This is a genomic window from Streptomyces sp. VTCC 41912 (assembly GCF_045799175.1).
GTDB lineage: Bacteria > Actinomycetota > Actinomycetes > Streptomycetales > Streptomycetaceae > Streptomyces > Streptomyces albulus_C.
In genome coordinates this window covers 229,511-270,581 of the sequence record NZ_JBJMAB010000010.1, presented here as the reverse complement: position 1 = coordinate 270,581, position 41,071 = coordinate 229,511, and the positions used below count along the sequence as shown (strand labels likewise).

Genomic DNA, 41,071 nt, shown 5'->3' with positions numbered 1-41,071 from the left:
GCCCCACCGGCGCGAACGGCCGCGCCCCGGACGGGCGTGGCGGCGCCGAGCAGCAGGAGCGCGGGTGACGACGCGCGTCAGGCTGGTCATGTTCCTGGTCGCGGCCCTGGTGGTCGCCGGCTTCTTCACGGCCGCGTGCGTCCACCTGCCTTCGTTCGGAACATCGGAGCATCCCTACGGGCAGCGGGCGGTGGCGGCGGCTCTGGCCCGCCGCACCGCCAACGTCGTCTCCTCGATCAACTTCGACGTTCGGGCCTTCGACACCCTGGGCGAGGAGTCCATCCTCTTCGGCACCGTGTTGGGCGCCACCCTGCTGCTGCGCCAGGCCCGCGACGAACGCCACCGCCGCGCCGAGCCGGAGCAGGTGATGCCGACCACGCTGCTGTTCGGCACTCTGCTGCTGCCGATCACCCTGGTGGTGGGCGTGTACATCGTCGCGCACGGCCAGCTCTCGCCGGGCGGCGGCTTCCAGGGCGGCGTCGTGCTGGCCACCGCTTTGCACGTGGCCTACGTCGCCGCCGACTACCACGTCCTGAAGAAGCTGCGCCCACTGACCGTCCTCGACGTCGCGGACTCGCTCGCAGCCGCCTCCTACACCCTGGTCGGCCTGGCCGGCCTGATCGCCGGCGGAGCATTCCTGAAGAACGTGCTACCGCTGGGCACCTTCAACACCATCACCTCCGGCGGCACCGTCCCCGTGCTCAACGCGGCCGTCGGCGTCGAAGTCGCCTGCGGCCTGATCACCCTGCTCGCCCACTTCCTCGACCAGGCCGTCGAACTCACCGACCCCGACCAGCGCGAGAACGGAGAGAACTGATGGGACCATGGCCCTTCCTCGCCGCCGGGTGGGTCCTGCTCGTCGCCCTGTACGGCCTGGTGACCAGCCGCAACCTCATCCACGCCATCGGCTGTCTGGCCGTCGCCCAGTCCTCCACCTATCTCCTGCTCCTGGCCGTCGGCTACCGCCGGGGCGCCACCGCCCCCGTCTACTCCGACCTCTCCCCCGGCACCCGCCCAGTCGTCGACCCCGTCGTGCAGGCCCTGGCCCTGACCGACGTCGTGGTCGGCGCCACCGTCACCGCGCTACTGCTCGCACTCACCATCCAGCTACGCAAACGCCACCACACCGTCGACCCGCAAGCCCTCACCGGCCTCAAGGGCTGACCGTGACCGAAGCAGCCCTGCTGCCGCTCGCGGTGGCCATCCCGCTGCTCGGCGCGGCCCTGCTCGCCGTCGCCGGCCGCGCCCTGCCTCGGATCGGCTGCGACATCCTGGCCACCACCTGCGCCGGGGCAGAGGTGGTCTGCCTTGCCCTGCTCTGGCCCCACAGCCAGCATCTCGCCACCGCGGAACTCGGCGGCTGGCCCGCCCAGTTGGGCATCGTCCTCGCCGCGGACTCCATCGGCGCAGGACTCGCCCTGTTGGTCGCCGTCCTGGTACTCGCGGTCGTGGTCTACTCCTGGCGGTACTTCGACGAACCCACCGGCGAGCACGCCGGCGCCTTTCCCGCGCTGATCCTGCTCTTCGAGGCCGGCATGGCCGGCTTCGCCCTCACCGGCGACCTGTTCAACACCTTCGTCTTCTTCGAGCTCATGGGCGCCGCCGCCTACGCCCTCACCGGCTACCGCATCGAAGACCCCCGCCCCCTGCACGGCGCCCTGACCTTCGGCATCGTCACCTCCTTCGCCGCCTACTGCTCCCTGCTCGGCATCGGCCTGCTCTACGCCCGCACCGGCGAACTCAACCTCGCCCGTCTCGGGGCGCGCCTGGCCTCCCACCACACCGACACGCTGACCGTCGTCGCCTTCGCCCTGATCTGCACGACCCTGCTCGTCAAAGCCGCAGCCATCCCGTTCCACTTCTGGCTGCCCGACGCCCACGCGGTCGCGCCGACCCCGGTGTGCATGCTGATGTCCGGCGTCATGGTCGAACTCGGCGTCTACGGCATCGCCCGCATCTACTGGACCGTCCTCGCCGGACCCGGCGGCATCCCCCACGCCGCCTTCCGCACCACCTTCACCGCCCTCGGCGTCCTGACCGCCCTGCTCGGCGCCTTGATGTGCTGGCAGCAGCGCCACCTCAAGCGCCTGCTCGCCTTCTCCACCGTCAGCCACGTCGGCCTGTTCCTCGTCGGCATCGCCCTGCTCACCCCCGACGGCACCACCGGGACCGCGCTGTACGTCGCCGCGCACGGTCTGGTGAAGGCCGCTCTGTTCGCCCTCACCGGCGTCCTGCTGGATCGCTACGGCTCCCTCGACGAACACGCTCTGTACGGCAGAGCACGCGAACTGCGCCCCGCGGGTGTGCTGTTCACCATCGGCGCCCTGGCTCTGGCCGGGCTCCCGCCGTTCGGCACCAGCCTCGGCAAGGCCCTCACCGAGGACGCCGCCGGGCAGTGGCAGCCGTGGCTGCCCGCCGTGTTCGTGGCCGCCTCCGCCGTGACCGGCGCTGCCGTGCTCCGCGCCGGCCTGCGGGTCTTCTTCGGCATCGGGCCGGCCCCGCGCAGCAGGCCCGACCACGAGGAGACCACCGGGGAGGGCGAGGAACCCGAGATCCGCTCACCGCAGCGCACCCTGCCGCCCACCATGACCATGGTCCCGGCCGTGCTGCTCGCCCTCGCCGGCGTCAGCGGCTGCCTCCCGACCCTCGCCCACGCCCTCGCCCACGGAGCGACCGACTTCACCGACCCCGCCCGCTACGCCGCCACCGTCCTGGGCCAGCCCGGCACACCACCAGCGGCCGGCACTGTGCCTGCCGCCGAGTGGACAGGGACCGCAGTACTCCTCGGCCTGCTGTCCACCGGCCTCACCATCGCCCTGGCCACCGCCGCCGTCCGCCAGCGCACCCCTACTCTCCCCGCGCATCATCCCCTCGCCCGCACCGTGCGGGGACTTCGCCGCCTGCACTCCGGACGCCTCGGCGACTACCTGGCCTGGCTCACCCTCGGCATCGCTGTGCTGTGCGCCGCCATCGCCGCCCAGAGCTGAACACCCGGCCCTACACCCTCCATGCCGAAGGCCGCCTTCAAAACGGTAAGCAACGCCCGCCGCACGACGTCGCGGCGGCCGAAGCACCAGCGCGCAGCACAGACGGGGCTGTCGTTCACGACCGTACGGGCTTCAAGAGCCGAATCGGGCTGCGCTCCCTGTCGTCAGATGATGGCCTTGGTCCCGGTCGCCGGATGCGGTGCGCCGTCCCAGCCCTGGCTGTGCCAACGCCGACCGCGACATCGTCGTACTGGCGGGCAGGCCCGTCAGTGGGCCGAGCGACGCGCCCCCTCGGCTGCGGCGGCAAACGCTGCCTTTAGGCTGCGGCCATGACCGAGACCCAGACGCCCCGCGATGCGTTCGACTTGCTCATGGCCGGTAACGAGCGCTTCGTCGCCGGTACCCCCGAGTACCCGAACCAAGACGCCGCCCGCCGCACCGAGATCGCACCGTCCCAACAACCCTTCGCCGTGCTGTTCGGTTGCTCCGACTCCCGACTGGCGGCCGAGATCATCTTCGACCGCGGCCTGGGCGACCTCTTCGTGGTGCGCACCGCCGGCCACGTCGCCGGTACCGAAGTGCTCGGGTCCATCGAGTTCGGCGTGAGCGTCCTCAAGGCGCCGCTGGTCGTCGTCCTCGGCCACGACTCGTGCGGTGCCGTCGCCGCCGCCTGCTCCGCCCTCGAGAACGGACAGACGCCGGGCGGCTTCGTCCGTGACGTTGTCGAGCGAGTGACCCCGAGTGTGCTGGCTGCCCGCGCCGCTGGGCGTGAGACGGCCGAGGAGATACTGGCCGAGCACATCGAGCACACCGTGGACCTGCTGCTGGAGCGCTCCCGCGTCCTGGCCGAGGCGGTGGCCGCCGGGCGGCTCGGCATGGTGGGGCTGTCCTACCGGCTGGCCGACGGCAGCGCACAGGTCGTCGCCACCCGCGGCCTGGAAGCGGCGGTCCCCATCGCTTCCTGACCGGCCCGGCCGTGGCCGCTCACGCGGAGGGCCGGGGCCCCGCGGCCCGGTGAAGGCGATTGGCGATCGCCAGCCCCAGTCCCTCCTCCGCCGGCGGGGAGGCGACGATGAGGTCGCACCCTTGCTGGTCGAGCTCACGCAGGAACCCGTACAGCCCGTGCGCGTAGGAGTCCATCGAACCGGGGAGGGTCACCACGGCGTGCGCCTTCATCCCAGCGCCGGCGAGGGAAGCAGGAAGGAGGACTCCCACCCGGTGCCCCAGTTCCTGTGCCCGCTTCGCTTCGGCGACGACCTTCTCCGGCTCGACCAGGACGACCCGCGCACGCGGCGCGTAGTGCGACGGGTGCTGCCCCGGCACCCGAACATGGCTCGTGGCAGGGACGCCGATCGGGATCCCCAGCACCGCTTCAAGGTCCTCGCGCGTCACCCCGCCGGGCCGCAGAATGCTCGGGAACTCGCCTGTGACATCGACAATCGTCGACTCGACGCCGACCTGGCAGGGGCCGCCGTCCAGTACGAAGTCGACCGCATCGCCGAGCTCCGTACGGACGTGGTCCGCAGTGGTGGGGCTGACCGAGCCGAAGCGGTTGGCGGACGGGGCCGTGACGCCGCCGCCGAAAGCCGACAGCAGCGCGAGGGCGACGGGGTGGTCGGACACCCGGACGGCCACCGTCTCCAGCCCACCGGTCGCCTCCAACGGCACGCGTCGGCCGCGCCGCAGGACCAGGGTCAGCGACCCCGGCCAGAAGTTTTCGGCCAGCAGGCGCGCGGTCACGGGCGCACCCCGACTCGGCGTCACGAGACCTGATCAAGTTCGAAACGCGAAGCCTTGCCAGGGTCGACGTGACAGATCTCGCCGAAGGGCGGGCAGAGCACCTGAGATCAATCCTTACGATTCATGAAGGAGCGTATGATTGTCTCCTACGCAAGACACACCATTTGACGCAATATCCCAATCTACCCCGCTCCCCTATCGACGCCCCAATATCTCCGCCCGAACACCTTAAAAGGGGTGGGCAATGGGCATGAGGAAGAAAATTAAGAACACCGGAGAAATAATAAAGGGAAAGGCCAAGGAGACTACCGGGAAAGCCCTGGGCGACGAAACCCTAGAGAGGAGAGGCAGGGCCGAAAAGACGAAAGGGAAACTGCAGCATGTAGCGGAAAAGGGGAAGGATAAATTGCGACGCTGAGAGGCATATTCAACACCGAAAGCAACCGACCTTGCCGCCGCCTCCGCGCCGCAGCCGGGTGGCACGTTGCGCGTGCCCACCCCGGACGCACACGCCGGGAGATCACGCGGCGCCGCCGGCTCTTCGCTCCGCTGTCCCGCTGGGCCTGTGGCCCACGAGGCAAACCAGGCTCTACTCGGCCAGTCGCAGTGAACGAAGGGAAGGACCACCCTGACGAGGACGAATTCGCCGCAGGACATGTCAGCCGGGACGCGAGGACGATCCACACGACTGTTGTTGCCTCCCCCCGTCGCCTCCTGGAGCGGCCTACCGCGCGCCAGGTTGTTCAGCTCGGTGACCGCGGTCCCTGCATGCGGTGTTCACGCTTCCCCGTCGTTGGTGTCCCGGTCGCTGTGGGCGGGGCGCTCGCTCTGGTGGCCTGGCGCGTCGGCTGTGCAGGGTCGGAAGCGGGCGAGGTATGCCGGGCTTGGGCCGCGGCGCTCGGTCAGGTGGAGGCCGGCGGCGTCGGCGAGCCGGTGCAGCCGGCCGAAGGGGATCCAGTGCCGGTCGAAGAACTCGCCGATCACCAGCCGCCCGCCTGGTGCCAGTACCCGTGCCGCCTCGCGCAGTACCCGATCCGGCTCGGGGATCTCGCCGAGCGCGGTCACGGCGTACACGGCGTCGAATGTCCCGTCCGCGTAGGGCAGTTCACGTGCGTCCGAGCGGGTGGGCCTGATCGTCGCCAGGCCGTCGCGCTCGGCGCGGCCCATCACGTGGTCGAGCATCTCCTGCTGGATGTCGAGCACGTCGAGTCGTCCCTCCGGCCCGAGCTGCGGGGCGACGTGCAGCGACTGCAGGCCCGTCCCCGGACCGATCTCCAGGAGCCGCTCCCCCGGCCGCGGCCGCAGTACGGCGTCCGTCCGGGCAACTGTCAGGAACGGCAACGGCACGTCGAGGAGGCCGCGTTGGGCGTACGGATAGGGCGCCGTGTCGCCCAGCCACCAGGCGGCGGCCAACGCGGCGCCGACGCCGGCGGCCACCGCCCAGCGGGTCCGGGCCGGGATCGGGGCGACGGGGGCGATGGTGATGCGGTGCATGGTGTTCTCCGGTGGATTGATGTGGTCCGTGGCAGGTGGCTGGGCGGTCGGCGTCACGCGTGCCGGCTCAGCGCCCGCAGCGCCAGCCGGCCGCACAGCGCGGCGAGCGGCAGCTCGGCGCCGAGCGCCATGGCGACCGCGGTGGCGAAGTCGCCGCCCGGGGCCGCGGTCGTGGTGTCGAACCAGGCGTCCATCACAAGCAGCGTCGCGGTCGCGGCGGCTGCCAGGGCGTGCCGCCGGTCGCCGCGGGCGGCGAGGAGGCCGGTGGCGATCAGGCCGAGCGCCTCCAGCGCGTCGAGCCCGACCCAGGCGACCGGCCAGTGCGCCACGGTCGCGGTGGCCGGCAGGCCGGTGGCCAGCACGTACAGCCACGGCAGCAGGGCGAACCCGCAGGCGACCAGCAGCCACCCGGCCCGCCGCATGCCCCGCGCCGGGCGCGGCTCCTGCGCCCCTTCGTGGAGCGGGATGACCTCGGCGCGGTCCAAGCCCTCGGCACCGGCCAATTCGTCATTGCACAGTTGACGCATCGTCTTCCCCCGCTCCTCGCCGGCTCTCCCCTTCACGTGCTCCACCCTCCGCCGCACACCAGGGCGCCGTCAGTCACGCAGGGTTCCGACCCGGGGTGGAGAAAAGTGCACCCCCGGGCCGGGCGGCAGTGTCATGGCACGGGGATGGCCTGCGGCTCTACCGTTTGGCGCATGCAACTCACGACGTGGCTTCAGCCGGTGCTGGGCCGGCCGTTCCGCAGGGCGGGACACCGGACCGCGCTTCTCGCCGCCGGTCTGCCGCTCCATCTCGCCGCGGTGCCACTGTGGCTCTGGCTGCTCGGCACGATGGCGGCGTTGGTGCCGGCCCTGACTCCGCTGCCCGTGCTGTTCACGCTCGTGGTGACACCCCTGCTGACCGTCGGGCAGCGGCGGCGCTACCGGGCGCTCGTCGGCAAGGAGCTCTCGCGCCCCGCCGCACCCGGGCCGGGACGCAACTGGAAGTCGGCGCTACGTCGGCTGACCACGCGGGCCTTGTGGCGGCAGGTCTGCTACCACGCCGTGGCGGGTCCGCTGTTCGCCGTCCTGGACCTCGCCGTCCTCGCCGTCTGGGCCGTCGCTCTCGTGGCCGCCTCCCTCTACGTGTGGATCTGGGCGCTGCCCCCGCAGTGGCGGGTCACCGACGTCGCGTACACCACGCAGGCCGCGTACATCACCGCCGGCGGTCTCGCCCTGCTGTTCCTCGGGCCCCGGCTGACCGGCGCTCTGGTGCGGCTGGAGACCCGGGCGGCCGAGGTCCTGCTCGGCCCCAGCCGCACGGAGAAGCTGGCCCGCCGGGTCGCCGACCTCGCCGAGAGCCGGGCCGGCGTGCTCGACGCCGCCGACGCCGAGCGGCGGCGGATCGAGCGCGACCTGCACGACGGCGTGCAGCAGCGCCTCGTCTCACTCGCCGTCAACCTGGGCCTGGCCAGGGCCACCCTCGGCGACCTGCCGGCGGACGCCCGCAAGGTGATCGACGAGGCGCACCGCGAGGCGAAGGAGGCGATCGCCGAGCTGAACAACCTGGTGCGCGGTCTGCATCCGGCCGTCCTTGAGGACCGCGGCCTCGACGCCGCGCTGTCCGGGGTCGCCGCCCGCCTCCCGATCCCGGTGCGCGTGGCAGTGGACCTGCCGCAGCGCCCCTCACCCACGGTCGAGGCCGTCGCGTACTTCGTGGTCTCCGAAGCCCTGACGAACGTGGTCAAACACGCCCAGGCGACCCGGGCGGACGTGACCGTGGACCGGATCGGGGAGACACTGCTGGTGGTCGTCGCGGACGACGGAGCGGGCGGCGCGGATCTCGCGGCGGCCGGCGGCACCGGGCTCGCCGGGCTCGCCAAGCGCGTCGCGTCCGTCGACGGCACGTTCTCCTGCCGCAGCCCCGCCGGGGGGCCGACCATCATCACCGTGGAGCTGCCGTGCGCGCCGTGATCGCCGAGGATTCCCTCTTGCTGCGCATCGGTGTGGTCAAGGTGCTGGAGGCGGCCGGCTTCGAGATGTGCGCACAAGTCGCCGACGCAGAAGGGCTGCTGGCGGCCGTCGAGGAGCACCGGCCCGACATCGCCGTGGTCGACGTGCGCATGCCGCCCGGCTTCACCGACGAGGGAGTGCGCGCCGCGCTGGTGATCCGCCGCCAGTACCCGCGTACCGCCGTGCTCCTGCTGTCGCAGTACGTGGAGGAGCGGTACGCCGCCGATCTGCTCGCCGCCAACACCTCGGGCGTCGGCTATCTGCTCAAGCAACGGGTCGCCGACGTCGAGGAGTTCGCCGAGGCGGTACGCCGGGTGGCGGCCGGCGGCACCGCGCTCGACCCGCAGGTCGTCGCGCAGCTGCTGGTGCGCCGGCACAGCGATCCGCTCGACCGGCTGACACCGCGCGAGCGGGAGGTGCTGGAGCTGCTGGCGGGCGGCCGGTCCAACTCCGGCGTCGCCGCCGAGCTGGTCGTGAGCGAGAGCGCGGTCGCCAAGCACATCAACAGCATCTTCACCAAGCTCGACCTGCCCAAGGCCGACGCCGACCACCGCCGCGTCCTGGCGGTGCTGCGCTTCCTGGGCGTTGCGACCGCATAGTGCGCGATCACGCCCGCACGCCCAGTTCCCTGTCAAGTCAATCTGTTCAGAGTGTCTCTTGGGCCCAGCGGGGCCAACTCCAATGCCTGCCGCATAGGGCGCACGGGCGGCCGTTGCTGGGTACGGCGGGGTGGCGTGTGCACTGCTGTGCTCCCGTGCGACTGGTTGATGTGGTGTGCCGTCGGTGCGCTGGCGGGAAGAACCCGCCCATCGGCGGTCCCGACGATCGCGTAGCAGGTCGCTACCGGGCACGGAAGCGCACCATCGCAGGGCCTCGCCCCGCTGGGCGTGCTCGTCGATGCCCAGCATCACAACCGTGGGCTGGGGAACGCCTGCTCCCTGAGCGCCGGCAAGGAGCACGGGCTTCGGTCTGCCTTCCGCAGTAGCACCGTGGTGCGCCCGAGCATCGGCCGGCCGCCGGAGGCCAGGGCGCGCACCACCAGGCGTCCGGGCACCTGCGGCTTGCAGCCGCGAGCCAGGTACACGCTGGTGCACGTCAACACCCTGCTCCTCCAGGACATCCTCGCCGAGGAGAAGTGGCAGAAGAGGCTCACCGACGCCGACCGGCGGGCCCTGTCCCCGCTGTTCTGGACGCACGTGAACCCTACGGCCGGTTCGAGCTGGACATGAACTCCCACCTCGACCTCCTCGCCGTCGTAGCGGCCTCGGTGCCCGGCCCCCGCAGCGGCGACCCGGGCACAGCCCCGGTGTGATGGGCTGCACCGGGGCCGGCCGCCGTCAGGGCCTCCCGGGCTGCCTCGGGCAGCCCGGGAGGGGCCGGTGTCCGGGGAGGGGCTCAGTCGGCCTGGTTGTCAATCCGCTTGGGCAGGCAGAACATCAGGGCCCACATCAGCGAGAGGAGGCCGGCGACCCACCACAGCACGGTGGTGAACGCGTCGCGGTTGGGTCCGGCGTCGGGCGAGCCGCCTGTGGTGGCGAAGAACACCAGGGCGGTCAGGGTGGTGCCCAGGGCGACACCCAGGTGGAAAGCGGTGTTGAAAAGGCCCGAGGCGGCCCCGGCGTTGTCGTGCGGGACCTTGGCGAGCGTCATGTCGGCGAGAGGGCCGCTGACCATCCCGAGGCCGAACCCGATCAGGACCACCGGGGCGGTCATCCCCAGCAGGGTCAGGTTCGCCTGGCCTGCGGCGATCTGAAGTCCGTAGCCGGCCATCGCGGCGATCGCGATGAGGGCTCCGGCCTGGGGAAGGCGGCGAGCGAAGCGCCCGGCGCTCTTCGCTGCGATGGCCGCTCCGGCCAGCTCTCCGATGGAGAGCAGGACGAAGGCCCGGGCCGCGTCGAGGGGACTCATGCCCAGTCCGCGCTGGAGGTAGAGGGTCCAGGTCATGAAGAACAGCCCGCACAGCAGGCCGTGCATCAGCTGTGCGGCCGCGCCGCCGGAGAACCGCCTGCCTTGGAAGAGGGACAGTGGCAGGAGGGGTGCGTTGTTCTGCTTGCGCCGCTGGTGGCGCAGGAACGCAATCAGCGTGAGGAGACCGGCGGCGAGCAGGGCGAAGATCCACAGCGGCCAGTGAAGGAGATGCCCCTCGCCGAGAGGGAAGATGATCATCATGATGGCCAGTGCGGACAGCGCCATGCCGGTGAGGTCGGGCCGGTCGGCCTTCTTCTCGGTCGACTCGGGGATGAACCCGCGCCCCAGGAGGATCACGGCGAGGCCGACGGGCACGTTGATCAAGAAGATCGGCCGCCAGGACAGCCCGAGCAGGTCGGCCTCGGTGACCAGGCCGCCCAGCACCGGGCCCAGGACGTTGGCGATGGAGAGGACCGCCCCGTACAGGCCGAAGGCTTTGCTACGGTTCCGGCCCTCGAAGGTGACGTGGAGGGTGGCCAGGACCTGCGGGATCATCAGCGCCACTCCCGCGCCCTGGAGTGCGCGGGAGCCGATCAGCACGCCGGGGCCGGTGGCCAGGCCGCACAGCAGCGAGGCCGTGGTGAACACGACGGTGCCGATGAGGAGCAGCCTGCGCCGGCCGTAGAGGTCGCCGAGACGCCCGCCGGTGATCAGCCCGATGGCGATGGGCAGCGAGTAGCCGGTGGTCAGCCACTGCAACGCGGCCGGTCCGGCACCGGTCGACTCCTGGATCGAGGGCAGCGCGGTCAGCACGACCGACTGGTCCAGGATGTCCATGAGCTCGGCGGTCAGCAGCACCAGGAGCGCGATCCGGGCCGCCAGGGCCATTCTCGGGTCGGAGGGTGCTGGGTGGTTCGAGGGCTGGGTGGTGTGCTCTGGCTCGTTGCCGAGCGCGGAAGAAGACACGACGGGAAAACTCCTGATCCAAAGGAATCGGGGAGCCCTGCCGACAGCCGCACCGGGGGCCGGAAAACACCAAAGCCCGGGGCAGAGGCAGAGCTGCACCCGGGACAGAAAACTGCGGGGAACGGTGACGCAACTCAGACCAGCGCGACGTCCGCCCCCGGACACGTGCGACACAACAGCACGCGGGGAACACGGACGACTACACGGACTGGGCTATAGGAAGTCACCTCAAGATCGGCACGGAAGGAACAGGAAGTCCGCTCGCTGCCGCCGGAAGCACCGGCACAGGAACGTGTTCACGGTACGGCAACCCCGGCCCCCCTCGCACACCAGATACCAGGTTCTCAGTGGACGGTTCGTGAGTCTTTGAGTCGTCCTGTGGTCGCCTGATGGTGTGAGGCGGGGCGGAATCCACGGATCCGCGGTATGGGGTCTGCTGGGGTTGGCGGGGTGAGTGAACGCAAGCCGTACCCCAGCGACTTATCGGACGAGCAGTGGTCGTTGATCGAGCCGGTGATCACCGCACGGAAGGCCCGGCACCGCTCGGTCAGCGGTCATCAGGGCGCTTACGACATGCGGGAGATCGTGAACGCGATCCTCTATCAGGGGCGGACCGGCTGCCAGTGGGCCTACCTCCCGCACGACCTGCCGCAGAAGGGTGCGACGTACTACTCCTTCGCCGCCTGGCAGGACGACCCTGGTGGTGCTGGACACCCGGAGTGTCCACGCGGCCGTCGGGGTCCCCGCCGCCGCGCCCGGCTATGATCCGGCCCAACAGGTGCCGGGCTTTCTGCAGTTGACGCCACGATCCGGACCACGCACGGGCCAACTCCCTCCCGACGGTCTCCTCGGCCGCCATCACAGCAGGTGAGCACCGCTATGGGCGCTGTACCACCAGGAGACCAAGAACCTCATCGTGAGCTACTCGCCGAAGAAGCTCGGGTTCTTCTAGGGGCCCGAGAAAAGGCGCCTGACCTGGTCTTTTGCCCGTCAGGCGCCTTTCGCTCGGCCGACACGGGCCAGCGCCCGGTTTACGCGTAACTCCCGGTTTCTCGCACTGCTATCCCACTCCTGACCAGCTGTTCCGGACCAGTCGCGGACCAAAACCCCGGCTCACCCCCCAGGCGCCGTGTCCTGGCTGACGCGGTCCCACTCCTTCATCGACTGCTCGATGAGGCGGTTGGCTGGCGTGGTGGCGGAAGAGGACTTCGATGCTCTGGCCCGCGCGGCGAGCGCATTCGGCCGGGTCCACACCGGAGTAGAGCCAGAACGAGATCCCGGCGTGGCGGAGGTCGTAGGGTCGCTTGGCCAGGCCGGAGGCGAGTTCGGTGCGGGTCAGGACGAAGGGTTCACCGTCACGCGCCGCTGTCAACAGCTTTGAGCGCCTGCTGTCGGCGAGCCCGAAGCTCATGAATGACTCTGATTTTCCCGCCCGTTGACCGTCCACCGCACCATATAAGGCTTGCACCGATCGAGGCGCTCGCGTATGCGCAAGAAGCGACCGTTGTAACTCATCGCCAAGTGTCGGAATCTCTCTCACAGTTTTCCCACCAGGCGTCCAGGTCTGCGCGACGGCACCTGAGTTCACCATCGGACAACTTGATCATGCGGGGCGCTTGCCCGCGGGCGCGCATTCTGCAGAACGCCGACGGACTCATACGGATCTCCGCCAGAACCTCAGCGATCTTCAGCGCCGGAGGACGAGCCATGCAATATCACCTACGTAGCGAGAAAGGCTTCATGCCGGAAACCCGGGAGCACATCGATACACAGCACAGATCACCCGCGCGTCGTGGACGGCATCGCCCAGGGACGTGGAGGTCGCTGGGGCATAGACGCGGTCGGCGAAGCCGTCACGGTGTGGTGCTCTCTCCCGCTGGACGGAGCGCCGGCATGACCGCCCCGCCCCGGCCCGTGGACGCGGCACATCGGCTGCGCGGCGTTCGCACGGCGCACAACGACCACATCGCCGAGCTCTTCCCGCGCCATCAACGTCTGGTCAGCTACGTCATTCGGTCGCCCGGCGCCGATGTCTCCGCCGTACTGTCGGAACTGCGCACGCTGGCAGAAGGGCACGGCCGGTACGTCGGATACGACATCACCGACGAGGCCGCGTGCAGCCTCCGCAGGCGGGACGGCTACGCCGAGGCCCTCGACCTGGTCCACCGCGGTCGGGCCCACGGCCTCGTCGTCCCGAACCAGGCGACCATCTCCGAAACGTCACGCGTACGCAAGAGAGGTCCATTGGTTCGGCGAGCGCAACGCACTGCTCTACGTCCTTGATCCCGAGGAGGCCAAATGAAACGTCCGACTGACGGGCCAACTGCGCTGGGCTGCGAACCGACCTCGACAACCGCACCCATCACGCCTTGGGCGACTGGTAGATGGTGGCGGCCATCGCTCCCAGTTGCTTGTTGGCCTTGAGCGCGAGGTCGATGGCCTCGCTCACGGAGTCACTGGGCACCGGAATGTTGTTCACGTAGATCGCGAAGGCGTAGCGGCGGCCGTCCTTCGCATCGATATAGCCTGCGAGCGCCTTCGTGCCGAGAGCCAGCTTGCCCTGGTAGGAACTGACCAGGGTGCCAGTCTTCGCACGGATGTGTCCTGCGGCGGGATCGGTGCGCTCGATGACGTCGGCAAGCGAACCGTCGACGCCCATGCTCGGCATGGAGTCGTAGAAGACGTCGAAGTCGTCCTGTCGTGCCAGGTGCCGCAGCAGCGCCACCTGGGCAGTCGGCGTCGCCTTGTCGCCGGGGAGGCCCTGGGCATCGACGAGGCTCACTGAATTCGGATCCACACCTGAGTGAGCGAGGAACTCCTTCTCGATCTTCATGCCGTCCGCATAGGTTCGTTGCCCGTTGTGTGCTGCCATCAGCGGCGGCAGAAGGTTCGCCCCGAGATTGTGGCTGACCTTGTTGATCAGCTTTGCGTACTCCTGGAAGGGCGGAGAAGTGTAGGTCGCCGATACGGGCAGCGAGCTCACTTCCGCCGACGGAGGAAGCTTGCTGTCGGGGTTCGCTCCCCGCGAGGGGGCGGATACGCTGACGCCGTTTCTGGCGAGTGCCTCGATGAGGACGGTGCGGGCGAACGCCGCCGGGTCGGGAACCTGGTAGGTCGTCACGAAGGGAGCCTTCACGTCCGCGGGCACGGAACCTCGGACCCGAATATGACCAGGACTCACGCTTTCGGTCGTCACCGTCGGCTTGCTTCCGGCGGGTGTGGTCGTCACCTGCGCGTCGACGCCGAAGGCGGCCGTCTTCGGGCGCCAGTCGACCTTGGCTGGCTCGCCGGGTGCGCCCGGCGTGATGAGCACGTCGATCAGGTTGTCGTTGACGAGGGTCGGAGTGACCGGCACTCCGCCGATCGACACCGGATCCCAGAGTCGGTTGTCGATCACCACGTCGCCGTCGACATGGCGGACTCCACTGGCCGCGACCTGTCGGGCCAGCTCGTTGACACCCGCCAGCGGATCCTCTTCGGTGATGGTCGCCATGCCGGGTACGGCGTTGGCGTCGTAGTGGTCGAAGTCGGGGACGTCCAGTCCGCCTGACGCGGTGGTCCGCCCACCCAGTGCCAGATCACCGCTCCCGACCAGGATGAGATCGCCGGAGAGCCGCCCGTCCGCGGAGACCGTACCCGAATGCACCACGGGCGTACGGAAGCGATGGTCGTCACCCAGGACATCGAGCGCAGCACTGACCGCGAAGGTCTTGGCCGTCGAACCGGTCATGAACTGAGAATCGGCGCCCTTGGATTGGACGACCTTCCCCGTCTGCACATCGGCGACCTGCAGGCCCCACTGGCCCGACGACCACGGCGCGGTACTCATGAGCTTCTGCAGGTCGGCGCTTACCCGTGCAGCACCCGGTGCCGGAGAGGCCGAGTTGTCCGTGGAGTTGTGGGAGCACGCCGTCATCGCCACGGCAGCCGTCATCGAAGCGGCGAGCGCCAGGGCTGTACGCCGCCGTACCCGAGGGGTCTTGATTCCGGAGAGGGAGTTGCTTGACATTCGTTCTTTCCTGCTCGACTTTCGCGCTCGATCGAACGCTTCCGGCCTGGTTGCTGCGCGGCGGCTAGGACTTCCCGCCCTTGCCGATGGCGATGCTGCCGTTGCGGGTCCGGACGGCCACGGAATGGCCGCTCGCGTCGTCCTTCACGACGTTCACGGTGACGTCGCCCTTCTTCGCGGCCGTGCGGACCGCGTACTTCGATTCCGGCAGGCCCAGCTCGACGTTGCCGTCCCTGCTCTGCACGTCGACCAGGTCGGGCACGGCGCCCAGGCCCAGGTCGACGTTGCCGTTCCGCGACGTGACGCTGACGGACCGGGCGGAGATCCCGTCGCCCTCGATGCTTCCGTCGCCGCCTTCCAGGGCCAGCTTGGCTCCGTGGAGGTCCGTCAACCGGACGTCGCCGCCGGCGGTCCTGGCCGAGAAGTCCGCGGTGAAGCCGGTGGCCTCGATGCGCCCCTTGCCGCTCTCGGCGGTGACGGCGACGGCGCGCGGCACCTTCACGGTGTACTTCGCGCTGCAGTCCACCGAGATCCCCGTGCAGTCCAGCGAGAGTGTGAGCGTGCCCCCTTCGAGCTGCCAGCCGGACCCCACCTCCCCGCCAACCTTCCTGCCGCTGACCCGTCGTTCCACCTGAACGCCCTCGATGTCGGCGGCCACCAGCGCGAGGTCGGCGGAACCGGAGTTGACGGTCAGGCTGCCACCGGCGAAGTCGAAGGACTTCGATTCCACGGTCGCGTCGGCCGATGCGCCGTCCGTGGTGCAGGCCGTGGCGGCGAGGCCGAGGAGCGCGGCTCCGCCGAAGGCGAGAAGCGTGCGCGTGGTCGGTTTCATCGAATTCTTCCTTCGTCAACGAACATGGTGGTGTGGATTCCCGCACCCCGGTTCACGAGCGCAGCGCCCGGACCGCGACCGTGCGCGACACCCGGGCCGCCTGCAGGACCAGCGCGAGGCAGGTGGTGACCAGCGTCCCGGCGGCGAGCGCCCCGAGCGTGGCCCAGGGGAGGCCCGCCAGGAGCCGGACGACGTCGATCCGGGCTCCCAGGGCGATGGTGAGACTCGACACGGCGACGAACAGCGTGCCGAAGACGATCGCCGTCCCCGCGTAGATCGCCCCCTCGTAGACCATCGACCGGGTGACCACGCCCGGCCGTGCACCGGCCACCGTCACGACGGCGGAGTCACGGGCGCGCTCCCGTCCGACGAGGGCGATCACGGCGAGGCCCCCGACCCAGGACACGACGAAGACCCAGCCCAGCACGACCAGGATGTTGTCCAGCCCGGCGCTGCCTTTGGGCATGGCCTTCCCCATCACCATGAAGAGGCCGACGAACGACAGGGAGAGCGCGAAGGGCAGCACCGTGGTGACGCTCCTCGTCGCGCGGGCCCGGCACGACTGCACGGCAAGGTGCCAGGCGACGCCGCGCGAGGGCACCAGCGCCGTCCAGAGCTTCATCAGCGGGGTGAGCACCCACGGCCCCATCAGCAGCAGCAGGCAGACGAGGAAGAGGTTCCCGGCGAACGCGAAGGCCGTCCGCTGGGCGAGCCCGCCCTTGAGTTCGAGCCCCAGGCCGGGGACCCACATCCCGACCACACCGGCGAGCAGGCACAGGGCGAGGCCACCGCGGGCTGCGCCCGGCCGCGCCGGGGGATCGGAGAAGTCCCGGAAGGCGCGCATCTCCGGCGTCCTGGCGGCCCGCCGGGTGACGCCCCAGCCCCCGAGCAGGCACGGAACCAGTCCGAACAGCAGGCTCACGCCGACGTACCAGAACCGGAATCCGACCGAGGCCCCGTGCAGTTCGAGACCCGCCCCCTTCCACTGCGCGAGGGCGACACCCGCGACCAGCAGGGCGAGCGGTGCGGCCAGCGCGCCGGCCACCGCGCCCAGCACCACCATCTCCGTCCGCAGGATGAACCTGACCCGGTGGCGCGGAATCCCGAGGATCACCCACAGGGCGTGCTCGCGCCGCTGGGTCGTCAGCGTCAGGCCGACCGCGGAGGCGACGATGCCCACGGCGGCGAGCACGGTGAAGAAGACGATGTTGCCGCCGAGGGCGATCGACGCGGAGCCCATCCGTGCGTCACCCGCCGCCCGCGCCGCCGAGACGGCGGTGAACATCGCGATGGCCGAGCCCGCCGAGCACGCCGCGCCGACCGTGGCGCACAGGAGCGTCCACCACCACATCGACGCCCGCAGGCGGATGTCCGACAGCACGAGCCGGATCACGACTCCTCCCCGCCCGCCTCGTCCGCCGACTGCGCCGCGAGGACGGCGTCGCCCACCGCGCGGGAGTCGCCGCCGGGGATGACGGCGTGTACCCGCCCGGACCCCATCACCACGACCTGATCGGCCCGCGCGGCCGCATGAGGGTCGTGGGTGACCATGAGCACCGTGCTCCCCTGCGCGGGAAGCGCCTGCAACCAGTCGAGCACCACCTGACCCGACTTGAGGTCGAGCGCACCCGTCGGCTCGTCGGCGAAGACGATCCGCGGCTGGTTCGCCACCACTCGGGCCACCGCGACGCGCTGGCGCTCGCCACCGGAGAGGCGGTCGGGGCGTCGCCGCGCGTGCTTGGCGATGCCGAGCCGCGCCATGGCGTCCTCGACCCGCGCCCTGGGCACCCGGCGGCCGGCGAGCCGCGCCGGCAGGGCGATGTTGTCCTCTACCGTCAGCGAGCTGACGAGGTTGTACTCCTGGAAGACGAAGCCGATGTTCTCGCTGCGGAACGCGGCCTGCTTGCGGGGGCTGAGTGAGCGGACGTCCGTCCCGAGGATCTCGACGGACCCCGCGGTCGCCCGCTCCAGCCCGGCCGTGCAGAGCAGGAGCGTCGACTTGCCCGAACCGGAGGGGCCGACGAGGGCGGTCAGCTGGCCTTCGGGAATCTCCAGGTCGATGTCGTGCAGGACGCGCGTCGTCTCGCCCCGGCGGCCGGGAATGGGGAATTCCGTCCGAAGGCCGCGCAAATGAATACACGGCACGGGAGCGGTAGTGGAAATCGGCATGAATCAAGGAAAGCAGGGCCGGGCAGTGGAGTGCACGGGTGCCTGCACTGCTATTGGAGGTAGACTTGGATCTACCGCCCGACCGATCCGAACTGTGCGAAAATTTTGATCATGGCGCAGATTCGTGTTGCCCGGAGGCTGCTGACCGAATTCGTCGCAGCGGCCGCCTTTCCGATTCTCCTGATTTCCGTTCTCGCTGTGCCGGTCTCGGTTCCGGTGGTGGCCGAACTGGACCGCTCCAGGGCGCAGTGGTGCGGAGTCCGGACGATGCCGCTGCGACCCGCCGACCGCAGCTGGCCGCAGTGGGTGGCCGGTCGGCTGCGGGCACGGTCGGTGTGGAGGACCGACCTCCCCGTGTTCGTCACCGCCGCGCTCCTGTCCGCGCTCTCGCTGTTGGTGGGCTTCTTCGGATTCTTCGGCGCTCTGGCGCTGGTTTTCTCCCCCGTCTTCTGGGGTTTCGGCATCGCCGCGAAAGTCGGCCCGTTCACCCCGGCCGCACTGTGGGAAACCCTCGTGGCGGTGCCCGCGGGAATCGCCCTCGGTGCGGTCGCCGTGGGCGCGCTGGTCGGCATCTCCCTGCTCCGCGACCTGCTCCTGCGGGCCTTCTCGGGGAGCCGGAACCCCGACCTGCTCGCGAAACTGGAGGAACTCCGCGCCAGCCGGGCCTCGCTGACGGCGGCCTTCGAGAACGAGCGCCGGCGCATCGAGCGTGACCTGCACGACGGCGCCCAGCAGGAACTCGTCGCCGTCGTCATGCGCCTGGGAATCCTGGAAGCCGCAGCGACGGCCACCGACCAGGAACGGATCGTCCAGCTGGCCCGCCAGGCCCAGGCCCAGGCGGAGCGCGCGCTCGAACGGCTGAGGGAGACGGTGCGCGACATCCACCCCAGCGAACTGAGCGATCTCGGTCTCATCGCCGCCGTCCGGGAACTGGTGGCCAGATCACCGTTGCAGGTCGAACTGACCAGCACCGGTACGGACGCCTGGCTCTCCTCGCCGATCGCCACGGCCGTGTACTTCACGGTCTCCGAGGCCCTGACGAACATCGCCAAGCACGCGGGCGTCGGGAGCGCCCGGATCGAGATGCGGTGCACCGAGAGCGGCGTCCGCGTCCGGGTGGGCGACGACGGCGCCGGCGGCGCGCGGATCAGCACCCGATCCGGGCTCTCCGGGCTGCGTGAGCGGATGCGGAGCGTCGGTGGGAACCTCGAAATCATCAGCCCGCCGGGCGGCGGAACGGAGGTCGTGGCATCCGCCCCCGCCCAACCCCCGTGGTGACGGAATTCGACAGGGAAAAGCGATGGGAAATCGATTGTGAGAATCATCCTGGCGGACGACAGTCTGCTGATTCGCGCCGGAATCCGGGAGATCCTGGTTTCCAGTGCCCACGACGTGATCCGCGAATGCGAGGACGCCGACGAACTGGTCGCCGCTGTCGACGACCTCGCCGCCGCCGGAGCCGCCCCCGACCTGGTGATCACGGACGTTCGCATGCCGCCCGGGAACACCGACGACGGACTCCGGGCCGCGATCGACATTCGGTCGCGGCACCAGGACCTGCCGGTACTGGTCCTCTCCGCCTACGTCACGGGCCCGTACGTGCGCGAACTCCTGAACGGCCCGGGCGCCGACGGCGCAGTCGGCTACCTGCTCAAGGAGAAGGTGGGCAGAGTGGCGGACTTCCTGCGGGCCGTCGAGACGGTCTCCGGCGGCGGAGTGGTGATCGACCCCGAGGTGGTTCGCCACGTCACCCGCGCCGACCCGCCGCGGGGCCCGCTCGCCCGGCTCACGGCCCGCGAACAGGAGGTGCTCGCTCTCATGGCCGAAGGCCGCTCCAACCCGGAGATCGCGGCAGAGCTGTTTCTCTCGGGCGCCGCCGTGGCCAAACACGTGGGGAACGTCTTCCTGAAACTCGGCATGCCCTCCGGCGAGGACAATCGCCGGGTGAAGGCCATCCTGACCTGGTTCGAATACAACTAGGACTTCAACGCCGTTGCGTTTACCGGCGGCGGCGTGACGCAAGTCCGTCTTCCATGACGTGGATCTCGACGGAAAGGGCGTAGGTCTGGGTGGTTCGCGGGTGTTTTCCTGTGTTCGGCCCGTACTTGCTCGTTGGGTTCTTGCGGCTGCGGGCCTTGACGCGCTGGCGCCGCGCGGTGGGCAGCAGGTCGTCCAGGACCATCCGGCCGATCGGTCCGAAGCTACGGCGAAGTGACGAGAAGTTCTCCGTAGTCAAGGTGACGCTTGATCAGGTGGTGCGGGGCCGGGCCCGATGCAGTTGCCGGGTGACCTCGCCACCGATCGGTTCCGCCGGGACCGCCACTCTCCGCGGCAGCCACCTCAGCGGAGACACGGCTCGGCGCTTCCCGCAGCGTGACCGGTGACAGAAGCAGGCCGCCAGCCGGATCCGGGCGACCCTTGACCTCCGACAAGTGATCTTGACCGGTTGCCAGGCGGCTTTGACCGTTCCTAGTCACGACCGCTGGTGGTCCGGTTCCCGCTCCGGCGCCGGCGCTTGTGGGAGCGGCGCACCAGCTCGCTCGCGGCGAGCGTCACGGTCGCCACGCGGCGGACCCAGCGGGGTCCGCCGTGCTCCGCCCAGAGCACGCATACACACCCGCCGACGGCGAGCATCACGACGCCGAGCAGCAGCAGATTGATCATGTTCTTCCCCCTTGCGTTCAGTTGTACGGCCCTGTTGATGGTCTCAGACAAGATCTCGTGTCAGAGGACAACCATGCGCAGCATCTGCCAGGTCGCCGACGGCGACGGCCAGCCGGCCCCGCGCGCCCGCTGAGAGCTTCTGCCACCGCAGCACCGCCGAACTCGAACCCTCGACCGCCGTCATGGACGCGTCGGCTTCAGCCTCCACGATCTGCGCGACCGGCACGCCGGCGGCGGTGTTCTTGTAGGCGGTCTCCCACGGCCGGCGGAGGTACGTCAGTTCGCCGTCGAGGATCAGGACGGGTCGCTGGATGGCCTCCCATTCGGGAACGGTGGCTCCGTCGAAGAACGCCTCCGGCGGCGGGCGCATGTGGGCGGACCAGGCACTGCACCCGGTCGAGCCGGACGGGCGGAACCGCCGCTCGTGTGGAGCGGGCGCGAAGGGCCAGCGCCACTACGACTGGGCGTGGATCGCCACCGGCCCAGGCCCATGGCGCAGGCCCCACGGGAGAGAGGCCGGGCTTGATGCCTGGAGGCAAGAGGCCCGGCCGGTGGCCCGGCGCTCAGTGTGATCAGCGAGGAGGTGCGGGTCAGCGCATGTAGTACATGTGCAGCGCGTCCTGGTAGACGATCAACGTGGGGGCGTCTTTGGTCAGGTTGGCAACGAGCGGCTTGGGGTCGAAGTCAACATGCCCCCCGCTTTCGGTGATTCGCTTGTACTCGTATGCGTCGTCGCCCCTTCGGACGAAGTACCACCTGCCGTCGTAGAAAGCCACTGCGGTGGGCCCGTTGCCCGCTGGCCAGTGACCGGTTGACCATTGCACCCCGCCCGAGCCGAAGCCGTAGGTCCAGCTGTCGCCATTGGCAAAGCAGACGTACTTGACGTTGAGGGGTTCCAGCAGAACACGCACCCCGGCGCTCGTTCCCGGGCCGCCCGTGGCCGTCTCGTTCGTGATCCTTTGGGGTGCACTCCAATCGGCGCCGTCGAACGTGGTGCCCTGCACGGTTTCGTCGGGGGCACGGTAGGAGCAGTGGAGTTTTCCGTTCAGTTCGCACATGGCCGGTGCGTGCGTGGTCGCCATGCCGGACATGGGGACGGGGGTGCTCCAGACGTTGCCGTCGTAGGAGATCCGATGGAGAGTACCGTCCATGGCGCGGTAGACGCAGTACAGCATCCCGTCGAGGGCGGCCAGCGCGGGGGTGTTGGGGCTGCGGATGTCCAGGGTCTGGTCGGGTAGCCAGTCGACGCCGTCGGTGGAAGCGGACCATTGGAGGTTGTCGCCGATCAGGGCGCGGTGGACGCAGTGGAGGCGGTTGTTGTAGATGGCCATGGCGGGCGGGTTGGCGCCGGAGTGGAGGTTGACGGCGACCGGGGTGCCCCAGCCTTCCTTCGTGGTGAAGCTGATCCGCATGAGGTTGGAGACCATGCGGGTGCTGAGGGTGCCGCGGACGAAGAGGTTGGTGACTTCGAGGTCGGGGACGTTGACGGTGACGAGGCTGGTGAGGGTGCGTTCGACGGTGGTGTTGCCGGACTGGGCGATGCCGCGCAGGTAGAAGGGGGTGGTCTGCTTGAGGTTGGGGACGGTGTAGGTGCGGACGTTGGTGACGTCGATCTCGGCGGTGCCGTAGAGGAGCTTGTAGGTGGCGTTGTCGGACGCTTCCCAGGTGAGGGTGGTGCTGCCGCTGTGTTCGAGGGCGATGGGGTCGGCCTTGAGGTTAGCGAGGGTGAAGTCCGGGGGGAACTTGCCGACCGTGAGGGTGTCGACGTCGTCTCGCCAGTTGGTGGTTCCTTCCCGCCGCCAGCTGACGATGACGGTGAGGGGAACGGATCCGACCTGGCGGTTGATGGGGATGTTGCGGAGCTGGATGGTCACGCCCTGACCGGGCTCGACGGTGGCTGTGCCGCCGGGGGCGTTGAAGACGATTTCCTGTTCGGCTTCGTTGTGGGCGGGTGGCCAGCTGGAGCCCTCGTGGTTGACGGTGGCTTCGATGTCACGAAGGTGCTCGGTCAGTGAGTGGGCGAGGTCGCCGACAGGGAAGCCGACGGTGATGCGTTGGATCTCGATGGTGTTGAAGTTCAGTGCGCTGCCGACGATGACGATGTCGCCGTGTTCGAGGGCGCCTTGAGCCGGCGATACCCGCAACGGGTCGGGCTGAGTGGTCAGTTCGTAGACGAGCCCGGACTGGTCGGCGGAGGCGGGTGCGGCGCCGTCGGGAGCGGCGACGGTCTGGGAGACGGTCAGGCTCATGCGTGTTCTCCGGGGGTGTGGTCGGTGCGGGCGGCGGGGGCGGTGACGGCGTCGCCGAGCAGGAGGTAGCCGGACCGTAGGTCAGGGTGGGTGAACGGGGTTGCGGTGGGTTCCGGGGAGGCCAGCGGCAGGGTGCGCCATCCGTCGGTGGTGGGTTCCGCCCAGGTCCAGGTGCCGGCCGCGGTGGCGGGGGTGGGGATGAGGGCGGTGCCGTGGGCTTCGTCGGCCAGCAGTGGCCCGGCGCGGAAGGCGACGGCCATACGGGCCAGGGCGCGGACGGTGAATTCCTGGGGGATGTGGACGGTGCCGGTGGGCAGGACGTCGGTGGTGGCGTGCACGGGCACCCGCGGGTCCACCAGGAGCGTGGTGTGTACAGGGTCTCCCGCGAAGGAGACGGTGAAGGGGGGTTCGCCGTCGGTGGGGATGGGGTGCAGGAAGCCGTCGTGTTCGCCGACGGGGTCGACGACGGTGTCGAGACGGTCGTAGTCGTCATTGGTGATCATGGCGATGAGGCCGTCGTCGGTGCGGTGGGGGTCGCCGAGGCGGACGAACCAGGGGTAGTCGCTCAGGGCGGGTGGGGGCGGGTCGGCGACCTGGCTCCAGGCGACGGTGGTGCGGGCCGGGCCGCAGAGTTCGAGGTCGAGGCGGGTGCGGACGAGGGCGAGTGGACGGCCGAGGAGGAATCCGAGGCTGGGGTCCTGGGGGCCGTCGGGGTCGATGGTGGTGAGCGCGTCGTCCAGGGTCGCGCGGACGGCGTGGAGCACGGCGGGGCCTCGGCGGCGGATCGCGTCGAGGAAGGCGTGTGCGTGGGGGGAGACGGGTTGGAGCTGGTCGAGTTCGGTGATGCGGGAGCCGGGTAGCGGGGCCCAGGCGCCGATGCGGTCGCCGCTGGGGTCCAGGACTTCCCGGAGTTCGCCCAGGGCGGTGCCGTGCGGGTCGAAGCAGACCAGGGTGCGGTCGAGGCGGTTGTTGAGCAGCCACGCGCACACGGGGTTGGCGCCCGGGGTGAGGGTGACGTCCTCGTCGTGGGTGGCGGCGAGGAAGTCGAAGCGCAGGCGGGCGGGCTGGAGGAAGCGGGGGCCGAGTTCGATCAGCCGGGCGGGGGCGAGGGGGTCGGTGGGGTGGTCGGGGATCAGGGAGTCGGGCAGGACGGGCTCGAAGTGCAGTTCGTCCTCGATGAGGTTGACGGCGCGGCCGAAGCGGTCCACGACGGACAGGCGGGTGAAGGCCAGTTGGCCGGCGCGCAGTTCGTGGAAGACGGAGTCCTGCCAGGGCTGGCCGGGGTACTTGGGTGGGATGCCCGGTACCGGTGGGAGGGCGTCGGTGGGGCCGGTGAGGTCTTCGACTTCCTGCGGGGGCCGGCGCCAGGGGCGTGCTTCGCGCTGGCGGAGCATGGCGCCGAATCCGTCCAGGGTCTGGGAGAGGAAGTCCTCCGTGCGGGCGTCCTCTTCCAGGGTGCGGATGAGGTCGTCGGGGAGGTCGGTGCGGCCGGAGGCGTATGTCTCGATCTGGCCGGCCAGTGCGTGTCCGGCGCTGGGGGTGAGGATCTGCCGGCCCATGAGTTCGACGGGCTCGGGGATCTCCCCTGTTCCGTCCCAGCGGTAGCGGGTTCCGTCGAACTGCCAGCGTGGTGCGCCGCCCTCGGTGAAGGCCAGGGGGGTGTAGTGGGCCTTCCACATCAGGTAGAGCGGCTGCCAGGGCTGGCGCCACAGGTCGGTGCCGTATGCAGGGAGGGCACCGGTGGTCTGCTCGGGGTCGAGGGGGCCGGTGGCGCGCGCTCGGGCGAGGATGAAGAACTCGCTCAGCGCGGCCGGGGCGATGTCGGGCAGGCCACTGGTTTCGATCTGCTCGACCTCGGCGCGCACGGAGTCGGCGGTGATGGTGCCGATGGCCGTCACCAGGCGGTCGCCGGGTCGGCACGGGAGGGACGAGCCGCGGGTCAGCGGGGCGTTGAGGTGGGCTCCTTGCAGGAGGACGACCGGATCGGTGGACTGGTCGTACATCGCCCGCGGTACGCGTTCGAGCATGCTGACCGAGCGCAGCCCGGCCTGGGCGGCGTAGTCGGCAGCGCTGCGCGCGAGGTCTTCGGGAGTCTCGCCCCACGGGAGTGCGGCACGCTGCTCGGCGAGGCGGTCCGTGAGGGCCTTGACGCGGCCGGCGGCGCCTTCGGGGACGGCCGGGTCGAGTTCGTCGTCGACCACGTCGTCGAAGGAGGGGTGGCGGCGTGGGGATCGCGACAGGGCCCAGATGTCGTAGAGGCGCCCTTGCGCGGCGGTGAGCTCGCGCGCGGTGGCGTCGTGGGCGGCTTGGCGGCGGTTCAGTTCGGCGACGACCTCCTGCTCGTCGCTGCGGCGCGCGGCGAGGGCCGTGGCCGGCATGCGGGAGCGGGTCTCGGCGTCGTCACCGTCCACCACGCGCCAGGTGTAGCCGCCGGACGCGGTGCCGAAGCCCGTGTCGTGCGCGGCGCGGTCGGTCAGCGCGTCGCCGGCGCCGTCCGGGCGGTCCAGCTCATCCAGGGTGCCCAGCGCGAACGCTCGGAAGAGCCGTGCTTCGTCCGCGGCGAGCGTGCCCTGGCCGCCTTCGGGGTCCGAGAGCGTCGCGAGGGCTTCGGCGGAGCTGTTGGCCACGCACACCGTGATGCCGCTGGGGCCGGGGCAGTCGGATTCGGGGACGCCACCGCCGGGTTCCCACTCAACGCCCAGTGCGCTGCCGGTGTAGAGGGTGCGGGCGACGGCGTTGGTTGCGGTCGGGGCGAGCCATTCCAGGCGGTCCAGCACCTCGGTCAGTGGTTCACCGTCGGGGCGGGTGATGATGTCCGCTTCGGGCTGCGCGTACCAGCCGCTGACGTGGTACGAGAGGACCGCGTCGGCGGGCACGTCGTCCAACGGGTCGTGCAGCGAGAAGACGTTGTGGTTGTAGGGCTGGAAGGCGGCGAACGTCAGCAGTCCGGAGCCCAGCGCGGTCAGGAACGGCGTCCGGCCGTCGGCCGGTTCGCGCCAGGGCTGCTGTGCGGTCAGGTCGTGGGCGCGGCCGAGGAAGCTGGACTTGAGTTCCTCGCCGTCGCCTGCCGGGTCGAGGCAGGAGACCGTGCCGGGCACGATGCTCGGGCCGTCCGCGCGGGTGCCCACGTAGTCGCTCTGCACGATCCAGGCCCGGCTCTCACGGGTGTCGGTGCGGTGGCGGACCACCAGCCACCGGTTGGGGACGAGGGGGAAGTCCCCGATGCCCTCGGTCTCGTCGTGACGGCCCCGGGTGAGGGCCTGGGGCAGTTGCCACTGCAGGTACACGCCGCAGCGGCCGGGGTCGTTGCTCCAGTCCTCGAAGGTGAACGGCACCGGCTCGGGTGGCAGGTCGTCGTAGGCCAGCGCCTCGAAGTCGGCTTGCCAGCGCTGCCAGATGAAGCTGCCGTCGGTGATCCGCATCTGGTCGTTGACGGCCAGGGCCGCCATTTCCACGGGAACCACCAAGGTGGTGAGCGGGTTCATGATCCTGCCTCGTTGCTCTGCGGTCGTCACGGGCGCGTGAACTCCTGGAACTGGGGGGCCTTGATCATCTGCAGGGCGAACTGCGCCGAACTCAGCTCCACGTCACCGTGGGCCCCTCCCAAGGCGGTCAGCAGCGCGTCCCCCGGCCCTGTCACGTTCAGCACGTCGTGCCCACCCGGGCGCAGGAAGCGCGCGAACCGGTCGTCGGTCGGTTCCTCGGGGAACTCGCCCAGTGGTGCTCCCACTTCCGGCCCGGAGATCTGCCGTAGTTCGACGGTGCCGATGTCGCTGAATCCGAAGTGCAGGCCCTGGGGCGGTTCGGCCAGGGTGAAGGTGTCGATCACCTCGGGGTAGAGAAGCAGCAGCACGTCGTGCCCGTAGACCGTGCGGCGGACCGGCTCGATGATCTGCTCGCCGGAGAACGCGGTCATGATGGTCCTGGGCCAGTGCGGGACCAGGTCCGAGCGAAGCAGCAGCGCGCACGGCGGCGGCGCGGCGACGTCGGCGGCCAGTGCGTTGAGATCCGCGTCGAGCGCGTGGCCGACTCCGACGCTCAGCGCGCCGTCCACCGCGGCTCGCACCCAGGCCGGGTCGGTGTAGGCGAAGCGCAACGACTCGGCCGGCAGCATCGCGGGGTCCGGCACGAGGTGGGTGAAAGGGATCATCTCCAGGAGAGGCAGACGTGCCAACCACGCGGCGATCGGCTCCAACTCGTCGCCGACCGCATCGCTCAGGACGGCCAAGGTTCCGGCGTCGTGCAGAGTCGCGCGCAGCGCAGTAGCACTCACCGTCGGCGCTACTTGGGCGCGGGCCCTTGGGCCGCGCCGTGTCCTCTCGACACCTGTGGCCTGGAGCGTGGCGCGGAACCGGCTGCCGCCTGCATCGGTGAGCAGCCGGTCGAAACCGTCGCGCGCCTGGCGCCCTCGCAGGTCCTGCGGTGTTGCGGCCCGGCCTGTCACGGAGGTGTACGTGGCGAGGCGCCGGGCCGCGGATCGGGCGGCCTTGCGGAATTCCAGCAATGAGGTGCGGAACTCGGCATCCGCCAGGCAGAGTTGGCGTCCCAGGCTGAACGCTGCGGCGTAGCCGGCGTCGAACACGCCGTGCTGCTCCAGGTAGATCAGGCCCTCGCCCGCCGATTCCAGGCGGCTGCGCCCGTCGGCCGGGGCGGGCAGTTGTTGGGCCCGTTCGGCGGTGAGCGGGCCGCGGTAGAAGCCGAAGGACCGTTCGCCCGAGTCGAGGAGGTGCGGCACGGCCGCAGCGCCCGCGTTGAGCCGGGCCAGCATCTCGCGCTGTGCCGCATCCGGCTGCCCGGGGGGCGTGACGCGGCGGCGCAGGAGCAGGTCGGGGCGGGAGTCCGGGCCGGTGGCGAGGTTGTGGGCCAGGTCCCCGAAGCCGATACCGGTGTCGTAGACGGACTCGAACGTCCACGACCACAGCGACACCATGCGCAGTCCCTCGGCGGGCGGGGCGGTGGCGCCGTCGAGATAGCGCTCGAAGCCGTCGAGGGCCACCAAGTGGACGACGTGCATGCCGCCGTCCACGGCGGGGAACCGGTTCGCGACGACCACCGCGTTGAGGTCGTCCGGGTGCGGCTCGGGCTCCTCCTCGCCACGCGTGTGGGTGGCGTCCGGCGGGCCACCTTCACGGACGTGGGCGAGGGCCGCCATCTCCGCAGACTCCGGGGCCAGGGCGGTGAACAACGGCCCGGGGACCCGGATGGTGGTGCAGGCGCTCTCCCACTCGTCGTCGAAGATGAACTCCGGCGCGATGTGTGGTGGTTGGCCGGGCAGCGCCCGGTCCAGGAGGTGGCGGACGGTGTGGACGTCCACGGTGCCCAGCGCCTGCGGATCGTCCGGCAGTTCGCCTTCGCGGAAGACCAGCAGGGCCATCCACGGGACGCTCTTGTCCAGGCCCGGCAGGCGGCGCAGCCAGGGCAGGGCTGCGGTGTCCAAGGTGATGTGGGGAAGGATCTGGCTGTACGTGCCGCTGGCTCCCGGCAGGGGGTAGCAGGCGTGCACGTCGGTGTCGACGATGGTGAACCGCAACTCGCGTACGTCGAAGCGCTGTTGGTGGGTGGGCAGGCTGGCGCCGGTGGCGTCCAGGGTCTGCTCGACGGCGATGCGGTGCTTGCCCGCATAGACGGACGGGATGCGGTGGTCGAACAGCCGCATGCGGTGCTCGACGCTGTGGATACGGGTCATGAGGTGGGGCCTTTCAGCCGGCCGGGACGAGCAGGGGCGCCGCGGTGAAGGAGATCTGCGAGGCGCGGACGTAACCGGGCAGGGCCTCGTCGAGGGTGCCGAGGTCGACGCCGGCAGTGGTCAGGGCGTCGGCCAGCGCGCTGCGGGCCGCTCGCTGGGAGGGGGCGTCGACGGTGTCGGCGATGCGCCCGATGGCCTCTCCTCCGGGTAGCCGGCGCGGGATCGGGCCGGTGGGCTCGGCGTCCGCGTCCAGCGGGACCGTTCCCGGCTCCATCGGGTCGAAGGCAAGATGCTCGGCGGAGATGTATCCGGTGCTCGCGCCGTTCTCCGCGGCCGGGGAGACCAGGCGGACTCCGGTGAGCTGCTCGTGGACCAACTGCCCACCAGGTGAGGGGAGCTGGCCGGGTGAGCCGGTGCCCCACAGCGACTGCGGAACCGCCGTGCGCTGGTATTCCGCGTCCCACGCGGACAGCAGGACCGGCGCGCCCTCAAGAGCCAGCGTCACCCGCTGCGTGCTGGTGCGCCCGGTCTCGCGCATCGGCCGCACCCCGAACCGGTCACCCCGCTCCGTCGGCGCGTTCGCGCTGTCGAGGTACAACTCGGTGATCGGCACCGCGGAGTCGACGGTGAAGGTGAAGCCGGCGGAGGTCACCAGCCACGCCTCGTCGCTGCCGTCGCCCACCGCGCCGTCGCTGATGAGCCCGGGGCCGGGGTGGATGCGCACGAGGTTGTCCGGCGGCGGGAGCATCTCCTTGAAGCCTTCCCAGTCCAGTCGGTCGTCCGCGCTGTCGCGGCGGGCACCGAACCGGATGGTGAACTCGATGAACCACAGGTGGACCGTCGCCTCGCCACCGGTCGGCGGGCCGAACACCCGCAGACTGACCCCGACCTCGATGGTGATCGACAAGGTGACGAAGAGGATCTTCACGCGGGCCTGGACCCCGACCCGGACCCTGATGCCCACATCGAACGCGAACGGCTTCCACTGGATCAGCGCATCCACACCCGCTGTGAGCCATGCCCGCAGCATTCCCGAATGGAACTGCACGTCCAGGCCACCGCCGAGCATCACGGCGGACGGCGTGACGGCGAAGTACGCGTTGCCGGAGACGGTGACGTTGCCGGCCAGGTCCCAGTCGAATCCGAGGCGGGTGGGCACCGGATAGTGCGCCGGGACCTTGTAGTTGGGGTGGTAGCCACCGAGGCTGAGCACGAAGTCCCCGGCCTGTTCGCTCGGCCCGTACCAGATGCTCAGGGTCGCGCCGCCACGCAGACGGCAGTTGGGATCGATCACGAAAGAGGCCGGCGTCAACGCGGCCGACAGCCGCATCTCCCCCGCCTTCGGCTTCAGCACGGCCTCGATGGCGATCTCGGCCTTGGCGAACTTCTTCGAGGCCCCTCGGGGAAGCTCCGCACTGCCGATGCCCAGCAGGGCGATGGCCAGGTCCGGACCGGTCTGCACCGCCGCCAGCGCCCGGCCGAAAACGGTGTCGAAGCAGCTGAACGCAAGACCTGCGGCCACCCATGCCTCATCCTGCGCCGGCCGCACCCACGGGTCTTCACCCGCAGTGAGTGTGCGCAAGACCTCCACCGGGTCACCGCCGGCCCCGCCGATCGCCCCCGGATCGTCCAACGCGACAAGGAAGGGGAAGTCGGCCACCGCCTCCACGTCCTCGGGCAGCCTCAACCTGCTGTTCCAGCCCAGCCCCAAAGCGACACCCCGCACCTGGAAGGGCGGCGGCCCGATCCCCTTGTCCGACCCCAGCGCACCGAACGCGAACACCGACGGCTGCGTCCCGGCCTCCCCCGGCACGACATACGCGCCCACCGCACTACCGGTGATCGTGCCGGTGTCCACCAGGAGCACACCCCCCAGCACACTGCGGTACGGAGGCGACGCCGGCTGCTGCGTGAACGTCCCGGTCACCGACAGCGGCGACGCCCGGTAGGAGACCGTGACCCCTTCACCGCCATCCGGCACCCCCACGCCCCACCCCCGCGTACGCCGTCCCTCGGATACAGGCGCAACCATCGTGAACCCTTTTGCCCCGGCCACGGCCACCGCCGTACGCCGCCGGACGGGCAGGGGCCGCGGGCTGGCCGGCTTGTGCGGCAGTGCACGGCCCAACCCGTCCCGGCGACCGGAGCCCTGCACAGCGGGCGAAGAGCCGTCGCGCACGGGGACGAGCGCCCCGCCCGGCCACACCAACCACGTGCCAGCGGGGAGACGTTGCGGGAGGTTCGACAGCGGTCCGGCTGCCCGACGGATGCCGACGAGTTGGTGCCCCTCCAGATCGGTGCGGGAGACCAGAACGTGGCAGTCGGGCCCGTCTCCGTCACGGAACACCACACCACACACAGCTGCCTCATTGGTGCACACGGCTGCCAGCTGGGCATCTGGACCGGATCCGTCCAAAAACAGCCGCCCGCCGTCCGCGTGGACACGCACGGTGTTGACAGCGGCCGCTCCTGGCAGTGGCGCACATTTCATGCCCGCCAGCCCCGCCGCCCACTCAGCCGGCAGAGGCGCAGCGCGGTCGCCCAGGACCAAGGCCATCGAGGCCACCAGACCGTCCCGCTCGGTGAAGTCCACGCAGACCGGACGCTGCTCGCCCAGCCCTGCGAAGTCAGTCATCCCACCAGCTCCGAGCCGCCCGGGAGCCACCCCGCCAACCTGCCGCAGGGTCAACGCCCCGGAAGGACATCTGGCTCCCGACGCGCCGGACCAAAAGCCCATTTCCGACCAGGCGAGAGCCAGCTCGCCCGTCTCACCAGCGCGCTCCAATCGGGCGCGGAGCCGCGCCACCTCCAGCGCCATGCGTCTCCCTCTCCCTGCGTCCCACCACGAGCGACTTCAACACACATACCTCTGCGTAATTATTCCGTCACTGAAAGCAGTGGGGTGTGGAGCGGAGATCATCAATCAGCCAAATGCGGCGCTCCCCTCGCCGAACGTTGGCGAGGGCCGGCGGCACAGCAGGTTGGGGGTGAGGTCAAGCGGCGTGGTGGGCTGACTGGGCGGGAGTTCACCGAGGTCGGCGAGGGCGCGGCTGGCGGTGTCGTAGCCGTACCGGGTGAGGGGTGCCGTGGCGGAGGCGATGGCAGAGGGTGCCCGCGCATCCGGCCGGCTCTGGATCCCCCACACCGCTCGTAAGCCGGGCATCCGCAGCTCCCGGGCCGGAAGAGGCACCTGAACGTGCCCACGTCCGTGAGCAGCGCGGCGTCCGTCGTCAGCCGTGGACACCCGGGCCGGAGGCGTCAGCGCAGGCGACGGCTTCGTCACGTCGTGAAGAGGGACTCCCCCAGCGAACCGTTTCCCATTCCCATAGGGTCGGGGCCTCGGTGGCGGCGGCACTGGGGGCGCGCCTGCTCGATCGGGGCCAGCGCGTCGTCCGCGACGACGTCGAGCTCAGGGCAGGCCCGGCGGGTCAGCTCCCGCATCGCGGCGGTCTGCCGCTCCACCGCCTTCGCGGTGCCCAGGTCCGCCAGGGGCGGCCGGACAGCCTGCCGGTGCGCCTCGATCGCACGGCGGTGGCCGTCCGATGGCGTCCGGCGCGCCGGGCATGGCCGGGGTCGGGTCGTCAACCGGGTGCTGCCGCCTTGGAGGTTGCCGTCACCGCCTTGACTCGTGGCAAAGACCGTCGCACGTCTACGAGACGGCAGGCCCGGGCCGCTCTCCCCGATGAGCGCGGAGCCATCAGGGCTGCGGACCGCCGCCCGTTACCACCCCTGGTCTGAGACCTCGGCCATCCGACCGGAAGGCGCCGGATATCTCAGTCGTGACCTCTAGAACAGGACAGTGCTGCGGATCGGACGGAAGAACGGGAACATCGCCTTGCTGTCCGGAATCGCCGCCGATATGAGGAGCAACGGACACGGTCCCGCAGCAGGCGCCCTGGTCTGCAAGCCCTGCCTTGCAACTACCGGTGCAGCACTAAGGTGTTCGACGTGACAGAAGCGAACGGGGAATTGATCGGCGGCCGGTACCGACGGATCGAGCTGATAGGTCAGGGCGGCATGGGCCGCGTCTGGCGGGGTCGGGACGAGACGCTCGGGCGGGACGTCGCCATCAAGGAAGTGATATTCCCGCAGGGCATCACCGCCGAGCAGCGAGACGTCCTCCTCCAGCGTGTGACACGGGAGGCGCGCGCCGCAGCACGGCTCAACCATCCCGGGATCATCACGGTGCACGACGTGGTCGAACACCAGGGCGCGCCCGTGATCGTCATGGAATACGTGACCGGCATCTCCCTGGCCTCGTCGATCGCGCAGAGCGGAGGGCTGCCGGTCCGCACAGTCGCCGAGATCGGCACGAAGATGCTGCAGGCATTGAACCGCGCCCACGCATCCGGCATCGTCCATCGCGACCTCAAACCGGACAACGTCCTGCTGATGGACGACCGGGTCATCATCACCGATTTCGGCATCGCGCACATGGCGGACTCGACCACGGCGCTCACCCACACAGGCACGATCATCGGCACACCGGCCTACATGTCGCCCGAGCAGTTGGCGGGCAAGACTCCCTCAGCCGCCACCGACCTGTGGGCGTTGGGCGCCACGCTCTACAGCGCCGTCGAGGGTCAACCCCCCTTCAGTGCCGAGACCTTCACCGCACTGGTACTCGCCGTGATCACCGAGGACCCGCGCCCTGCCCTGCGTGCAGGGGGCCTGTGGCCGGTTCTTGCGGCCCTGCTGACGAAGGATCCGGCGCAACGTGCCACGGCCGCGCAAGCGCAGGCCGCGCTGGAGCAGGTGGAACGGACAGGAGCGGCCGTTCCCGTTCCGATTCCCACTCAGGTCGATTCCGTGCCGTCGCCGGGGCCGCACGCGGCACACCAGCTGCCAACCCAGACGGGCACCCCGTTCGCACCGCCCGTCTCCCCGGGGTCCGGCGGGACCCCGGCATCCGGGGCGCCCAGGACTCTCGGGCGGCGCAGCGTCCTGTGGCTCGGCCTGGGCGGGGCCGCTGTGCTGGCCGGCGGCATCGGGCTCGCCCTGAAGACCGGCGACCACACCCCACCGAAGCCCAAGGTGAAGCCGTGGGATTACACCGACGAGGGCCCGCGCCATGACGGCAATCCGCCTCCGTTCGCCGTGGCCGACGGCGCCCTGTACGTCTCCACCGAGGAGACCATCGTCGCCCTGGACGCGCGCACCGGACGCAAGCGCTGGAAAGGCCCCTCCGACTTCTCCCGGGAGTACAGGTACAGGAACCCCCTCGTGGCCGCCGACGGGGCGGTGTACGCGTCCGGCCAGATCGGCACCACGTATGGCCTGTGCGCACTGGACGCGGACGGCAGGAAGAAGTGGTTCTGCTCCTTCGCCGACTCCGACCACAGACCGGTCGTGACCGACGGAATCGTCTACATCACGGCGTACGACCATGTGTACGCCGTGCATGCGGACAACGGGCGGAAGCTGTGGAGCCATCCGCTGGGGGACAGGGACTCCGGCGGTCTGGCGGTGGCCGACGGCACCGTGTACGTCAGCGGCAGCAAAGCCCTGTACGCGCTGGACGCGGCCAGCGGCGCCAGGAAGTGGGCCTTCCCTCTCGACTACGGATCACGCATCAACCAACCACCCGTCGTTTCCGGCGGACTCGTGTACGTCCTCGACAACGTCACGAACCTCCACGCGCTCCACCCCGCCGAGGGCACCAGGAAGTGGTGGCTCAAGTTCGACGGGCAGGGCCTCCGCGCCGCGGGCGACATGCTCTACGTCACCGGCGGCGACGTTGGGGAAAACGGAATAGTCCACGCGCTCGACTCGTCGACGGGGAAGAGGAAGTGGGGGCGCAAGGTGAACTCCAGTCAGCTGTCGCCCACGCAGCTCGCACTGGCGGGTGACCTGCTCTTCGTCGCCAGTACCGAGGACAAGGACGGTACCGTCTACGCCGTCGACACCGGTGACGGCTCCCAACGCTGGTCCACCGGGATTCTGGAGAAGCTGGGCAGCGACATGGCGGCCGCCTACGGATTCGTGTACGCCTCCGTCAACGGCCGTGTCGTGGCCCTCGACGCGGCCACGGGGACGGCGCCGACCTGAGCACGAGCACGACATCGACGGGCGGCACCAGCACGCCGGGGAACAGCCCTGCGGGATGGTGCCGGGCGGCCCTGTGCGGGCCGTCCTTCTGACATGTACGGGGATTCCAGAGCGCACCCACGCCCGGCAGAACTCCTTCCACCGGCTCGCACGCTGCTTCGAACGGCGGGTCACCGTCATCGAAGCCTTCTTCGACCTCGCCGACGCGATCATCACCGGCCGCAGCCTGATCCGCCGAGCCTGGACCACCCACGGCTGGGATACACGTCCTCGATGCCGACTATGACCGATGCCCGGCGTACGGACGTTCAGGTGTCGGCCGACGGCCGGTCGCCCACTTGCACGGCCGCTGCCATAGCCGTCGGCACGTCCAGGACTGGTTGCTTGGTTTGGGTGTTGTCGCGCCGCGGCAATACCCATGCCCTGCTGAGAACGCCAAGCAACCGGGACGTGCAAGGACACATGCCCCCTGCGGCCGATGTCGGGCGTGAGTACGCTCACGTTTCCCGACGCGAGATCACAGCTGCGTTGCAACCCTTGGCTGGCGGCAACTGACTGAACAGGCAGCCTGGGCAATCTCAGCGACCTCGTCGACCCATGTCTTGATGTTGCCGGGTCAACCCGGACCGCCCCACGATCTGTGCCGGCCGCGACCAAGAGGCTGTCTCAGTCAGCCGGGTAGCGTGAGGGACAGCCGTATCGGACGTATGCGTGCGCGAGTCAACGGAGCTTGTCTCGACCGGCAACAAGACCATGAGCCACAAGCTCAAGCCGCCGATCCACGCGGAGGCTGCGGTCCCGTACTTCTGGCACCTGAAGTTCGCCCCGGCCCGCGCCGGATCACTCGCGAGTCGGAGGTCGGCCGGTACGTCGAAACGGCGGCAGCTCTGCCTGGCGCCGTGACCCGCGTAGGGAAGCCGTTCGCCATCGACCCGGCCGGGCTGACAGAGCCGCAGCACAGATGGAGAGCCCTCACCGTCCTCAGGGGAGCGACAGGCCCAAGCGCCGGCCCTGGTCGCGGCACGAGGCCGCTGCCCTGTGCTGAGCCCGTACTGAACGGGCCGACCGCGAAGACCAAGAAGGCTCAGCGCGCGGCAGACAGAGGACAGGCCGAGGAGCCGCGGACATGGTGCCCGCGCACACGCTGCTGGGCTTCTCCGGCTTCGAAGAGCCCGGATACCGGAGCCTGTTGTCCCGACCGCCCGGATCTCTCATGCCAGGTAGCGGGCGCCGGTGGCAAGGAGGTCGTCGTAGAGTGCGGCCGGCGGGTCCGCCTTTCGGAGGTGTTCGGCGGCCAGGCGCATGTGCTTGAGGTTCTGAGCCACGGTCCAGGCCCGGCCGCCGCATCGGTCGATCAGGACGGCGACGGCGGCGACCTCCTCCTCCCTGGGCTCGCCGTGGCCGCCGTAGTAGGCAGCGAGGAGTTCGCTGTCGCGGTGCCCGGATGCGAGGGCGGCCGTGACCATGGGCGTCATCTTGCGGCGGCGAATGTCGCCGCCCGGGGCTCGGCCCCTGTCGAGCGTCGGCCACACGCCCGTCAGGTCGTTGTGGTACTGGGCGGCCATGCCGAAGTGGAAGCCGTACCGTCCAACGGCCTCCACCTGCTCGCTGGTGGCGTCGGTGAACAGGACGGGCAGGCAGAACACGCCACGCAGACCGTCCGCGGCCTTGGCCTCGTTCACCGCGACGGCCTGCTCCAGGGACGTCCCGGTCCGCCCCTCCTGGCCGGTGTCGCGCACCTGACCCGCGCACAGGCGGCTCCAGCCGTCGCTCATCATCCGCAACGCCTGGTGGGCGCGGGGGTGGCTCTGCTCGCCCAAGAGGGAGTAGGCCAGCCCCAGCAGGGCGTCGCCCACCATGAGGGCGTACTCGGCGCCGTAGGCCGCCCACAGGGCCGGCCTCCCGCGGCGCACCGGGTCCCGGTCCAGGACGTCGTCGTGGATGATCGAGGTGTTCACCAGGAGATCACCGACGACGGTGGCGGCAAGGCCCCGTTCGGCCGGCCCGCCGGTCTCACGAATTCGACATCCGAAGAGACGCTTGCAAGATTCACCCGGGCTGCAGAGTGAGCAAGACCCGCCAAGCCGGGAGCGGCAAGCATGGAGGAGTGCTCACCACTCTCCAATTCTCACGAATCCAACTAAAACCGTGAAAGAGTTTTGCAAAATGCATGACTTTAAAAATGCGCCCGCCGACATCATCGTCGAGCGAGAGAAACTGGCGGAACAAGCACAGCGAGAGTTGGAGCTATCCGGTGTCGTAACTTTTCAGATGGCCATGAAGGTGCAGGTGGGAGCAGGAATTGAGGTTGACCGTGGCGATGATGCGGCGGGAGGAGTTTTCGTGACCTGGAAGCCCCATCCAACCCTTTCCACAGCGACCGTCGAAATCCTACAGAATGGCGAGTATCAAGCTCAAGCGATCCGACATCACGGCACCGCCACCGCAGCACTGTCGAGCGATGCGTCAGCGACCCTCGCCTGCCTACGGCTTTGGCTGCCATGACTTTGCGGACACGACCTAGGAATATGGGGAAATCCACCTGGATCAAACACCCTCTGCGGGCTACCGGCCTGCGGTGGGCGTCTCGGCGAATCGCTTCTTGTATGCCTTGACGAAATGGCTGCTGTCGGCGAAGTGCCAGCGGGCGGCGATCTCGGAGACGGTGAGGCGTGTCGAGAGCAGCTCTGCTCTGGCGCGTTCGAGTCGGCGTTCGCGCACGTATCCCATGACCGATGGCGTGCCCCCTTGGCCGAACGCGCGGTAGAGGGTGCGGACGGACACGTTCAGGGCCGCCGCGATCCCCTTGGGGGCGAGGTCGGGGTCGGCGAGCAGTCGGGCCTCTATGTGGTCCATCGCCGCCCTGAGGAGCGCGGGTGCGAACTCCGTGTCGTCGATGACCTGGTCGTTCATCAGTCCTCTGAACAGCTCCAGGGTCGCGTTGCGGGCGGCCCCGGCTGCGCCGGCACCGAGTCCGTCCGCCAGTTCCGCCCAGAGACGGAGGTGGGCGAGCAGAAGGGACGCGGCGGGTGACCCCTGGTCGGCGATGACCGCCCGGGTGTTCGCCGGGAAGCGGATCTCGCTCGCGGGAAGGACCAGGGTGATCGCCCGGGTGCCCCGGGCGACCTCGAAGTCCCAGAGATCCTCGTTCCTTCGCGCGCACAGCATTCCGGCCGCCGCCGTGGCTCGCTGCCCCTTCGTGGCGAAGCGCCACTCACCGCTGAGCGTCACGCTTGTCACGATCCGGTCCTCAAGGTGCCCACCCGGCCCCCCGGTGCCCCCCGCGACCGCGTCGCTGTGCTGGTCCTCCAGGAAGAGGTCGAGCAGATTCTGCTTCCAGATGCGGGCGCGGTAGGTCCCTTCGCTGTGTCGCGGCAGCCGCATGGGCGGAGCCGGCACCGACTCGCCCGCCTGACGCCGCCACTCCTTGAGGAGCACGGAGTTCCGGTTCTCGTTCGCATACGGCACGGTGACGTCGACCAAGGGTGTGGAAGGGTTCCCGATCCGCCAAGGAGACCCGCTGACTTCGGTGCGCATCCGGACCAAGCTACTCCTCCCCTGGCCACCGCCCCAGCCACCCAGCCACCCAGCCAGGCTCACCGTGTGGCCCTGGGTGGCAAGGAAGTACAACGCACGGGGCCGACTGGTACAAGTCGCAGGCGTCCAGGGCTTGTCATCATGATCGGGCGCCTCCTCGCCTCCCCGGCACGAGCGGGTTCTCTCCTCCGGGACGAGCAGGTTTCGCCGGACCTCCGGGGCCCTGGTTCCGACCGCCTGGGCGCTGATCCGCCTGCCCACGTCTGTCTCACTCACCAACTGGAGTATTCGGTGCCCGAATCCGTGGTGACTCTCTTCGAGAGTCTGGTGGGCGCTGAGCCGCCGCACGACGTACCCGTTCTGTTCGACACGGCGTGCGTGATGGGCGGGAGCATCGCGGGGCTCCTCGCGGCACGGGTGCTCTCCGACCACGCGCGCCAGGTCGTCATCGTCGAGCCCGACGACACATCGGCGGAGGCCGAGTCGCGCTCCGGGGTGCCCCAGGACCAGCAGGTGCACACGCTGCTGCCGGCCGGTCGACTGTGGATCGAGCGGTGGCTTCCCGGTGTGTCGCAGGAGGCGCAGGACCGGGGCGCGTCGCTCGTCGGACCCGACAAGCAGTTCGTCGGCCACGACGACATCCGGCAGGCGCCGGACGGCTTGGACCACCAGTTCCTCGCGGTCGGGCGTCCTCTGCTGGAGAATCTCGTCCGGGCCCGGGTCACCGCCCTGCCCAATGTCTCGGTCCTGCGGGCGCAGGCGACCGGGTTGCGATACGGCGACGGCGCCGTCGTCGGCGTGCGCTTCGCCGGGCCTGGGAACGGAGAGCGGGCGGAGGGGGACCTCGCAGCGGACTTCGTCGTGGACGCGATGGGACGCTCCAGCAGACTGTCGAACTGGCTCAGGCAGGACGGTTACGACCAGCCCCGGCTCGAACGGCTGGAATCCCCGGTCAACTACGCGACCGCGCTGTTTGAGCGCCCGGTGAAGTTCCCGGAGCTGGAAGTGGCGACCGTACTGCAGCTGTTCACGCCGCAGTACCCGTCGGGCGGAGTGTCCGTCGCGGCGGCGAACGCGATCGAAGAGCAGCAGTGGCTCGTCATGCTGATGGGCTACGGCGACAACCGGCCAGGCAGGACGCTCGACGATTTTCGCGCGCACTGTGCCGCGCTGCCCGCGATCTTCAGCGAGATCACCCGTGGCGGCGTCTCCCGCGAGGTGGTGACGTACCGTCAAGCGGACAGCAGACGCCGTCATTTCGCCGAAGCAGACCGCCTGCCGGCGCGCCTGGTCAGCGTGGGGGACGCCGTGGCCTCCTTCAACCCGATCTACGGCCAGGGCATGAGTTCCGCCGCTCTGCACGCCTCCTGCTTGGCCTCCTATCTCGACGGCGGGACCGACCTCGACCAAGCGGCCACGGAGTTCTTCCGTCTGCAGCAGGTGGTCGTCGACGCGGCTTGGGCCGTGTCCGCGGGAGGTGACGCCGCCCGCATCGACGCCGAGAACGGCACCGAGGTGCCGGAGGACGTGCGGCAGCAGCGCCGGGTCATGGAGCAGATCGCCGGCGCCGCTCTCGTCGATGCGGACGTGTCGCGGGCATTCAACAACGTCTCCTACATGCTGCGTCACCCCGGCACGCTGTTCGATCCAGGGCTCCTGGAAAAGGCGGCGGCCACCAGCGAAGGAGCTGCCGCGAAGTGACGGACACCACGATCGACGGGTACATCGGCCTGTCGGACCGGGCGGTGCACGACGACTCGGCGCTCGAGGAACTGCCGACTCTGCTCGCCCCTGACGCGACCGTCCGAATCGGTCCGGGAACAGTCCGTGGCTGTGCGGCCGACGCTGCTGCTTTCCCTCGCGACCACTTCGCCAGCTTCGCCGGCTCCCGGCATTACTGGAACACAGCGGTGCTCGAAGACGGGACGTTGCGGGCCGAGTGGGCAGCTGCGTCCCGCATGGCGGGCGGCCAACTCATGTCAGTGGCCGGGGTGGAGCACGCGCAACTCGACGGCCATGGCCTCATCGCCGACCTGCGCGGTGAGTTCACCCGTGTTCCCGGCCAAGACGTCGTTGCCGTTGGTGAGTCGGCGGTAGTCGATCCGTCTGGTGGCTATGGCGGTGAACGCGAGGAAGGGCTCGGGCTTGCGCTCGTAACGTCGGTGCAGGCGGCGGCAGTTGGATAGCCAGATTCCTCAAGGACTCACCAAAGATTAACCTTGAACAACCAATTGATAATCCGAACGCCCCAGTCGGCCGCGCCTCGACAGGATGACCCTGTGCGTAGGGGCAGCGGCTGCGGACTCTGTCAACTTCTCACTGACTCCATGGGTGGAGTCGGCGCAGTTGGTTGGCACGTCCATGACCAGCAGGGTCCGGTAGCGATGGCAGGGGCGGCGGGCATGACAAGGGAGAGGTGCAAACACATGGGTGCCAGTGGCGTCATCGACGAGACCGGAACGGGACGGGGCGGCCCGGGAGAGCCCCCGGTTCCCGCCCCGGACAGGATCGAGGGGGGTCTCTCGGGAGAGCGGCTGGTGTTGTTCACCGACGCGGTGACCGCGATCTCCATCACCCTGCTGATCCTGCCGTTGGTGGACCTCGTCCCCGAGGCCGCGTCCGCCCACGAGGGCGCCAGCGAGGTGATCACCGGTCACCTCGACCAGGTCTGGAGCTTCCTGCTCAGCTTCGCGGTCATCGCGAACATCTGGCAGGAGCACCACCGGACCTTCTCGACGGTCGTCAAGGCCACCCGCTCCCTGACGGTGTGGAACATGGGGTGGCTGTT

34 protein-coding genes and 4 pseudogenes (1 of these 38 only partly in view) are annotated in these 41,071 nt (G+C 69.8%); 18 read left to right on the top strand and 20 right to left on the bottom strand.

Going from position 1 to position 41,071, the window contains the following annotated elements; genetic code table 11:
• Window positions 1–64: 64 nt before the first annotated feature.
• From ACJ6WD_RS17890 to ACJ6WD_RS17875, 4 genes are all read left to right on the top strand, one after another.
• Complete coding sequence (locus ACJ6WD_RS17890) at window positions 65–817, top strand: MnhB domain-containing protein (protein WP_331249450.1); 753 nt, start codon at window positions 65–67, stop codon at window positions 815–817.
• Complete coding sequence (locus ACJ6WD_RS17885; protein WP_233660107.1) at window positions 817–1,164, top strand: sodium:proton antiporter; 348 nt, start codon at window positions 817–819, stop codon at window positions 1,162–1,164. The genes ACJ6WD_RS17890 and ACJ6WD_RS17885 overlap by 1 nt, the downstream gene beginning before the upstream one ends.
• Window positions 1,165–1,166: 2 nt before the next feature.
• Window positions 1,167–2,987, top strand: coding sequence for a complex I subunit 5 family protein (locus ACJ6WD_RS17880; protein WP_407616155.1), 1,821 nt, complete (start codon window positions 1,167–1,169; stop codon window positions 2,985–2,987).
• A 329-nt stretch (window positions 2,988–3,316) separates the two neighbouring features.
• Window positions 3,317–3,952 (top strand): carbonic anhydrase, encoded by a 636-nt coding sequence (locus tag ACJ6WD_RS17875; protein ID WP_233660105.1) that lies wholly within the window; start codon window positions 3,317–3,319, stop codon window positions 3,950–3,952.
• Window positions 3,953–3,971: 19 nt separating this feature from the next.
• On the opposite strand, the pseudogene ACJ6WD_RS17870 reads toward ACJ6WD_RS17875, so the two are convergent.
• A pseudogene (locus ACJ6WD_RS17870) lies at window positions 3,972–4,730 on the bottom strand (L-threonylcarbamoyladenylate synthase); the annotation flags it as partial.
• 241 nt (window positions 4,731–4,971) lie between these two features.
• Here ACJ6WD_RS17870 and ACJ6WD_RS17865 point away from each other — a divergent pair.
• A complete protein-coding gene (locus ACJ6WD_RS17865) occupies window positions 4,972–5,145 on the top strand; it encodes a CsbD family protein (protein WP_407616154.1) in 174 nt (57 codons plus the stop codon).
• A gap of 359 nt (window positions 5,146–5,504) precedes the next feature.
• Here ACJ6WD_RS17865 and ACJ6WD_RS17860 read toward each other — a convergent pair whose 3' ends face one another.
• Window positions 5,505–6,221 carry a methyltransferase domain-containing protein gene (locus ACJ6WD_RS17860; protein WP_331247054.1) on the bottom strand — a complete coding sequence of 239 codons (717 nt, stop codon included), beginning with the start codon at window positions 6,219–6,221 and terminating at the stop codon, window positions 5,505–5,507.
• A gap of 53 nt (window positions 6,222–6,274) precedes the next feature.
• Window positions 6,275–6,784, bottom strand: a complete 510-nt coding sequence (locus ACJ6WD_RS17855) for a hypothetical protein (protein ID WP_407616153.1) — start codon at window positions 6,782–6,784, stop codon at window positions 6,275–6,277.
• Between the two features lie 135 nt (window positions 6,785–6,919).
• On the opposite strand from ACJ6WD_RS17855, the gene ACJ6WD_RS17850 reads away from it, so the two are divergent.
• The 3 genes from ACJ6WD_RS17850 to ACJ6WD_RS17840 all read left to right on the top strand — a co-directional run bounded on the left by ACJ6WD_RS17850 (window position 6,920) and on the right by ACJ6WD_RS17840 (window position 9,444).
• Window positions 6,920–8,176, top strand: coding sequence for a histidine kinase (locus ACJ6WD_RS17850; RefSeq protein ID WP_407616152.1), 1,257 nt, complete (start codon window positions 6,920–6,922; stop codon window positions 8,174–8,176).
• Window positions 8,164–8,814, top strand: a complete 651-nt coding sequence (locus tag ACJ6WD_RS17845) for a response regulator transcription factor (protein WP_233660100.1) — start codon at window positions 8,164–8,166, stop codon at window positions 8,812–8,814. The genes ACJ6WD_RS17850 and ACJ6WD_RS17845 overlap by 13 nt, the downstream gene beginning before the upstream one ends.
• 489 nt (window positions 8,815–9,303) lie before the next feature.
• A complete protein-coding gene (locus ACJ6WD_RS17840) occupies window positions 9,304–9,444 on the top strand; it encodes a transposase (protein ID WP_233660099.1) in 141 nt (46 codons plus the stop codon).
• Window positions 9,445–9,610: 166 nt separating this feature from the next.
• Here ACJ6WD_RS17840 and ACJ6WD_RS17835 read toward each other — a convergent pair whose 3' ends face one another.
• On the bottom strand, window positions 9,611–11,089 hold the full coding sequence (locus ACJ6WD_RS17835; protein WP_407616151.1) for an MFS transporter: 1,479 nt from the start codon (window positions 11,087–11,089) through the stop codon (window positions 9,611–9,613).
• Between the two features lie 450 nt (window positions 11,090–11,539).
• Here ACJ6WD_RS17835 and ACJ6WD_RS17830 point away from each other — a divergent pair.
• Window positions 11,540–11,876: pseudogene (locus tag ACJ6WD_RS17830) on the top strand (transposase); the annotation flags it as partial.
• Between the two features lie 724 nt (window positions 11,877–12,600).
• On the opposite strand, the gene ACJ6WD_RS17825 reads toward ACJ6WD_RS17830, so the two are convergent.
• Window positions 12,601–12,798: a helix-turn-helix transcriptional regulator gene (locus ACJ6WD_RS17825; protein WP_407616150.1), complete on the bottom strand. Its 198-nt coding sequence runs from the start codon at window positions 12,796–12,798 to the stop codon at window positions 12,601–12,603.
• Between the two features lie 184 nt (window positions 12,799–12,982).
• On the opposite strand from ACJ6WD_RS17825, the gene ACJ6WD_RS17820 reads away from it, so the two are divergent.
• Complete coding sequence (locus ACJ6WD_RS17820) at window positions 12,983–13,372, top strand: hypothetical protein (RefSeq protein ID WP_407616149.1); 390 nt, start codon at window positions 12,983–12,985, stop codon at window positions 13,370–13,372.
• A gap of 79 nt (window positions 13,373–13,451) precedes the next feature.
• Here ACJ6WD_RS17820 and dacB read toward each other — a convergent pair whose 3' ends face one another.
• From dacB to ACJ6WD_RS17800, 4 genes are all read right to left on the bottom strand, one after another.
• The gene (dacB, locus tag ACJ6WD_RS17815) at window positions 13,452–15,098 is read right to left on the bottom strand and encodes a D-alanyl-D-alanine carboxypeptidase/D-alanyl-D-alanine-endopeptidase (RefSeq protein WP_407616148.1); all 1,647 of its coding nucleotides are present in this window, start codon (window positions 15,096–15,098) and stop codon (window positions 13,452–13,454) included.
• 64 nt (window positions 15,099–15,162) lie between these two features.
• On the bottom strand, window positions 15,163–15,930 hold the full coding sequence (locus ACJ6WD_RS17810) for a DUF4097 family beta strand repeat-containing protein (protein WP_233660093.1): 768 nt from the start codon (window positions 15,928–15,930) through the stop codon (window positions 15,163–15,165).
• A 52-nt stretch (window positions 15,931–15,982) separates the two neighbouring features.
• Complete coding sequence (locus ACJ6WD_RS17805; protein ID WP_407616147.1) at window positions 15,983–17,323, bottom strand: FtsX-like permease family protein; 1,341 nt, start codon at window positions 17,321–17,323, stop codon at window positions 15,983–15,985.
• A complete protein-coding gene (locus ACJ6WD_RS17800) occupies window positions 17,320–18,060 on the bottom strand; it encodes an ABC transporter ATP-binding protein (protein ID WP_407616146.1) in 741 nt (246 codons plus the stop codon). Before ACJ6WD_RS17800 ends, ACJ6WD_RS17805 begins: the two co-directional genes overlap by 4 nt.
• 306 nt (window positions 18,061–18,366) lie before the next feature.
• Between ACJ6WD_RS17800 and ACJ6WD_RS17795 the strand changes: the two genes are divergently transcribed.
• The gene (locus tag ACJ6WD_RS17795; protein ID WP_407616145.1) at window positions 18,367–19,377 is read left to right on the top strand and encodes a sensor histidine kinase; all 1,011 of its coding nucleotides are present in this window, start codon (window positions 18,367–18,369) and stop codon (window positions 19,375–19,377) included.
• Between the two features lie 33 nt (window positions 19,378–19,410).
• The gene (locus ACJ6WD_RS17790; RefSeq protein ID WP_374206853.1) at window positions 19,411–20,079 is read left to right on the top strand and encodes a response regulator; all 669 of its coding nucleotides are present in this window, start codon (window positions 19,411–19,413) and stop codon (window positions 20,077–20,079) included.
• A gap of 19 nt (window positions 20,080–20,098) precedes the next feature.
• Here ACJ6WD_RS17790 and ACJ6WD_RS17785 read toward each other — a convergent pair whose 3' ends face one another.
• The 8 genes from ACJ6WD_RS17785 to ACJ6WD_RS17750 form a co-directional block, all read right to left on the bottom strand.
• Window positions 20,099–20,281, bottom strand: coding sequence for a hypothetical protein (locus ACJ6WD_RS17785; protein WP_407616144.1), 183 nt, complete (start codon window positions 20,279–20,281; stop codon window positions 20,099–20,101).
• A 287-nt stretch (window positions 20,282–20,568) separates the two neighbouring features.
• On the bottom strand, window positions 20,569–20,763 hold the full coding sequence (locus ACJ6WD_RS17780) for a hypothetical protein (protein WP_233660089.1): 195 nt from the start codon (window positions 20,761–20,763) through the stop codon (window positions 20,569–20,571).
• Between the two features lie 43 nt (window positions 20,764–20,806).
• The gene (locus tag ACJ6WD_RS17775; protein ID WP_407616143.1) at window positions 20,807–21,133 is read right to left on the bottom strand and encodes a hypothetical protein; all 327 of its coding nucleotides are present in this window, start codon (window positions 21,131–21,133) and stop codon (window positions 20,807–20,809) included.
• Window positions 21,134–21,353: 220 nt separating this feature from the next.
• On the bottom strand, window positions 21,354–23,012 hold the full coding sequence (locus ACJ6WD_RS17770) for a hypothetical protein (RefSeq protein ID WP_407616142.1): 1,659 nt from the start codon (window positions 23,010–23,012) through the stop codon (window positions 21,354–21,356).
• A complete protein-coding gene (locus ACJ6WD_RS17765) occupies window positions 23,009–26,497 on the bottom strand; it encodes a hypothetical protein (RefSeq protein WP_407616141.1) in 3,489 nt (1,162 codons plus the stop codon). The genes ACJ6WD_RS17770 and ACJ6WD_RS17765 overlap by 4 nt, the downstream gene beginning before the upstream one ends.
• A 26-nt stretch (window positions 26,498–26,523) precedes the next feature.
• Window positions 26,524–28,698, bottom strand: coding sequence for a hypothetical protein (locus ACJ6WD_RS17760; RefSeq protein WP_233660085.1), 2,175 nt, complete (start codon window positions 28,696–28,698; stop codon window positions 26,524–26,526).
• 13 nt (window positions 28,699–28,711) lie between these two features.
• Window positions 28,712–30,685, bottom strand: coding sequence for a DUF6603 domain-containing protein (locus tag ACJ6WD_RS17755; protein ID WP_407616140.1), 1,974 nt, complete (start codon window positions 30,683–30,685; stop codon window positions 28,712–28,714).
• A gap of 1,292 nt (window positions 30,686–31,977) precedes the next feature.
• Entirely contained in the window at window positions 31,978–32,283 is a 306-nt protein-coding gene (locus ACJ6WD_RS17750; protein WP_407616139.1) for a hypothetical protein, read from the bottom strand.
• 363 nt (window positions 32,284–32,646) lie between these two features.
• On the opposite strand from ACJ6WD_RS17750, the gene ACJ6WD_RS17745 reads away from it, so the two are divergent.
• From ACJ6WD_RS17745 to ACJ6WD_RS17735, 3 genes and pseudogenes are all read left to right on the top strand, one after another.
• Entirely contained in the window at window positions 32,647–34,746 is a 2,100-nt protein-coding gene (locus ACJ6WD_RS17745) for a protein kinase domain-containing protein (protein WP_407616138.1), read from the top strand.
• Between the two features lie 4 nt (window positions 34,747–34,750).
• Window positions 34,751–35,032, top strand: a pseudogene (locus ACJ6WD_RS17740) (hypothetical protein); the annotation flags it as partial.
• Between the two features lie 425 nt (window positions 35,033–35,457).
• Window positions 35,458–35,649, top strand: a complete 192-nt coding sequence (locus ACJ6WD_RS17735) for a hypothetical protein (RefSeq protein ID WP_407616137.1) — start codon at window positions 35,458–35,460, stop codon at window positions 35,647–35,649.
• Between the two features lie 308 nt (window positions 35,650–35,957).
• Here the strand turns inward: ACJ6WD_RS17735 and ACJ6WD_RS17730 are convergent, their stop codons facing one another.
• Window positions 35,958–36,767: a polyprenyl synthetase family protein gene (locus ACJ6WD_RS17730; RefSeq protein ID WP_407616160.1), complete on the bottom strand. Its 810-nt coding sequence runs from the start codon at window positions 36,765–36,767 to the stop codon at window positions 35,958–35,960.
• 127 nt (window positions 36,768–36,894) lie between these two features.
• Here ACJ6WD_RS17730 and ACJ6WD_RS17725 point away from each other — a divergent pair, with 127 nt between their 5' ends.
• The gene (locus ACJ6WD_RS17725; protein WP_407616136.1) at window positions 36,895–37,251 is read left to right on the top strand and encodes a hypothetical protein; all 357 of its coding nucleotides are present in this window, start codon (window positions 36,895–36,897) and stop codon (window positions 37,249–37,251) included.
• A gap of 60 nt (window positions 37,252–37,311) precedes the next feature.
• On the opposite strand, the gene ACJ6WD_RS17720 is transcribed toward ACJ6WD_RS17725, so the two are convergent.
• Window positions 37,312–38,283, bottom strand: coding sequence for a helix-turn-helix domain-containing protein (locus ACJ6WD_RS17720; protein WP_407616135.1), 972 nt, complete (start codon window positions 38,281–38,283; stop codon window positions 37,312–37,314).
• 291 nt (window positions 38,284–38,574) lie between these two features.
• Between ACJ6WD_RS17720 and ACJ6WD_RS17715 the strand changes: the two genes are divergently transcribed.
• The gene (locus tag ACJ6WD_RS17715; protein ID WP_376552992.1) at window positions 38,575–39,984 is read left to right on the top strand and encodes an FAD-dependent oxidoreductase; all 1,410 of its coding nucleotides are present in this window, start codon (window positions 38,575–38,577) and stop codon (window positions 39,982–39,984) included.
• A 377-nt stretch (window positions 39,985–40,361) separates the two neighbouring features.
• On the opposite strand, the pseudogene ACJ6WD_RS17710 reads toward ACJ6WD_RS17715, so the two are convergent.
• Window positions 40,362–40,472: pseudogene (locus ACJ6WD_RS17710) on the bottom strand (IS5/IS1182 family transposase); the annotation flags it as partial.
• Window positions 40,473–40,709: 237 nt separating this feature from the next.
• Here ACJ6WD_RS17710 and ACJ6WD_RS17705 point away from each other — a divergent pair.
• On the top strand, window positions 40,710–41,071 hold the 5' portion of the coding sequence (locus ACJ6WD_RS17705; protein WP_233660076.1) for a TMEM175 family protein. Its footprint extends 337 nt past the window's final position; the window shows 362 of its 699 coding nt (coding positions 1–362); its start codon is at window positions 40,710–40,712; its stop codon lies off the right edge, out of view.

Bases quoted from the DNA above. Each gene is read 5' to 3' on its own strand.
- dacB (WP_407616148.1), bottom strand. From the start codon at position 15,098: ATGTCAAGCAACTCCCTCTCCGGAATCAAGACCCCTCGGGTACGGCGG.
- ACJ6WD_RS17720 (WP_407616135.1), bottom strand. From the start codon at position 38,283: ATGCGCACCGAAGTCAGCGGGTCTCCTTGGCGGATCGGGAACCCTTCC.
- ACJ6WD_RS17780 (WP_233660089.1), bottom strand. From the start codon at position 20,763: ATGATCAATCTGCTGCTGCTCGGCGTCGTGATGCTCGCCGTCGGCGGG.
- ACJ6WD_RS17820 (WP_407616149.1), top strand. From the start codon at position 12,983: ATGACCGCCCCGCCCCGGCCCGTGGACGCGGCACATCGGCTGCGCGGC.
- ACJ6WD_RS17810 (WP_233660093.1), bottom strand. From the start codon at position 15,930: ATGAAACCGACCACGCGCACGCTTCTCGCCTTCGGCGGAGCCGCGCTC.
- ACJ6WD_RS17770 (WP_407616142.1), bottom strand. From the start codon at position 23,012: ATGAGCCTGACCGTCTCCCAGACCGTCGCCGCTCCCGACGGCGCCGCA.
- ACJ6WD_RS17850 (WP_407616152.1), top strand. From the start codon at position 6,920: ATGCAACTCACGACGTGGCTTCAGCCGGTGCTGGGCCGGCCGTTCCGC.
- ACJ6WD_RS17785 (WP_407616144.1), bottom strand. From the start codon at position 20,281: ATGGTCCTGGACGACCTGCTGCCCACCGCGCGGCGCCAGCGCGTCAAG.
- ACJ6WD_RS17825 (WP_407616150.1), bottom strand. From the start codon at position 12,798: ATGGCTCGTCCTCCGGCGCTGAAGATCGCTGAGGTTCTGGCGGAGATC.
- ACJ6WD_RS17860 (WP_331247054.1), bottom strand. From the start codon at position 6,221: ATGCACCGCATCACCATCGCCCCCGTCGCCCCGATCCCGGCCCGGACC.
- ACJ6WD_RS17875 (WP_233660105.1), top strand. From the start codon at position 3,317: ATGACCGAGACCCAGACGCCCCGCGATGCGTTCGACTTGCTCATGGCC.
- ACJ6WD_RS17885 (WP_233660107.1), top strand. From the start codon at position 817: ATGGGACCATGGCCCTTCCTCGCCGCCGGGTGGGTCCTGCTCGTCGCC.
- ACJ6WD_RS17795 (WP_407616145.1), top strand. From the start codon at position 18,367: ATGCCGCTGCGACCCGCCGACCGCAGCTGGCCGCAGTGGGTGGCCGGT.
- ACJ6WD_RS17865 (WP_407616154.1), top strand. From the start codon at position 4,972: ATGGGCATGAGGAAGAAAATTAAGAACACCGGAGAAATAATAAAGGGA.
- ACJ6WD_RS17760 (WP_233660085.1), bottom strand. From the start codon at position 28,698: ATGACCCGTATCCACAGCGTCGAGCACCGCATGCGGCTGTTCGACCAC.
- ACJ6WD_RS17775 (WP_407616143.1), bottom strand. From the start codon at position 21,133: ATGCGCCCGCCGCCGGAGGCGTTCTTCGACGGAGCCACCGTTCCCGAA.
- ACJ6WD_RS17765 (WP_407616141.1), bottom strand. From the start codon at position 26,497: ATGAACCCGCTCACCACCTTGGTGGTTCCCGTGGAAATGGCGGCCCTG.